The following is a 57,671-nucleotide window of genomic DNA, read 5'->3' as shown; positions in this document are numbered from 1 at the left end:
CGCTCTTAGCTTATTTTCCAACCATTCTTCTTAATCCACTGGGTGGTGTTTTGGCAGACCGTTATGATAGAAGGTTACTTATGATTTGTGGCGATTTGTTTTCTGCCTTTGGTTTGCTCTTTATTCTGATAAACATGCAAGTGGGAAATACAGGCTTATGGCCCATCATTATCGGAGTCACCATCAATGCTGTCTTTGTTTCCTTACTTGATCCTGCTTATGGAGCAACGGTTACAGATTTACTTACAAAAGAGGAGTACAGTAAGGCCAGTGGTCTTGTGCAAATTGCAAGAAATGTTAAATACCTTATTTCGCCAGCTCTAGCAGGATTGTTACTGACTACCTTTGATATCAAGTTGATTTTAATCCTTGATATCCTAACCATTGTTGTGACTGTTAGTATCGTTAGCATGGTGAGAAAACAGATTGCAAACGCAAAACCAAGACAAGAGCAACTGTCTTTCAAGCAGGAATTAAAAGAAGGACTAGCCTATCTTTTAAAAGATAAGGGCGTTAGACAACTCGTCTTACTCATGGCTTTAATGTGTTTTTTCATCGGTTTCATTCAAATCGCACTAACCCCCATGTTACTTGCTATTGATAGTATTAAAACCGCTGGTTTAATCCAAACACTGAGTGCTTTTGGCATGTTGCTATCAAGTGTTGTTATTAGTGTCATCGGCATTAAAAAACATTATTTTAGACTCTTAATACTTTCTTTGGTGTTTTGTGGTCTTTTTATGAGTTTGATTGGTTTATCAACGTCAATCATTTTCATCTTGTCTGTCACACTCCTTTTCTTTGCAACACTACCTATTGTCAACACCTGTGCCGACTTTCTCATCAGAATACAGATGCCAAATGAAGTGCAAGGGAGGATTTGGGGGTTGATTAGCTTTTTAACCCAGATTGGCTATGTCATTGCTTATTTGATTTCAGGCATTTTAGCAGATAAATTATTTGAACCACTCATGGCAAAAAATGGTCTTTTAGCCTCTTCACTCGGGCAAGTGATTGGTACAGGTAAAGGACGTGGTCTTGGACTTATGATTATCGTTATGGGTGTCTTAATGCTACTAGTTGCTCTTTTTTTAAGTCGTGGTAAAGCCATTACAAGTTTAGAAAAAATGCCTCAACAGTCAATGCCTACAAGCCTGTAAATGATTGAAATCAGAGAAAGTTTTTCTTTGAAGCAAGAAGTGGAGAAAAGTTATGAAGACAAAGATGATTAAAAATGATATCAAAAGAAATCCCCTTGGTTATTTATCTTTGGTGTTGTTTATCACTTTTTCCAGTGTTCTTTTAATGCTGTCAACAATGATTGTAACGCACTTGATGACGTCTATGACAGCAATGTATGATGTGGCAAAGCCACCACACTTTCTGCAAATGCACAAGGGTGACTTAGACCAAGAAGCCATCAATCGCTTTAATGCTCAGTTTGAAGGATTTTCCAAAGGACAAACAGTTGCTATGATTAATCTTGATGGTTCAGATCTTACTATTGAAGGAGATAATTCTTTTTCTCTTGCTGAGTCAAGAATTGATATCGGTTTAGTGAAGCAAAATAGCGATTTTGATTTTCTTTTGGATGACAAGCGTCAGATTATCCAGTTGAAGCCTGGTGAGATAGGCATTCCAATCATTCTTTTAGATCACTATGCGATTAAAATGGGTGATACGGTGACAGTGACCTGTGATGGGATTAAAAAGTTGTTTAAAGTTGTCACTTATGTCCACGATGCTCAAATGAATTCCTCACTTGTTTCGTCAACCAGGATTCTTCTTAACGATAAGGATTTTGATGACTTATTTGTAAAAACAAAAAGTATCGAGTACATCATTGAAGCTTATATGGAGAATCAAGCACTAGCAAATGATTATCAAACCGCTTATGAAAATGCAGGTCTGCCAAGTAATGGCCCAGCCATCACCTACAGTCAAATTTTTCTGATTAGTGCTCTGGAAGATATTATTCTTGTTGCGATGACTGTGCTGGTTAGTTTTTCAATGATTTTTCTAGCCTTGTTAGCAATTAGATACACGCTCATGGCTAGTTTAGAAGAAAGTATTACTGATATTGGCACCATGAAAGCGATTGGTTTTCCCTTCAAGGATATTAGGTATTTTTATTACCATAAGTACCAAGTCATTATCCTTATCGGATTGAGTCTTGGTTATGTACTTAGTCTTTTAATCGTACCAACATTTTTACAATCGATTAATCAACGCTTTACCAGTTCTGGTACGAATACCTTGACTTATCTTACCCCTGTCTTTATTTTTCTCATTATCTACCTGATTAGTACGACTTACTGTAAAATGCTTTTGAAAGCTATTAAGAAACTAACCATAGTTGAGGCACTCGTTGAGGAAAAAGGCTTTAAGAAGAGTAAAAAAAGTCGAGATAACTTGTCTAAACTACCAAACCTTTCTCTTGATTTTCTCTTAGCATTTAAAACTGTTTTTGATGCCCTGTCTCATTTTAAATTGATTGCGATAACAAGTTTTCTTTTAATCCTGATGATGCTACTACCTAGTCAACTGGTCACCACAATGACTGACAAGAATTTCATGTCTTATCTTGGAGCTCCTGTTTCAGATATTATGATGACAATGACAGTTAATGAAGCTTCTGAGAATGATGCGCAACAAATTGAAGATTTTTTGGCTAATGATATCGACCTTTATCGTTTTGAAACATTGAAAGAAGTACGCCTTGAAGCCAAAACGAGCCAAAACGACTGGAAGACCTTGAAAATCGATAGTGGGCCAAGTGCAGGCAAAGGTCTCAAGTACCTTGTAGGACAAGCACCACAAACTGATAAGGAAATAGCCCTTTCTCAGTTAAATGCAAATGAACTGGGTAAAGGAGTGGGAGACGCTATTTTACTGCGTGTCAATAATGAAGATGTTAGTTATCATATTTCTGGTATCTATCAAGATATTACTAATGGTGGGTTAACGGCTAAAACCATTTCGGATTTTTCCCATTTAACCCCTTCACGTTATCAATGGCTTATTTGGTTAAAAGATGAAAAAAGAACTGAAGTTAAAGTCAATGAGTGGCGTCAAGTCTTACCAAGTGACTCTGATGTTGAAGATATTTCGGTCTTTCTTAATCAAACTCTTGGAGCAGTGACGCAACAAATAAAAGTGGCAACAGTTCTGGTTACTCTTATTGGTTTATTGATTATGAGTTTTTTACTCATCTTGTTTGTGTCCTTACGTTTAGCGCATGATAAGTCTCAAATAGCCATCTTAAAGGCTCTTGGATTTACAAGTTTTGCCATTCGAAAACAATACCTATATCAGATGATTATCGTCACATTTCTTGGGAGTTTTTTTGGTGTTTTATTGGCTATGATTTTTGGTGAGAAAATAGTCAGTGCTTTCTTTTCACTTTTAAATGTTGGGATAACCAAGATAACATTTATCGGTCATTTTGGGATTTACTATGTAATCTTTCCGATTTTACTACTTTTTGTTGTTGGTATTGTCGTTTGGATAAGAACTAGGACAATAAAAAAAGAACACATTTTGTCATTCATCAATGAATAGGAGAAGCTTATGGCTAGTTTATTAGAGGTTAAAAATCTCAGAAAACAGTTTTCTGACACACTTGTTTTAAAGGATATCACGATGACTGTCGAAGAAGGTGAATTTCTTGTTATCATGGGTCAATCAGGCTCTGGAAAGTCGACTCTTTTGTATCAGATTAGTGGAATGGATGTGCCAACAAGTGGTGAACTATTATTTGAAAATAAGAAATTAACCAAATTGGATGATAAGGCATTGAGTCAACTACGATTGGAAAAAATGGGCTTTATTTTTCAAAAGTCTCACCTTCTAAAAAACTTATCGATTCGTGACAATATCATCTTACCAGGTTTTAAGGCCAATCTCTTGCCGAGAAAAGAAGTAGTGGCTCATGCTGAAGAGTTGATGGCAAAGACAGGCATTTTAAAGATGGCTGAGCATGATATCACCATGGTATCTGGTGGCCAATTACAACGTGCAGCCATCTGTCGTGCTTTGATCAATCACCCCAAAATTATTTTTGGGGATGAACCTACTGGAGCTCTTAATTCTGCAGCATCAAATGAAGTGATGACTATACTTAAGGATATTAATCAAGAAGGAACAACCTTAGTCCTTGTCACACATGATCCCAAAGTAGCTGCACAAGCCAGTCGTGTCATCTTTTTAGCAGATGGTCAAATAACCAATCAAATTCGTCTTGATGAGCTTCCAACGGATGATAGTGATCAACGTGAAAAAATGATGATCGATTGGCTTAGCCAACAATCGTTTTAAAAAGTCATATATTAATAAAAGTCTTTTTTCAAAATTCTATACTCTTTTTTAAAAAATTGACTTTGATAATCTGCTAAAATTTGCAACACTTCCACAAAATGTGGGGGTGTTTCTTTATTTTTTGTCTATATATTGTGTTTTTAGCAAAAAAATTTTTATTAAAAACAATAATTAACTGATCAAACCTTTCAAAGAGTTATTTCTCTTGATTTTTAAAGGTTTTTAATAATATTAGATTTTTTTCTGGAAAAAAAAGATAAAGATAATTATAAGAATACAGTCTTTAAATACGTTTAATTATACACTAATATTTCACAAAGGTTATAAAAATTGCAAAAAAATCTTGTCAGTTCTATTTTTTTTTGGTAGTATACATTTAAAGAAAGTGAGGCATGAGAGCGTTTTTATGCCAAGCTTGTATTACTCGTGAAAAGAAGTGTTAAAGCTTCACAAAACAGTTGGATTTAGTCCGAGTTTGCTAGAACCAAAAATAGTTGCAAAATTTTTTTCAAATGACCACTCATTTGAAGGACTTTTTGTGTACCCAAAAACTCAAAATAGTTAAAACAGGAGAAATCGTATGGGTAAAAACTACTTTACCGAATCACAGTCACCAATCGACTGGGCTATTAATCGTCAAGAGATGCCAATGCGCTCTATTAATTGGAACAAGTTGCAAGATGATAAAGATCTTGAAGTTTGGAACAGAGTCACACAAAATTTTTGGTTACCAGAAAAGATTCCCGTTTCAAATGACTTAAACTCATGGAATGGTCTTTCAGAAGACTGGCAACAACTAATCACTAGAACCTTTACGGGTTTGACGCTTTTAGACACCATTCAAGCGACAGTAGGAGATATTGCTCAAATTCAACATTCTCAAACAGATCATGAACAGGCGATTTATACCAATTTTGCTTTTATGGTAGCTATTCATGCAAGATCTTACGGCACTATTTTCTCAACCTTATGTACGAGTGAGCAAATAGAAGAAGCACATGAATGGGTTGTTGCTACTGAGAGTCTACAGGCTCGAGCAAGAATTCTTATTCCATTTTATACTGGGTCTGACCCACTAAAATCCAAAGTAGCTGCTGCTATGATGCCAGGATTTTTACTCTATGGTGGTTTTTATCTACCGTTTTATCTATCAGCTAGAGGAAAACTGCCTAACACGTCTGATATTATCCGTCTGATTTTACGTGATAAGGTCATTCATAACTATTATAGTGGTTATAAGTACCAACAAAAAGTGGCTAAATTACCTAAAGAAAAGCAAGAAGAAATGAAACAATTTGTTTTTGACTTGCTTTATCAGTTAATCGATCTTGAAAAAGCCTACTTGTATGAACTCTATGAAGGATTTGATATCGCTGAAGAAGCCATTCGTTTTAGTGTTTACAATGCTGGTAAGTTTTTACAAAATCTTGGTTATGATTCGCCTTTTACTGATGAAGAAACTAGCATTTCACCAGAAGTGTTTGCTCAACTATCGGCAAGAGCTGATGAAAATCATGATTTCTTCTCAGGGAATGGCTCATCTTATGTGATGGGTGTTAGCGAAGAAACACTTGATGAGGATTGGGAATTTTAAAGGAGTTTAACATGTTAGTTGTTTATTTTTCTTCGAAATCCAATAATACGCATCGTTTCGTTGAAAAGCTTAACTGCAAGAGTTTACGCATCCCAGTTAAAAAGACTGATTTGTCTGTTTCTGAGGATTATATCTTGATTGTACCAACCTATGCTGGTGGTGGTAATGAAGTGAGGGGAGCTGTGCCAAAACAGGTCATTCATTTTTTAAATTCACCACAAAATAGAAAACATTGTCAAGCAGTTATTTCTTCAGGAAATACTAATTTCGGCGATACATTTGCGATAGCAGGCCCAATTATTTCACAAAAACTACAAGTCCCACTCTTACATCAGTTTGAGTTACTAGGAACACAAAGCGATGTTTTAAAAGTGCAAAACATCTTAGATTCATATCAGTGAGAGGAAAACAATGAAAAACTCGGAAAAATATCTTTCTTTAAATGCTATGACACGATTTAAAGATAAGAATGGCAATTATCTTTTTTCAGCAGACAAGGAAGCTGTTTCTAGTTATTTAGAAGAATACATTAAGCCAAACACTATGGCATTTAACTCATTATCAGAAAAAATTGATTACTTAATAGCTAATGATTATTACGATGAAGCTGTTTTAAATCTATATCGTCGTGAATTTATTCTACAATTATTTGAAAAAGCCTACGAAAAAGAATTTACTTTTTTAAATTTTATGGGTGCTTTAAAGTTTTACAATGCTTACGCCTTAAAAACAGATGATGCTAAATACTTTTTAGAAAACTTTGAAGATCGTGTTGCTATGAATGCTCTTTTCTTAGCTAATGGTGATGAAACATTTGCCCTTTCATTACTTGATGATATTATTAGCAATAAATTTCAACCTGCGACACCAACATTTTTGAATGCTGGTAAAAAAAGACGTGGTGAATTTATTTCTTGCTACTTACTAAGAGTAGAAGACAACATGGAGTCTATTTCAAGAGGTATTAGTACCAGTTTACAACTATCAAAGCGTGGCGGTGGGGTTGCTCTTTGTTTAACTAATCTTCGTGAATTTGGAGCCCCAATAAAAGGCATTAAAAATCAATCTACGGGTATTGTGCCTGTGATGAAATTATTAGAAGATTCTTTTTCTTATGCCAACCAACTAGGGCAAAGACAAGGAGCAGGGGCTGTGTATCTTAGTGCACACCATCCAGAAGTTTTAAAATTTTTAGACACCAAACGTGAAAATGCTGATGAAAAAATTCGTATCAAATCACTGTCGTTAGGTCTTGTTATTCCAGACATCACCTTCCAGCTAGCCAAAGACAATAAAGAAATGGCGCTCTTTTCACCGTATGATGTTGAGCGTGTCTATGGTAAACCAATGTCAGACATTTCAATCACTGAGGAATACGAAGCTTTGGTGGCTAATGATGACATTACAAAAACCTATATCAGTGCCCGTAAGCTTTTCCAAATGATTGCTGAACTTCATTTTGAGTCTGGCTATCCTTATATCTTGTTTGAAGATACTGTCAATGAGAGAAATCCACACAAGAAAAAAGGGAGAATTGTCATGTCTAACCTCTGCTCAGAAATCGCGCAAGTGAGTACAATGAGTGAATTTAGTGAGGATTTGAGTTTCACTAAAATTGGTGAGGATATCTGTTGTAATCTAGGTTCTATCAATATTGCTAAAGCAATGGATGATGCAGAGCACTTTGAATCTTTAATCGAACACAGTATTCGCTCACTTGATAGCGTGTCTCGTTCTTCAGATTTAGACAGTGCGCCATCTATTAAAAAAGGCAATCACAATAATCATGCAGTTGGTTTAGGTGCCATGAATCTTCATGGTTTCCTAGCAACTAACCACATCTACTATGATTCAAAAGAAGCAGTAGAATTTACTGATTTGTTCTTCTATGCTATGGCTTTCTATGCGTTTAAAGCATCTCAAAAACTTGCCCAAACACACGGTGCTTTTGATGGCTTTAAAGACTCTTCTTTTGCTGATGGGTCATACTTTGAAAAATACATTAGTGAAGAAATCGTGCCTCAAAGTGAGAAAATAAAAGCCCTTTTTGATAGTTATCATTTCCATTTACCAACACGTGCAGAATGGTTGCAATTAGTAGAAGACATTAAAGAAACAGGTATTGCTAATGCTCACTTGATGGCAGTGGCACCAACAGGTTCTATTAGCTATCTTTCATCTTGTACACCAAGTTTACAGCCTGTCGTTTCACCAGTAGAAGTGAGAAAAGAAGGTAAAATTGGTCGTGTTTATGTGCCGTCTTATAAGATTGATAATGACAACTATGTTTATTATCAACAAGGGGCTTATGAAGTTGGCCCAGAACCAATCATCAATATTGTAGCAGCAGCACAAAAACATGTTGACCAAGCCATTTCCTTAACCCTCTTTATGACTGATAAAGCGACAACACGTGACTTGAATAGAGCCTATATTCACGCCTTTAAGGAAAAATGTGCTTCCATTTATTATGTTCGTGTGAGACAAGATACCTTAGAAGGAAGTGAGCTCTATGATCAAGATGAGTTAATTGACAATCTTGGTGAGTCATATGCTGAATTATGTGAAGCTTGCATGATTTAGAGAATTGTTGTTATTTTTTCTATAGAAAGTCATAAGATGCTTTTTTGTCATCAGTGATTACTCTTTTATCTTTTGGATTGAGTAGGCTTTAAACTGATTGACACTTGGTTAGGATTTCCTTAATCACAGTACTTATATGACCATAAGAAAATAAGAGATGGTGCTTTTGTACCATCTCTTTTACTATCTAAATACAAAATCAAAAATTTTGTTGAAAATTTCACTTATAAATATAAAAATGCCTTTTTCTTTATGATATAATAAACTTAAAGAAGAGGAGGATGAGTATGAAAAAAGAAAGAAGTTTGATTAAATCCGTTTTAAAAATAATCGGTGTTATTATTTCTTTAGCCATTTCAGCTTTTGTTGGCTTGGTCTTATTTTTGACAGTGACAGAGTTTAAACCAAATGATGTTACTGTGATTCCTCTTGAAAAAACGGTTGAAAAAACAGTTCCAAAAAACAAAGAACTAACGATTGTTTCTTTTAATATGGGCTTTGCTGGTATGGGAAAAGAATCAGATTTCTTCATGGATGGTGGTAAACAAGTCTTTCCTAAAGATAAAGAACTGGTCGAAAAAAATCTAGATGGCATCTCAGAAATTCTTCAAACGATTGATGCCGATTTTACACTTCTTCAAGAAGTTGATCTTGATTCAAGACGTAGTTACAATATTAACGAACAAGATTATCTTACTGAGCAAGTTTTTCACTCTCCCAGTCTTTTTGCAGCCAATTACAAGGCAGCTTTTGTCCCAGTGCCCTTTCCACCACTTGGTAAAATGCATTCTGGGCTTTTAACTAATAGCCGTTATGACGTTGGTGAAGCCAACCGAGTTTCTTTAACGGTTCCTTTCAAGTGGCCTGTTCGTCTCGCCAATTTAAAAAGATGTTTACTGACAACTCGCCTGCCTATTGAAGGTTCTGATAAAGAATTGGTACTTGTTAATCTCCACTTAGAAGCTTATGATGATACAGGTGGTCGTGAAACCCAAACACGTGAACTAATCAACCTAATGAAAGAAGAGTACGAAAAAGGTAATTATGTCATTGCTGGTGGAGATTTCAATCAGTCCCTCTTTCCTTTAGAAGAATTACCTTTTGAGTTATCAGAAGATATTTGGAAACCAGGGGTTTTAGATGAATCTATCCTACCAGATGGTTATCAATTACTAAGAGATGAGACTTTAACACCATCATGTCGTTCACTTCATGAGGTTTATGACCCATCAAGTAAAGATATGGCTTACTACATTATTGATGGCTTTATTGCTACACCAAATATAACTGTTAATCAGGTTGAAACTTATCAACAAAATTTTGAGTATTCAGACCACAATCCAATTGTTCTTAATTTTATGTTGAAGGATTAATTGTTTAATGCTTCTTATTGATAAAAGTATTATAGTAGATGTTTGATTGCTACTTGTTGGGAAGTGTAGTAGACATTATTAATGATTTCAATGACTGACACATTTTACTATCTAAAAGGGAGTTCTTATGATACCTGCTTATATTAAAATTCATGATCATATTAAAAAAGATATTGAAGATGGCATCTGGAAAATCGGTAATCGTTTACCTAGTGAGCGTGATTTGGCAGATGATTTTGGTGTCAGTCGTATGACCCTTCGTCAAGCAATTTCACTTTTAGTTGAAGAAGGAGTTTTAGAAAGAAGAATTGGCAGTGGCACCTATGTTGCCAGTAAAAGAGTACAAGAAAAAATGCGAGGAACAACCAGCTTTACTGAAATTGTCACTTCTCAAGGGAAAAAGCCATCAAGCCAACTCATTTCTTTTCAAAAAAAATTAGCCAGCGAAACAGAAAAACGTCATCTCAACCTAAAAGCAAATGATAATGTGATTAGGATGGAAAGGATTCGTTATGCTGATGATCTTCCTTTGGTCTATGAAGTGGCTAGTATCCCAGAACAACTAATAGCTTCTTTTAATCGAACTGAAATAACGGAACATTTCTTTAAAACGTTAACTGAAAATGGTTATCAGATTGGGAAAAGTCAACAGACCATTTATGCTAAGGTGGCAAAAGAAAAAGTGGCGAAATATCTTGGAATTAATAAAGGTCATGCTATTTTAGCACTGACACAGGTTTCTTATTTTACAGATGGCACTCCGTTTGAATATGTTAGAAGTCAATATGTTGGTGATCGATTTGAGTTTTACCTAGAAAATAAATAATGAGACCAAATAAAGGAAAATGAAATGACAGAAAATGAATTTATCAATTCTCGCTATCAAAAAGTGGCTATCGGTATTGCTCAAAGAATAGCAGAAGGCAAATTTAGCGTTGGTGAAAAAATAAAATCGCGTTCAACAATTGCGAGTACTTTTAATGTGTCTCCTGAAACGGCTAGAAAGGCGATTAATGTTTTAGTTGATTTAGACATCTTAGAAGTCAGACAAGGTAGTGGTGCCATTGTTGTTTCAAAAGAAAACGCTATTGCTTATATGAAGCAGTTTGATATCAGTAACTCTTTAAAATCATTGGGACATGATATTCAAAGTAATCTTAAACAGCAAAAAAAAGAAATGGATAAACTATCGAATCTTGTTCAAAATCTTCTTGATCAATCAATTCTTATCAAAAAAGAATTTCCTTTTGAACCTTATGAGTTGACGATTGGCGAGTTTACTCATGAAGGAAAATCATTACAAGAATTAAATATATGGCAGCACACAGGAGCTACTGTGATTGCTATTAAAAAACAAGGTAATTTTATTTTGTCACCAGATCCTCATACAGTCTTAACTAAAGGCGATCAGCTCTTTTTTGTTGGTAATGATATGTCATCACTTCGGATGCAACATTTCTTCAATAGCTAATCAATTTTTCGTTAATGACAAGAAAACACCTAAAACTGATAGGTGTTTTTATTTGACAAAACAGACCACATTAATATAAAATAGAGTGGTCAGTTATTGAAAACAGTAGTGAAAATGTTCAGAAAAAATGAAAGAGGTATTAAATGATCAAATTAGAAGTTAAAAACTTAACAAAAATATTTGGTAAAAAACAAAAGTTAGCTTTAAACATGATTAAAGATAATAAGACAAAGAATGAAATTTTAGAAAAAACAGGAGCAACAGTTGGTGTTTATGATGCTAACTTCTCAGTTGAAGAAGGTGAAATTTTTGTTATCATGGGATTATCAGGGAGTGGTAAATCCACCTTGATTCGTCTTTTAAACAGACTCATAGAACCTTCAAGTGGCGATATTTATATCAATGGTGCTGACATTTCTAAAATGAACAAGGAAGAACTAAGAGAAGTTCGCAGAAACACCTTAAACATGGTTTTTCAAAGTTTCGCCCTGTTACCACATAAAACAATATTAGAAAATACTGAATTTGGGTTAGAGTTAAGAGGTGTACCAAAAGATGAAAGAGTGATGAGAGCAGAAAAAGCACTTGATAATTCAGGGCTTCTTCCCTTTAAAGATCAATATCCCGACCAATTATCTGGAGGGATGCAACAACGTGTTGGTTTAGCACGTGCTCTTGCTAATGATCCAGAGATTCTTCTTATGGATGAGGCATTTTCAGCACTTGATCCTCTGATTAGAAAAGATATGCAAGATGAATTGTTAGAATTGCAATCTCAAGTGCAAAAAACGATTATCTTTATCACCCATGATCTTAACGAGGCACTACGTATTGGTGATAGAATTGCCTTAATGAAAGATGGTAAAATCATGCAGATTGGTACTGGTGAAGAAATACTAACGAATCCAGCCAATGATTTTGTGCGTGACTTCGTTGAAGATGTTGACCGTTCAAAAGTTTTGACAGCACAAAATATTATGATTAAGCCTGTGGCTTCAAACATTGATAGTGATGGTCCGAAAATGGCTTTAAATAGAATGAAAACAGAACACGTTAGTATGTTAATGGCGATTAATAAAAAACGTCAATTACAAGGTGTGATAACTGCTGATGCAGCTCTAGAAGCTAATCAAAAACATCTTAGTCTAAAAGAAGTTTTAGACACAGATGTGAGAAAAATAACTGCCGACACTCTAGTAACAGATATTTTACCACTGATTTATGATTCTTCTAGTCCTATTGCTGTTGTTGGAGACGATGATCGTTTGCTTGGTGTTGTCATCAAGGGTTCCGTCATTGAATCATTAGCAAAAGATACTGAAGAATAAGGAGAGAATTGTGATTTTTTTACAAACTAAATTACCCGTCGCAGAGATGGTAGAAGATTTAACCTCATGGACAACAAAAACTTTCTCAGGATTGTTTGATGTTATCCAATCAGGTGGTAGTAGTGCTATGGATTACATTACTTCCTACCTTACATTTATTAATCCATTTGTTTTAATAGCCCTTATAACGGCTTTAGCCTACTTTCTTTCTAGAAAAAAATCTAAAAAAAGTTTTGGGCTAGCCCTATTCACCCTACTTGGTCTCCTCTTTATTTATAACCAAGGTTTGTGGGGTGATTTAATCAATACCTTTACCTTAGTATTGGTTGCCAGTGTTATCTCAGTTATTCTGGGGATTCCTCTTGGTATTTGGATGGCAAAAAGCGATCGTTTCCGTCAAATCATTAGTCCGATTCTTGACTTTATGCAAACAATGCCTGCCTTCGTTTACCTGATTCCAGCCGTGGCCTTCTTTGGTATTGGTATGGTTCCTGGTGTTTTTGCCTCAGTTATCTTTGCATTACCTCCAACGGTTCGTTTTACTAATTTAGGTATTCGTGAAGTGTCTGGTGAATTATCAGAAGCTGCTGATTCATTTGGTAGTACATCACGTCAAAAATTATTTAAAGTTGAATTACCAATTGCAAAAGATACCATTGTTGCTGGGATTAGCCAAACCATCATGCTTGCTTTATCAATGGTTGTAACAGGATCAATGATTGGGTCTCCAGGACTTGGTCGCGGTGTCTTATCAGCACTTCAAAAAGCTGATATTGGTGCTGGATTTGTAAATGGTTTAGCTCTTGTTATTTTAGCTATCTTAATTGATAGAATTAGTCAGTTGGCTAATCATAAATCGTCTTATAAACCAACCTCACCTATGATTAAAAAAATTGTAGCAGTTGTTGCTATTTTATCTGTGATTGGTGTTGGTATTGCTAAAAATGTGATGTCAAACAATAAAACAACAAAAGAGACCATTCGTTTATCTTATGTGCAATGGGATTCAGAAATTGCATCAACCAATGTTTTAGCAGAAGTTTTAAGAGAATACGGTTATAACGTTGAATTAACACCGCTTGATAATTCCGTTGTTTGGAAATCAGTCGCAGAAGGTACGACAGACGCTTCTGTTAGTGCTTGGTTACCTGTTACCCACGCGGAACTTTATGATACTTATAAAGATAGTCTTGAAGATTTAGGACCAAACTTAGAGGGTGTTAAATTAGGCTTAGTAGTTCCTGAATATGTTTCAGCTAATAGCATTTCAGAACTTTCTGATGAGGCTAAAAAGACAATTACAGGAATTGAACCAGGAGCTGGTATTATGGCCGGTGCTGATTCGGCTTTAGAGACTTATTCTAATCTTTCGGGTTGGCAAGTATCACCTTCATCAACAGGTGCCATGGTGACAGCTCTTGATAAAGCAATCTCTGCCCAAGAAGATATTATCGTTACTGGTTGGTCACCTCACTGGATGTTTGCCAAGTATGACTTGAAGTATCTTGAAGATCCAGAAGGTGTCTTTGGTGGATCAGAAAGCATTAAAACAATGGCTCGTCTTGGCTTAAAAGAAGACCATCCAGAAGCTTATCAAATTATTGATAACTTTGAGTGGACATCAGAGGACATGGAATCTGTTATGCTTGATATCCAAAATGGCGCTAGTGAAAAAGAAGCAGCCCAAAAATGGGTGAGCGAAAACAAAAAAACCATTGAAAAATGGGCTAAATAAGCTAATTAAAACAAGAGTTTGAAACTCTTGTTTTTCTTGTCTCTAGATATTGCTAAAAAGCTTTCTTCGTGACTATTAAAAAAGATAGATTTTTGCTATAATATCCTTATGGAAATTGAAAAAACAAATCGAATGAATGCTTTATTTGAATTTTATGCAGCACTTTTGACGGATAAGCAGATGAATTATATTGAGCTTTACTATGCTGATGATTATAGTTTGGCTGAAATTGCTGAAGAATATCAGGTCAGTCGTCAAGCTGTTTATGATAATATTAAGCGTACTGAAAAGATTCTTGAAGATTACGAGAGAAAACTTCATATGTATTCTGATTATATTGTTCGTAGTGAAATTCTAGATGATTTAATGACAAGATACTCAGATGATTCTTATCTGATTGAAAAATTAACCTTTTTAACTAGTATTGATAATAACGATTAAGTAAGAAAATAGGAGAAATAATAATGGCATTTGAGAGTTTAACAGAACGCTTACAGGGTGTTTTTAAGAATTTACGAGGTAAGAAAAAACTATCTGAAAAAGATGTTCAAGAAGTCACTAAAGAGATTAGATTAGCCCTTCTTGAAGCCGATGTGGCCTTACCTGTTGTTAAAGAGTTTATTAAGCGTGTTCGTACACGTGCTATCGGTCACGAAGTGATTGATACTTTGAACCCTTCACAACAAATGGTTAAAATTGTCAATGATGAATTGACGACTGTTTTGGGTTCAGAAACATCTCATATTGAAAAAGCACCTAAAATTCCTACTATTATTATGATGGTTGGTCTTCAAGGGGCTGGTAAAACAACTTTTGCTGGTAAATTAGCCAATAAATTGATCAAAGAAGAAAAAGCAAGACCTTTGATGATTGCAGCCGATATTTATCGTCCTGCAGCGATTGATCAGTTAAAAACGCTTGGTCAACAAATTGGTGTTCCTGTTTTTGATATGGGTGTTGATCACTCCGCTGTCGAAATTGTGACTCAAGGACTTAACAAGGCTCGTGAAAATCGTAATGACTATGTTTTGATTGATACGGCTGGACGTCTTCAAATTGATGAACTTCTCATGAAAGAGCTTCGTGACATCAAGACTCTAGCTAATCCAAATGAAATCTTGCTTGTTGTTGATAGCATGATTGGTCAAGAAGCAGCCAATGTCGCTCGTGAATTCAATGAACAGCTTGACATTACTGGTGTTGTGTTAACCAAGATTGATGGTGACACAAGAGGTGGTGCGGCCCTTTCAGTGCGCCATATTACTGGTCAACCTATTAAATTTACCGGTACCGGTGAAAAAATAATTGATATTGAAACCTTCCATCCAGATCGTATGGCTAGCCGTATTCTTGGTATGGGGGATCTGTTAACCCTGATTGAAAAAGCTAGTCAAGAGTACGATGAGCAAAAATCAATGCAACTCGCTGAAAAGATGCGTGAAAACACCTTTGATTTTAACGATTTCATCGAACAATTAGACCAAGTTCAAAACATGGGGCCTATGGAAGACATTCTTAAAATGATTCCAGGAATGGCTGGAAATCCAGCACTAGCAAACCTCAAAATAGATGAAAGAGAGATTGCAAGAAAACGTGCCATCGTTTCATCAATGACACCTCAAGAACGTGAAAATCCAGATTTATTATCACCAAGTCGTAGACGTCGTATTGCTAGCGGTTCTGGTAATTCTTTTATCGAAGTCAATAAATTCATTAAAGATTTTAATCAAGCTAAGGCAATGATGCAAGGTGCTATGTCTGGCGATATGAATAAAATGATGAAACAAATGGGAATTGACCCTAGCAAAATGCCTAAGAATATGGATATGAGTGCCTTGGGACAAGGAGGTATGCCAGGAATGCCAGATATGTCTGCTTTAGGTGGCGGTGATATGGACATGAGCCAACTACTTGGTGGAGGCTTTAAAGGCAAAATTGGTGAAATGGCGATGAAACACTCTATGAAAAAAATGGCCAAGAAACTTAAAAAAGCAAAAAGAAAAAGAAAATAAGTTAATTAGTTTACATAAATTTATTTATGTAAACTCTCTTATTTTTTAAAGGAAAATTTTCAAAAAATGTCTGTTATGATGGACATTTCTAAAAATTTCCGTTTTAATAGACATTTTAAAAAATGTCTGTTATAATGGACATTAAAAAGGAGATAAGAATGATTTATATTGCAATTATTGGAGATATTATCTCTTCAAAATCAATTAAAGAACGTTCTCAAGCTCAAAAAAAGCTTATGACATTAATAGCAGATATCAATAAGAAATATGAGAAAGTTTTAAAATCACCATTTACTATAACAACAGGAGATGAATTTCAAGCTTTATTATTACCAAATCATCACGTTTTTGAGATTATTGAATCTATTTCGTTAAATTTTTTACCATATCATCTTCGCTTTGGTATTGGCGTAGGAGAAATATTAACTGATATTAATGAAGAACAAAGTATTGGTTCCGATGGCCCAGCTTACTGGTATGCCAGAAAAGCCATAGATTATATACATGACAATAATGATTATGGCACAAATAGCATTTCACTTTATTTTGATGATCATTATGATATCAGAAAGGCAATAAATGCTTCAATTGCAGCATCAGAATTCATCAAATCAAAGTGGACAACCACTCAATCTGAAATTGTTAAAAAACTTTTAGAGATAAATATCTATGATGAAAAGTTCGAACATAAAAAAATTGCAGAACTCCTATCAGTGACTCCTAGTGCCTTTAATAAACGGATTAAAGCAAGTGGATTAAAGATTTATTTGCGATTAAGACGAACAATTATGGTATCTATATTGAACTATATTAAAATGGAGGAGAATAGTCATGATTAGTTTATCTTCAATCGCTATTTACTTGGCTCAAAATCCAATCTTATCATTAACTGTATTTGCACATTTACTGTCTGATTTTCATTTGCAAAGTCAAGAAATGGCTGATAAAAAAGTTAAAAGAGGAAAATATCTTTATTGGCATTATTTGGGTATAGCTATACCGTTAATTATATTGAGTTTTGTTCTTTATGACTATAAAATTTACTTTCTAACTGTTTTCATTAGTCATGTTGTTATTGATTATCTTAAATGCTATCTAGATAATATCATTAAAAGAAAAAAAGCTGAATCGTTAGCTTTTATTATTGATCAACTCTTACATTTACTTTCAATAATAATACTTTATCATAGTTTTTCATTTTCTTATGCGCCAGATTATTTAACTACCTATTATCCTTTAATTCAAATTTCCTTATTCCTTATTTTGATTACAAAGCCTGTTAACATCGCTTTTAAAATAATATTTAAAAAATATCAGGTTAGTGAAGATGATGATAATACAAAGAAAACAATTGCAGGAGCAGGAGGAATTATTGGCAATTTAGAACGTCTTGCTATTGGTCTCTTTCTGATTGTAGGTCAAATAACAGCAATTGGATTTATTTTTACCGCAAAATCAATCGCTCGATATGATAAAATTGCTAAAAATCAAGCTTTTGCCGAATATTATTTGATTGGCTCATTATTTAGTATTATAAGTGTTATAATTGCTTTTGTAGTGATTTATGGTTGGTTTGGTTTATAAACATATTTTTAAATACTATTAAAATGAAATAAATGGTATAATGAATAAAATCTGTTTATAGTAATTTAAAAATGGTTTATAATGATAAAGGAGGATAACTAATGGATTTTAATAAACTAAAAAAGAGTAGAGCAGTAGCTGAAATAGAAAAAAGATATGATGAAGCTAAAAAGATATTAAGTGACGATGATAAAATAGAAAAATTCTTAAGCAATATTGAAAAAAAACTACATAAAGTGCCAGTTGCAGGGGATACTTTAGCAACAATACCAGTGATGGCATCACTAGTGAATAGTTACGCTAAAAAGAAATATACCGATGTTCCAACTGGAGTGATTGTACTCATTGTCAGTGCTCTCATTTACTTTTTAACACCGTTTGATATTGTTCCAGATAGTATTCCGTTTCTTGGTTTCTTGGATGATGCTTTTATTCTTTCAAAGGGATGGAAAATGGCACAATCTGACTTAAAAAAATATGAAAATTGGCGCAAAGAACAAAATAATGATAATGTGATAGAAGCCTAAAAAGAGATAGTATAGGTTTAATTTGAAAGAAAATTTGAATAAATCTAGTTGCACTCCATAGGAGTGTTATTGAAAAATTATTATTACAATGAAAATCACTTTTAATTGAAGTGATTTTTTATTTTAATAATGAGTCAAAATACTTTACCAATTGATATAGAAGTGGTAAAATAACAACATAAAATATTTCGAAATCTAAATAAGTGAGGTAATAACATGATTGAATTAGGTATTTCTTCTTTTGGAGAAACAACACCGCTTGAAAAAACTGGGAAAGCTATTTCACATGATGAACGTATTCGTAATATGGTTGAAGAAATGGTGCTAGCTGATGAGGTGGGATTAGACATTTATGCTATTGGTGAACATCACCGTGAAGATTTTTCAGTCTCAGCGCCTGAAATTTTATTAGCTGCTGCAGCATCAAAAACAAAACATATTCGCTTATCAAGTGCAGTAACGATTCTATCTTCCATTGATCCTGTCAGAGTCTACCAACAATACGCTACTATTGATGCTCTATCAAATGGAAGAGCTGAAATTATGGCTGGACGTGGATCATTTATTGAATCATTCCCATTATTTGGTTATGACTTAAATGACTATGAAGAATTATTTAACGAAAAATTAGATATGCTTCTTCAAATTAGAGAAAATACTAATTTGAACTGGACAGGAAAACACACACAAACTGTTAATAATAGACCTGTTTACCCAAGATCTGTTCAAGACAAATTACCAATTCAAGTAGCAACAGGTGGTAATTTCCACTCCACACAACGTATTGCTGAAATGGGGCTTCCAATTGTTTATGCGATTATTGGTGGTAACCCACGTGGTTTTGGTCAATTAATTAGACTTTATCGTGAAATTGGTCGTGCACATGGCCATGATTTAAGTAAAATGACTGTCGCAGCACATTCATGGGGTTGGTTATCAGACGATAAAGAAAAAGCTGAAAAAGAATACTTCTACCCAACCAAACAATTAGTTGATAACATTAGTAAAGATAGACCTCATTGGACTGAATTAACTTATGATGCCTACCTTCAACAAATCGGTCCAAACGGTGCTATGTTTGTTGGTGATGCTGAAACAGTTGCAAATAAATTAATCCGTATGATTGAAGATTTAAAACTAGATCGCTTTATGCTCCATTTGCCAGTTGGTTCAATGCCACACGAAGATGTCTTAAAAGCTATTCGCATTTTCGGAGAAGAAGTAGCACCAAAAGTAAGAGAATACTTTGCTAATAAAGAAAAAGAAGCAAACTAAATAAGCCCTTTTGATATATAAGAACTGAGAAATCAGTTCTTTTTTTATTTTTTTAAAAAAAGTGTTGACACTCACCTTAGGTAATCGTTTATACTAAATGTATTAGGAGGATTTCTAAATGACCTATTTAGTTAAAAAAGTCAGTGAAATAAGTGGTGTATCAGTGCGCACATTACATCACTATGATAAAATTGGTCTTTTGACACCACAAAAAAATGATAATGGTTATCGGTACTATACTAGAGAAGATTTGGCCACTCTTCAAACAATTTTGTTTTATAAGTACATTGGTTTTTCTTTAAAACAAATCAAGGACTTGCTAACAAAAGATGATTCCCAACGACTTAATAAACTAAAGAATCAATTAGAGTTAATGAAGAAAGAAAAATTCAAACTGCTAACACTTATTGAAACATTAGAAAAAACGATTTTAGCTGAGGAGGGAAAAATACAAATGACAGCCAAAGAACAATTCAAAGGATTTACTTATGAAGACCATCAAAAATATGAAAAGGAAACCAAAGAAAAATATGGTGAAAAAGTTGTTGAAGCAAGTAAACAAAAACAAAAAGGTAACGAAAAAATAATGACAGACGCTTTTAATTCCGTGTTCACGCAATTTTCAAGCCAAATGAAAAAGGGTGAAGACATTTCTTCACTTGAAAATAAAAAACTGGCCGAAGAACTTTATCATCTTATTAATCGGTATGGGTTTGATTGTTCATTAGAAATTTTTGGAAAAATTGGTCTAAACTATGTTCAGGATGACAAATTTAGAAAAAATATCGATCAATTTGGAGAAGGTACCGCCAAATACATCAGCGATGTTATTCAAGAATATGTTAAAGGACATTGATAGACTCCCGATTAGTAAAACAACCTATGCAAAAGTTAGTAAAGGAAATCTTATGGTTTCCTTTATTTTTATGGTTTACATTATCTCCTATAACATCTTTCCGAAAAACTATAATTTTCTTGAAACATATATAAGGTTATGTTATACTATGACTAAAGAAAACATAGAAAGAAACTGACTTTATGAGACGTGAACTACTACTAGAAAAAATTGATGCCTTAAAAAAAATCATGCCCTGGTATGTTTTAGATTATTACCAATCAAAATTATCAGTTCCTTACAGTTTTACAACCCTTTATGAATATCTTAAGGAATATCGTCGTTTTTTTGAATGGTTACTGGACTCTGATATCTCAAATGCTTCTAAAATCGCTGAAATCCCTCTAAAAACACTCGAAACATTGACCAAGAAAGATATGGAAGCCTTTATTCGTTATTTGAGGGAAAGACCTCTTCTTAATGCTAATTCAACGCAAAACGGTGTCTCTCAAACCACTATCAATCGAACGCTCTCAGCTTTGTCTAGTTTATACAAATATTTGACTGAGGAAGTTGAAAATGATCAAGGAGAGCCTTATTTTTACCGTAATGTGATGAAAAAAGTCTCAACCAAAAAGAAAAAAGAAACTTTAGCAGCTAGAGCCGAAAATATCAAAGGAAAACTCTTTTTAGGTGATGAAACGATGGATTTCCTTGAATATGTTGAAATTGAGTATCCTAATCAACTTTCTAATCGTGCCCTTTCTTCTTTTAACAAAAACAAAGAAAGAGATCTTGCTATTTTGGCACTACTTCTTGCTTCAGGAGTTCGACTTTCAGAAGCAGTTAATCTTGATTTAAAAGATGTTAATCTCAAAATGATGGTCATTGAAGTCACAAGAAAAGGTGGCAAACGGGATTCCGTCAATGTTGCTAATTTTGCTAAACCTTACCTAGAAAATTATCTTAACATTCGAAAACAACGTTACCAGGCAGAAAAAAATGACACAGCCTTCTTCTTGAGTCTGTATCGGGGTGTTCCTAATCGTATTGATGCTTCAAGTATTGAAAAAATGGTTGCCAAGTACTCTGAAGATTTTAAAATCAGAGTCACTCCTCATAAATTAAGACACACACTCGCGACAAGACTCTATGATGCAACAAAATCGCAAGTTCTTGTGAGTCATCAACTAGGTCATGCCAATACCCAAGTCACTGACCTTTATACTCATATTGTTAATGATGAGCAAAAAAACGCTCTAGATAAGCTATGATTTTCTGATACCATCTGCTATAACATTAAAAGCCTGACAGTGGTTTTGCAACTATTGTCAGGCTTTTTTCATATCACATAAAATAATAAAATAAGGTTATTGACCAACAATCGTCTTAAAACCATTTTTCAAATCGATATTTTCAGTTTCTGTAAAGTACAACCAATTATTCTCATTTCCTTGATTTTGGCTGGTGTGTAAAACCAATGCTTGTCCGTCTTTGATAACAAAATAGTATAAATGCTTAACGTTAGGGTAACTTTGTTCGTAATCACTATAAACTGCAACCAGATTATAAACATCAGGTTTATCGCCAGTATCAGACCATTCCACGTTGATTGGAGAGTCGTTTAATGCTGGTGTCATAGTGTCACTTCCTACAGCGCTTATTTTTGGTGTTAGGTAGCCATAGTAATTTAGAGGATTATCAGGTGTATAGCTAGTATAAATTTGATTCATTTCAACTTGCCACTCACCAATAAAGGATTGTAATGCTTGAGCTTTTTCGACAGTCCATAGATGATTTTGACTTGGCTCTTTTTCTATTTGGTCTGATTTTTTTACATTTTCTGTTGTTTTAGTATCATCCTTCTTATCAGTAGTTTCGGTTGTTTGCACTACCTTATTATCATTATTGTTTGATTGTGGATTACCCCAAATGAACCAACTGAAAACACCAACTAAAACGCCTACTCCAAATAAAATGGATAAATACTTATTTTTTTTCATTTTGCTTCCTATCTATTTACATAAATAAATTTATGTAAACTAAACGATTTTAACTTATTTTTTAATAATCACTTTGGTCCCTTTGTCAATCTCGCTAACAATAGCAATATTAAGTTCTAAATCGTCAAGAATTCGTTTGGTCATATAAAGCCCAAGCCCTGTTGCTTTTTGATATTCTCTGCCATTGTAACCTGTAAAACCTTCTTCAAAGAGTCTTGGGATATCTTCTTTTAAAATACCTATCCCCGTGTCTTCAATGATAAGAGAATTTTCCATTTTAATCGTGATTTTCCCGCCTTTTTTGGTGTATTTAAGGGCATTATCAATCAGTTGGGTCACGGCAAATGTTAGCCATTTTTGGTCACTTTTAATCTCCCAATCCCCAATAATTTCAATGTCAATTTCTTTATGTAAGAATAAAAGTCGGTATTTTTTGATAATCTCAACCACTACTTCTTTTAGATGAATCCTTTCGAACCTAAAATCGCTTTGATGATGGTGAAATTTTAAATAGTTAATAAGAGTGTCCACGTAGTTATCAAGACTTAACAATTGTCGATTGATGTCTTGTGGCTTTAGCTGATTGGTCTGTGTCATGAGAGAGATAGCAGACAAGGGTACTTTCATCTGATGTGACCACATTTTAACCAAGTTTTGAAGATTTCTCTCACGTCGACGGTATTGCGATAATTCCTGTAATTGTTCCTTTTCTAATGCAAAATAATGCTCTAAAAAAGCTTTTTCCAAAGGACTATTAAGTAAACTATCTTTTCCTAGAAGGATATTAGTGGCCAATTCTTGTCGTTTTCGATAGTAAACACTAAATTGCCAAAGACTGACAATACTGAGTAACGTAGTGGTAAATAATAGTGATGTGACAAAGTAATCAAGTGACAAATGATAGAGAAAAAAGGTGAATAGAAAAGTTATCACTAATAGCAAATAAAGAGCGTACCATACAAAATATTCTTTAAAAAAATCTTTTATCATTGGATTAAATACCCTACTCCTCTTACAGTGTGAATGTGATTAAATCCTATTTGAGTCACCTTTTTACGCAATCTTGTCATATTGACACTTAGCGTATTATGATCGATAAACTCTTCATTCTCCCAAAGTTTTTCAAGTAATACTTCTTTGGATACTACTTCTCCTGGCTTGGCAAGGAGTGTTATCATGATTTTAGTTTCTGTCCTTGACAGTTGAATATGCTGATGGTCTTTAAAAAAATCGCCATCGGGTGTCAAATAAAAGTCATTATAACTGTAGTCCTTATGACTAAATTGATAAGCGCGTCTTAAAAGTGCCGTTAATTTTGCTTCCAAAATACTAAGAGAAAATGGTTTAGAAATAAAATCATCGGCGCCCATGTTCATTGCCATGACAGCACTCATGTCATCATCGGCACTAGAGATAAAAATGATGGGTGTCGTTAATGTTTTACGAATTTCAGTTGTCCAATAAAAGCCATTAAAATAAGGCAAAGAAATATCCATCAAGATCAAATCAGGTTGAAATTCTTTGATTTCTTGCAAAATCGCTCTGAAATTTTGACAAGAAAATACCTGGTAATCTTTTTTTAAATGATTGGAAAGAAGAGTAACAATCGTTTCATCGTCTTCAACAATGTAGAGTTTTTGTTTCTTATTCATACTTCTATTCTACCAAAAAAGTAGCGAATATTCGCTACTTTTTCTATCTTTTAATAATTTTGTAGTAAGTACGACTAGTTAGTTTATAAATAATAAAATAGATAATAACAATGATTGATATAGTAACAGCAGATACCAAATAAACCAATTTATCATCGGTAATACCAAATAAGGTTAGCATTTGTTTTAACATCACTAGGGCGACAACAAAGTGCATGATTGCCATTGCAAGTGGCATAAAGAAGACAAAGATTGTTTGTGAGTTAATTGTCTTTTTAACAGCTTTTTGACTCATTCCTACTTCTTGTAAAATCTGATAGGATTTTTTATCTTCATTTCCTTCTGTGTATTGCTTGTAATAGATAATAAGTGCTGCTCCTAATAAGAAACTAAAGCCTAGTAAAAAGCCAGTAAAGAGAAAACCACCTGTTGTAATATAAGCTTCCTCGAGAGAATCTTTCTTAGTACTTAAAACCATAGTGAGATTATTTTTGAGATCATATACATAATCACCATCATTAATATCCTTTACAATCTTTATCTCTTGTTCAGATAAATCTGTATATACCGTGTAATTGGATGGACTATTAATACCATTATTTGATACTTCTTGATATCTTGATGAAATATCATTAAAAATCTCATCATTACTTACCACTAGAATGCCTGAATTATAAGTATTTACAGTTGGAGGAAAGTTAACAGTCTTAAAGTTTTTAATATTTTTAAAGTGGTAGTCAAAAAAAGTAATTGTTTCAAATTGACTGTTTCCTTTTTGGACGAAAAAGGCTGTTTCATCATTTTTTAGTTGAGGTAAATCATTGTCTAGACTACGAAAATCATCTTGTGTCACAAGATAAATAAAAGCTAAACTTGAAGTGTCAGGATTTTTAATAGCTTCCTCATTGATTGTTAAGTTTTTACCAGTAGAGACGTTAAATCCCATTAAACTAGAGAAAAATTTAGGTCCTTCTATTTCTCTGTCTAGTTTTTTGACAACTAATTCTTCGAATAATGAACGTGCTTCATCTTTTGTTTCACCAAAAAATGTCAAACTTGTATTTTTAGGAAAACTTTCATCAGTTAATTTTTGTGTTGCACTATATAAAGAAAAAGTTGTTGCAATAGTGACAAAAGCCATGATAGCCAGTAAAGTAATGTTAGCTAATCCAATAGCATTTTGTTTCATCCGAAAAATCATTTGTGACACTGTAATAAAATGTTCAGGCTTGTAAAAATAATTTTTCTGATTTCTTTTTTTCTTAAGATACCAAGTTGTGAAACTGATATAGAAAAGATAAGTACCAATGATAACCAAAATAACAGCAATGAAGAAACGCTGAAGCACTGCTATTGCGGCAATTTTTGATGAACTTAGTGATAAATAATAGCCAATGCTTAGAAAAACAATACTTAACAGTGCTAAAACAATATTTCCTTTTGGCTCTTTTTCTCCTTTTTCTCTACTTGTAAATAGAGCAAGTGGTGAGGTTTTCTTGATAAACCATAAATTGAACAGTTCAAGGATTAAAAAGATTCCTAAGAAGATAAGATTAGTAAAAATAAATGGTAAAACAGTTATTTTAAAAGAAGTTAATTCTACGTGAATTAAGTTAATGAAAACTAAGTGGAGAAAATTAGCAAAAACAATACTTAACAGACTCCCTAAAATAATCAAGCTGATATAAATGATGATTAACTCTAAGCTGGCAATTAAGCTGATTTGTGATTTTTTCATCCCTAGTATATGATACAAACCAAATTCTCGACTACGTTGCTTCATTAAAAAATTAAAACTATAAACAGCCATAATCACTGAAAAAATGGTTAAAACAATAGCAGCTAAGGACAAAGTCATTGTGCCGTGTTTCATTGTATCAGACATTGGACTTAACATGATTAGAAAATTGGAACAAACTAAAATGTACAAGACTAAACTGGCAAGAATAAAAGGCAGAAAATTGTTTAGTGATTTTCTAATATTTTGAATCGCTAATTTGAGATAAAACATCCTACTCACCTCCTAACAAAGCTGCCATAGAGAGTGAAATTTCCTTACTAAATTCTGTAGTTGATTTATTAGCACGATACATTTGATGGAAAATACGGCCATCTTTAATAAATAAAACACGTTTGGCATGACTTGCTGCATTGGCTGAATGCGTAACCATTAAAATCGTTTGGCCTTCATTATTGATTGCTTCGAAAAGATTTAACAAATCCTCTGAATTTTTATAATCTAGAGCAGCTGTAGGTTCATCAGCTAAGATTAGTCTAGGTTGTGTGATTAAACTTCTAGCAATGGCGGCTCTTTGTTTTTGTCCTCCAGAAATTTCAAAAGGACGCTTATTTAAAAGACCATCAATTTTTAATTTGGGAGCAATAACAGCTAAACGTTTTTCCATGTCATTATGAGGAACACGACTCAAGACTAAAGGCAAAAAGATATTATCTCTAATAGTGAGTGTGTCTAAAAGATGAAACTCTTGAAACACAAACCCCAAATGTTGCAAGCGAAAATCTGCCAACTGATTTGGTTTAATTGTTGTAATATCTTTATTATCCATAACAATACTACCTTTTGTTGGTTTATCAAGCGTTGCAAGAATGTTCAAAAGTGTTGTTTTCCCAGAACCACTTTCACCCATAATGGCGATAAATTCACCTTCTTCTACTTTGAAATCAACATCTTGTAGAGCTTTGGTTTCTTCCTTAGAAAAACGTGTACGATAAACTTTTTCTAAATGATTAATTTCTAAAAACATAAGCAACTCCTTTTATCATTAAGTAAGATATATTAAACGTTCTAGTTAATAATAATATATCATAACTTTTTTATTTGTACTATTATTATAATACATAAAGAAAAAAGTGAACTTACATTTTTAATAATTAACCTTACAATTTTGTAAGAAAAATAAAAAACAAGGTAGATTTACCTTGTTTTAAACTGTAATAAAATTTTCTAAGTCTGAGAGGGCTCTCTCTGCTATTTTTTCATAACGCTCTTTTTTATCTCTAATTCTAGGACCATCTAGTTCTTTAATAATTCCAAAATTGACATTCATAGGTTGGAAATGTTTGCTTTCAGCATGAGTGACATAATAAGGTAAACTGCCGATAGCTGTTGTTTGAGGGAAAATCACAGCCTCTTCATTCTTGAATAATTTAGCGGCATTAATGCCAGCCACTAAACCGCTGGCTGCTGATTCGACATAGCCTTCCACTCCTGTCATTTGACCTGCAAAGAAAATATTAGGTTTTATGCGTGATCTAAAGGTTTCTTCTAATAAATTTGGGGAATCCATATAAGAGTTACGGTGCATAACACCATATCTGACGAATTCAGCATTTTCTAACCCTGGAATCATGGAAAAGACGCGTTTTTGTTCTCCCCATTTTAGGTGCGTTTGAAAACCAACAATATTAAAAAGACTTCCTGCGGTATTATCTTGTCTTAATTGGACAACTGCGTAAGGCGTCTTATATTCGCCATCACGCTTTCCTTTGTAGTCTTCTGGATATTCTAGTCCAACAGGCTTCATTGGCCCATAGAGCATGGTTTTTACACCTCGTTTAGCCATGACTTCGATTGGCATGCATCCTTCAAAGTATTTTTCTTTTTCAAAGGCATTAAGAGGTGCTTCTTCTGCTGTAGTTAGTGCATCATAAAAAGCTATAAATTCTTCTTTAGTCATTGGACAATTTAAATAAGCAGCTTCACCTTTGTCATAACGTGATTTTAAGTAGACTTTATCCATGTTTATGGTATTTTTGTCAATAATGGGAGCAGCTGCATCGTAAAAGTAAAAACCATCACCACCATTTAAGCGATGTATCTCGCTGGCTAAAGCATCAGATGTCAAAGGACCAGTTGCAATAACTGTGATAGCATCGTCTGGAATACTAGTTATTTCTTCTCGAATAACTTCAATAAGAGGGTGATTGCTAATGAGTTCAGTAACACTTTTTGAAAAACCTTCTCTATCTACTGCTAAAGCGCCACCTGCTGGTACTCTTGAATCTTCTGCAGCTTTTAAAATAACGGAGTCTAGACGACGCATTTCTTCTTTTAAAAGTCCGACCGCATTGGTTAGACTATCACCACGAAGCGAGTTAGAACAAACTAATTCAGCGAAAAAGTCGGTTTTATGTTGAGGAGTTGATTTAACCCCTCTCATTTCATAGAGTTTAACTGGAATACCTCGTTTAGCAATTTGGTAAGCTGCTTCACTTCCAGCTAAACCTGCACCAATAACATTAATATAAGATTGAGACATGACACTAATACCTCTTACTAGGTTTCCCTAGTTCAAATCTTTCTATTTTAATACTGCTATTATAACAAAATATTTTATTTTAAACGATAGTAAAAAATAAAGTTTACATAAACTTAATTATGTAAACTTAGTTTCTTTATTTAATTTTTTCTTCTTCGTAATCACAATTTTCATTACTACAAACAACTTGTTTGCCACCGCCTCTGATTTTCTTTTCAACCAGATAATCACCTGATTTAGGGCAATTTCTACCAATTGGTAAGTTCCACGAAGTGAATTCACACTCAGGGTAGCGACTGCAACCGTAGAAAATACGATTACGTTTTGTTTTTCTTTCAATGACTTGACCTTGATGACAAAGTGGACAAGTGACTCCGATTTCCTTTGTGAAAGGTTTTGTGTTGCGACAATCTGGGAAATTGCTACATGCATAAAACTTGCCATATTTACCAAGCTTAATCACCATTTCATGACCACAAACATCACAGAGAAAACCAGCAGGTTCATCTTTAATTTGAATTTTTTCAATTTCTTTTTCTGCTTTAGCGAGTTCTTTTTCAAAAGGTTTATAAAAACTATCGATAACTTTCTGCCATTGCTCCTTACCAATTTCGATTTGGTCGAGTTTTTCTTCCATTTCAGCTGTAAAAGTCACATCAACAATATCTGGGAAGAATTCAACAATTAAACGATTAACAATTTCACCAAGTTCTGTCGGTTCAAATCGTTTGGCAGAGAGTTTAACATAGTAACGCTTCTGAATGGTTTCTAGTGTTGGTGCATAGGTAGATGGTCTACCAACTCCGTTTTCTTCTAGGGTTTTAATCAAGGTTGCCTCAGAAAATCTTGCTGGTGGTTGCGTGAAATGTTGTTCAGGGTTAACTGAAACCTTTTTGACGACATCTTTTTCAGCCATTTCTGGAAGCATTTTGCTTTTATCAGAATCATTATAGACCGCTAAGTAACCATCAAATTTAACTTGGCTACCATTTGCAACAAACATAACGCCATTTTGTGAAAGACTGACTTTTACAGTGTCAAAGACAGCCGGTTTCATTTGACTAGCAACAAAACGATTCCAAATGAGAGTATAAAGTTTTAATTGGTCTTTGTCTAAGTATTTTGCAATGCTTTCTGGCGTGTGTGTGACGCTTGATGGACGAATAGCTTCATGGGCATCTTGAGCACTGCTGGCATTTTTTACTTTTTGGCTATGTTTAGAATATTGACTACCAAAACGTTCTGTAATTAATTTAGCCGCTTCTTCTTGTGCAACTGGACTAATACGTGTTGAATCGGTACGCATATAAGTGATTAACCCTTGATGACCAGCAGGACCAAGACTAAGTCCTTCATAAAGCTGTTGTGCTACCATCATTGTTTTACGCGTTCTAAAGTTAATCTTGTTGGCTGCATCTTGTTGAAGAGATGAGGTTGTATAAGGCATGGGAGCATTTCTTCTTCTCTCTTTTTTCTCAACTTTATCAACAACAAAGTCATTACCTTTAAGGCGTTTTAAGACATTTTTGACAGTATCATTATCTTTAAGTTTTAATTTATCGCCATCAAGTCCATAAAAATTGGCTTGAAACTTTTTAGTTCCTTTTTTAAAAACACCATCAATGGTCCAGTACTCTTCAGGAATAAATGCTTTTATTTCATTTTCACGATCAATAATCAGTTTTAAAGCGATGGACTGAACACGTCCTGCCGACAATCCTTTTTTGACTTTTTTCCAAAGAATTGGAGAAATAGAGTAACCAACAATACGGTCAAGAACTCTTCTGGCTTGCTGTGCGTCAACCAAGTCCATATCAATTTCTCTAGGCTCAATGAAAGCATTTTTAACAGCCTCTTTGGTCACTTCGTTAAAGACGACGCGATTTTTATCGCCTTCTTTTAAGTCGAGAATATGGGCTAAATGCCAAGAGATTGCTTCTCCCTCGCGGTCCGGGTCACTTGCTAGATAGACTTTTTTGGCATTTTTGGCTTCTTTTTTGAGAGAATTGATTAAGGGGCCTTTTCCGCGAATATTAATGTATTGTGGTTCATAGTTGTTATCAAAGTCGATTGACATGCTTGATTTCTTCAAATCACGAATGTGTCCGACACTGGCTACCACTTTATATTGTCGTCCAAGGTACTTTTCAATTGTTTTTGCTTTAGCAGGAGATTCGACAATGACTAAATTCTTTTTAGCCGTTGATTTTTTCTTCCCTGTTTTCTTTTTTGTTTTTAATGTTGTAGGCATACTAGACTTCCTTATTTTTTATCAGCAACTAGCATGATAACCCTTTTTTTAGCACCTGTCAATAAAAAAAGTTTTTCTATAGGAAAACAGCTTTTAATTTTGATACTCTAAAATCACATCTAAGCCTGATGTAATGCATTTTGCACCTTCTTTTATTAGTCTATGACAACCTTCAGATTTACCATCCAAAATATTACCTGGTACGGCAAACACATCACGTCCTTCTTCCATTGCTCTTTCGCAAGTGATGAGACTGCCAGAACGTAATTTCGCCTCGATAACGATGACTCCTTGGCTAAGTCCTGCAATAATTCTATTTCGTTCTGGGAAATGATAACGCAAAGGTTGGGTTTTTGGTTCATATTCAGAAATAATCAAATGATTTTTAGCAAAATACTCTTGTAACAACTCATTTTCCTTTGGATAATAGACATCCAAACCTGTCCCTATAACGGCTATTGTTTTTCCACCATTTTTTAATATTGACAAATGAGCAGCCGTGTCAATCCCTTTAGCCAGTCCGCTAACAATGACAAAGCGATTACCAAGTTCAGAAATAATTTTTCTAACAGCCTTAATTCCTTTTTGACTAGCCATCCTAGCGCCTACTACTGCTATTTTTGGGTGAGAAAGTAATTCTATGTTTCCTTGATAAAATAATAAAACAGGGGGATTGTGGCTATTTTTTAGAGCTTCTGGATAGTGGTCATCAAGAATTGATAATGTTGAAAATTGATAAAAATATTTTTTTAATTTTTGATGGTCAAGTGACTTATAAGCTTGTATAAACTGACTTGGTATTTTCACACCTGAAATCACAGCTATATTTTTTAGTGATAATTTCTCATCGTGTTTTTTTCGATAATCAAGTAGATTTAACAGATGTCGATTTGTTAGTCCTGCTTTTTTCAATTTAAATAGTTCAAAATTATTCATATTCACCTCTCAACTGACTATTCGAAAAAACCAGCCAAAAAGACTGGTTTTAAAATGATTTATTAACCATTGATTTAATGGGTTCAAATGTTTGACGATGTATAGGTGTTATGCCATAAGCTTTTAAGGCATCCAAATGTTTTTTGGTACCATAGCCCGCATTGCTATTAAAATCATATAGAGGGTACTGACTGTGATAGTCATTCATTAGCTGATCTCTTGTTACCTTGGCAACAATTGAGGCTGCAGCAATCGATAAACTTTTGCTATCACCTTTGATAATTGCTTCTTGTGGGATATCACAATCGAGGGTCATAGCATCAATTAAAAGAAAATCAGGGGTGATCTCTAATTTTGAAACAGCGTCAAGCATGGCTAACTTACTAGCTTGGTAAATATTGATATCGTCAATAGCTTTGTTATCAATAATCCCAATTCCAACCGCTAAAGCACTTTCCATCACTCTCTGATAAATAGAATGGTGTTTCTTTTTAGGGATTTTTTTACTATCATTCAATCCTGCTATTAAAGTGTTTTCAGGTAAAATAACCGCTGCTGCAACAACTGGGCCAGCTAAGGGACCACGCCCTACTTCATCAATACCACAAATAAGAGAAAACCCTTTTTGATAGAGATTTCTCTCATAAGAAAGCATCTGTTCAAGCCGTTTTAATTCATTTTTTTGTTGTCTTATTTCTTTTTTTCGCTTTTTGAGGAGGTTTTGGACACCAATTCGCTCATCATCTAGAAATTGTTGGAAGTTTGAGTCATCAATGCTATTAACATTTGCCAAAAGTGATTTAATTTCCTTAATTGTTAGCATCGATTTCCTCAATTCTATCAAGAGTATAAGTTCCCAAACGACCATCTCTGACTTCTTTAACAAATAGGTTATAAAATCTATCGTAGTCCTCGCGATAGCCAAGTTTTTTAGTCATTGTCATAATGATGTCTGGTGCTTCATCTTCTAATGAAATACCCTTGAAGCGGTCTTTCAAGCGTTTAGGATAATGTGTTTTAAAAAAATCAAGTCCAAAAATAGTGACCTCATCCATAGGGAGCAACGTATCTTTTATAGCTCCTGTTAATGCTAATTTAAGACCAATCAAATCGTCTTCAAATTTTGGCCATAAAATACCAGGTGTGTCTAAAATTTCTAACTCTTTATTTGATTTCAACCATTGTTGCCCCTTGGTGACGCCAGGTTTGTTACCTACAACTGCTATTTTCTTTCCAGCTAAACGATTCATTAAAGTTGATTTTCCAGCATTTGGAATTCCAACAATCATGGTTCTCAAGGTTTCTTTTTGAATGCCTCGTTCTTTTAAATGAACAATTTTATCAGCCATCAATTTTTTTGCAGCTTCAGTCACTTTTTTAACGGTTGCTTGCTCTTTTGAATTAATAGCTAGAGTTGTGATGCCTTGTTTTTCAAAATAATGTCGCCATTCTTTAGTTTTGACTGGATCAGCTAAATCAGCTTTATTTAAAATTAATAATTTAGGTTTGTCCCCTATTATTTTTGACAACATAGGATTTTGACTTGAAAAAGGCAGTCTAGCATCGACTAAAATTGTTACAAAATCGACAAATTTGATATTTTCTTGCACTTGTCTCCTAGCTTTTGACATATGGCCAGGAAACCATTGAATAGTTGCCATAAAATTTTTTCCTTTCACTTTTACGAGACGTTTATTTATCTATTTTATCACAATTTATCTGCTAAACGACAACTAAAGAAAAATCATTAGAATTTTCTAATGATTTTTAATACGTTATTTTGTTGTGCTAAAACTATCTAGGATATTAACCCAATAGGTATTAACAAAGTCTTCAGAACCTTCAATACCAAAGAAATAAATGGTACCATCGTGTTCAAAAAGATTAACTGAGAGGACTTCCCCTGTTTTATAGGTAGCTACATTTTGATAGACTTTATCTTGGAAATCATCATAATGGTAAAGTTCTAATGTTTCTAAATCTTTATCTTCTTTAAGATATCCAGCAATATTATCTGCAGCAGTTTCTGCTGTAAACGCTTCTTTTTCTTCTTTTGTAAGGTTAGATATATCAATAGTATTTAGAGTAATAATATATTTTCCTGTAACATCAGAATACTGTACATCATCACCGTCTGGATTATTTATATCTGTGAAAGTAACAAAATCTTCCGGAATATTGTAGTAACCAACGCGTTCATCACCAGCTTTTTGAGTTAGTTTAAGTGCCTTTTTAGTGATTTTTTCAGAAATATTTTCTTCTTTCTTAGAGAGAACTTCGTCAATTATATCAGATTCTTTGTTGTTTGAACAACCAAATAATCCTACAATTCCAACTGTAACTATAATAGCTAAAAAAATTTTTTTCATGAGAAATCCTTTCTTTTAAAAAAATCTTTAAAAACATCATATAAAAATATATTCTTTACCTTTATTTCCATTGTAACGTAAAAACCCTTGTCTGACAAGGGTTTAAGTTTTTATAATATTTGTTCAAATCTTAAGTGAACATTAATATGATCTTCATAACCGTTTCTTTCAAGGTCACGTTGTAAACGATAGGCAATATAGCGTTCAGCAATCTTAATGTAACCTGCTTCAATTAAGCGATTTTCAACTAAAGATTGTATCATATTGATGGTAGGACGTTCTACTTGTGCTTCTTCTAAGTCTATCACGACTTTTTTAGTGACTTGAGCCAATTTTTGTCGTAATTCTTCATCCAAAACATACACTGTTTGCGCTGCTTTTAAAATAGCTTGATAAATTTTATCTGGGTTAAAATCAGTAACTTGTCCATTGCGTTTGATAATTTGCATAGAAACCTCTTTTCTATTCGTAAGGAAAGGTATTTGTTATTAATATTATCTAGGTCTTAAGTGATTTTGTCAAGTTATATTGTTTGTTTTGTGATAAATAAACTCATTTTAAAGATTAATTAGAAATAATTAAAAAAAATCATATATCAGTTTGATTCTTTAAAGTAACATTTTATACACTTCTCACATAGCGGCATTGATTTCCTTGAGTACTATCTAGCCAGTTTGGAATGATTTCAACCAGATTAAAGCCCATTTTCTCATAGAAAGGAATTCCCATCTGATTATTTTCAACTACAAAAGTAGTTTGTTTGCTAATAGCATAATGTTCTTTTTGATAACTTGTATAACCATTTAAAAGATTTTTTCCGATACCTTTTTGTTTAAACTCAGGATGAACATATAAAACATAAATATAGCCATTGTTATCCTCACAAGCACCACAAATACATCCTAATATCATGCCATCTTTTTCAGCAACCATATAACCATTAAAGGTTTGATTTTTGTAGACACTTCTTCATAAAGTCTTTTTTCATTAAAGAATTCACTAATCATACGTTTGATAAAGTCTTTAGAGTAAAGTTCTTTATAAGTGATTTTCAAGGCTTTTATTAATAGCTCTTTTATTTCTAACACATCGTCTGGTGTTGCAAATCTGACAGTTAGCATATTAACTCTCCTTTTTAACCATAGTTGTATTATTTCTATTATATCAAAAAAGATGGCTGAGCCATCTTTAACTAAATTAATTCAAATAAGAGTTCTTTTGTTGGGTGAACAAGTCCTTGTTCATGTAAGCTCTCAGCAATCTGTACTGAATTCCATGCGGCACCTTTTAAGAGGTTATCAGAAACCACCCACATGTGAATACCGTTTTCAATGTCAAGGTCACGCCGAATACGACCAACAAATGTTTCTGTTTTATCAACAGCAGTAATGGCTTGAGGATAAATTTGTTCTGCCGGATTATCTTCTAAAACAGTACCAGGAAATTCTGAAATGGCTTTTTTAACAGCTTCAATATCTGCTACTTCTTTTGTTTCAATATAAACTGACTCCGAGTGAGCTGTCAAAACAGGAACACGAACACAGGTTGCTGATACTTTAATGGCATCATCTTCCATGATTTTCTTTGTTTCCTTAGTCATTTTCATCTCTTCATAAGTATAGTCATTGTCAGTGAAGAGATCAATTTGTGGCAGGGCATTAAAAGCAATTGGATAGTGTTTCTTATCACCACCTGATGGTAGGATATTTGCTTCTACTTCAGTTACGGCTGTCCCTTCATTAATCACGTCACTAATTTGCTTTTTAGCCTCTTCAACTGCTTGTGCACCAGCACCTGATACAGCTTGATAGGTTGAAACGATAATACGCTCAAGTCCCCATTCTTGTCTAATGGGTTCTAATGCCATCATCATTTGAATCGTTGAACAGTTAGGACAAGCAATAATGCCATGATGGTCATTAAGGGCATGTGCATTAACCTCGGGGACAATTAAAGGAACATCAGGATTTTGACGATAATGAGAAGTGTTATCAATCACAACTGCTCCTGCTTTAACCGCATAAGGTGCGAATTTTGCAGAGGTTTTACCACCAGCAGAGAAAAGGGCAATATCGACACCTTCAAACGAGTTTTCAGTTGTTTCTTCAACAGAAATGGATTGATCCTTAAATAAAAAAGTTTTACCAACAGAACGCTTTGATGCTAATAATCTTAAATTCTTGACAGGTAAACTTGATTTTTCAAGCATTTTAATCATTTGTTGTCCTACAGCACCTGTAGCACCGACAATTGCAACGTTGTAAGCCATATTATTCCTCGTTCATTTCTTTTTAGATATTATTGTTCTATCATACTATTTTTTTACGATTTTGAATAGTTTTTTAATAAAAAATCCCTCTCCAAATGGAAAGGGATTAAGGGCACTTTATCAGTGTGAAAAGACGGTTCACACATCCTTTCAAAGTCCGCTCCTGCGTTAATGACTTCCCTGCGCAAAAATGGTTTCGAAAAACCATTATCGACTCATCGCATAAAGTGATTATATCCTATTTTTGCAAAATTGTAAAGAAAACTACTTATTTCTACAAAAGTGGTGCAATTAATTTGATGATAAAGCCAGCTCCTCTTATTAAAATATTTTCACCTTTTAGAGACTCAATTGTCACTTCCTTGCTTTTACTGAGTGTTTTTTGAAAATCATCTTCAATAGCACTAATACTTTTAGTTTGATACATGTATGTAGCACATTCAAAATGATGATAAAGACTTCGGTAATCAAGATTAATGCTTCCCACTACTGCTTTATTATTATCACTAACAAAGTTCTTAGCATGGACAAAACCAGGTGTGAATTGGTAAATCTTAACACCTGAATCAATCAAAGATGGAAAATAGCGTTTGGCTAAAGTATATGGGATTTTTTTGTCGGGAATACCAGGAACAATTATTTTGACATCAACGCCTCGTTCTGCAGCAAATTTTAAGGCGTGTTCAAGTTCACTATCAAGAATAAGATAAGGAGTCATAATATGAACATATTCATTGGCATTATTTAAAATATCAATGTAGACGTTCTCGCCAACTTTTTCATTATCTAGTGGTGAATCAGCATAAGGAATAACATAACCTTGATTGCAGTTACTATTTGATTTGTTGGGTAATAAGTATTTTTTGATATCATCAGTTTTATCGTAAGTTGCCCACATTTGTAAAAACATTAAGGTGTAAGAGCTAACAGCTTCTCCCTTTACCATGATTGCTGAATCTTTCCAGTAACCATATTTATTGACAAGATTGATGTATTCATCAGCCAAATTGACACCACCATTAAAAGCAACATGATTATCAATAACTAAAATTTTACGATGATCTCTATAATTATAGTAAGTTGATAAAAATGGTGATATTGGTGCAAATGCACGCGCTTTGATACCAATTTTTTCTAATCGATTTTTATAGTCAGGTGATAAAGTTGAATACTCAATCATACCGTCATACATGACTCTAACTTCAACACCTTCTTTGACTTTTTCTTCAAGGATAGCTAAGATTTCACCCCACATGGTTCCTTCATCGATGATAAAATATTCCAAGAAGATAAAGTTTTTTGCCTTTTGTAATTCTTCTTTTAAGGCGATAAATTTTTTCATTCCACTAGAAAAATAAGTGATGTCAGGATTTTTATAAATGGGATAGCCACCACGTCTGTTAAGATATTTTGCTAGATTGTAGGTAATAAGATGCTCTTTTTTTAATTCAGTCAAAATATCTGATTTTTGGTGGAAATAGGGAGACACTTCTAAAATCGATTCTTTGATGCGTTTTTTAAGTTCTCGATAACCCAAATCATTTTTTGTATAAATAAGAAACATGGTTCCTGGTATTGGAAAAGGAAAAATAACTAAAAGCCAAGTGATAATGGAAGTTGTATCCATCTTGCTATTGACAAGAAAAATAACAGATCCTGCAATAACAATGGACTCAATAATCTTTAGAGGAATACGAAAATCTTCTAGTTTAAGGAAAAAGAAATTAATAAGAATAATTTGTAGAATGATGAGAACAAGAAAGAGCGTTAAACGGCTAAAAATACCTCTAAAAATACCTCTTTTACTTTTATTAAGTAATTTAACGACAGTATTTTTTTGACTGCTCATTACTTTCTCCTCTCTCATTATTAAAATATTTTATAAACGTTTAAAACAACCCTAGTGCAACACCATCATCAGTAACATCCATATTTAAAGCAGCAGGCTGTTTAGGTAATCCAGGCATGGTTAAAACATCTCCTGTTAATGCAACAATAAATCCTGCACCGATTTTAGGAACAAATTCTCTAATGGTTATTTCAAAGTCTGTTGGTGCACCAAGAAGACTTGGATTGTCAGAGAAACTATATTGTGTTTTAGCCATACAGATTGGTAAGTTATCCCAGCCATTTTGTTTGAGTTCATTTATCTGAGTTTTAGCCTTGGCTGAAAAAGTGACTGACTTGCCACCGTAAATATTAGTGACAATCTTAGTTACTTTTTCTTCAATAGTGTCAGAAATGTCATAAAGCTCTTGATATTGATTAGGCTGTTTGTCAATTAAATTAACAACAGTATTGGCTAAAGCAACTCCTCCTTTTCCACCATCAGCCCATACTGTTGCTAACTCAACAGGGACATCAATCTTTTGACAGAGGTTTTTTAATGTTTCAATTTCTTTTTCGGTGTCTGACACAAAACGGTTAATGGCCACAATAACAGGTACACCGTATTGACGCATATTATTAACATGACGCTCTAAGTTAGCAAAACCTTGAGTAAGGGCTTTGATATTTTCTTTTTCTAAGTCTGTTTTTGGGACCCCTCCATGCATTTTCAAGGCACGAAGTGTGGCAACTACAACAATAGCATCTGGTGCTTTAGGGAGTTGTGGTACTTTGATATCTAGGAATTTTTCAGCTCCGAGGTCTGCTCCAAATCCTGCTTCTGTAACGGTATAATCCGCTAAACGAAGTGCTGTTGAAGTTGCTAAAACAGAGTTACAACCATGTGCAATGTTTGCAAAAGGACCGCCATGAACAAAGGCTGGTGTACCATATATGGTTTGTACGAGATTTGGTTTTAAAGCGTCTTTTAGGATTAGAGTCAAGGCACCTTCTACTTTTAAATCACTAACAGAAACAGGTGTTTTATCTGATTTGTAGCCAATCACAATTCTACCCAATCTTGCTTTTAAATCAGAAAGGTCAGTTGCCAAACATAAAATGGCCATAATTTCACTGGCTACGGTAATGTCAAAACCATCTTCTCTTGGAACTCCGTTAAATGGGCTTCCTAGACCAACAATGACTTTTCTAAGCGCACGATCATTTAAGTCCACAACACGTTTCCAAATAATGCGACGTTGGTCTATACCAAGTTCATTACCTTGTTGCAAGTGATTGTCGATTAGAGAAGATAGCGCATTGTTAGCTGTAGTGATAGCGTGCATGTCTCCAGTAAAATGCAGATTGATATCTTCCATTGGCAGAACTTGAGCATAACCTCCACCTGTTGCACCTCCTTTGACTCCCATAACTGGACCCATTGATGGTTCACGAAGCGCAATCATTGTTTTCTTACCAATTTGACTAAGAGCATCTGCTAGACCAATCGTAATCGTTGATTTTCCCTCTCCTGCTGGAGTAGGATTGATAGCAGTGACTAAAATAAGTTTTCCTAGTGGATTTGATTTAACGGCATTAATTTTATCAAATGATAATTTTGCCTTATAATTACCATAAAGTTCAACATCATCAGGTGAGATATTAACTTTATTGATAATATCAACAATAGGTTTTAAGGGGGTGCTTTGAGCGATTTGGATATCAGTTTGCATAGAAGGCTCCTCTTTTATTTTATAATATTAGTATACCAAAACCCCTACAAAAATACATGTTTTTATTTAAAATAAGCTATTGTTCATCTAGTTTTTTAAAATATATTGAAATGCCAGTAACAAATCATTTACCTAATGTCTTTTTTTGTGTAAAATACTCTTATGAGAATTTTAGTTACTTCTGGTGGCACCAGCGAAAAAATTGATAATGTGCGTAGTATTACTAACCACGCGACAGGAACCTTAGGTAAGGTCATTACTGAGGAATTGTTAAGTAAAGGTGAGTCAGTCACTTTAGTGACGACAAAATCTAGTGTGAGACCTAGCTCACATTCGCATTTAAGCATTGTTGAAATAAATGATGTCGCAAATCTCATTGAAACTCTTGAACCTCTTGTTAAGACACATGATGTCTTGATTCATAGTATGGCAGTTTCAGATTATACACCTGTTTTTATGACTGATTTTGAAAAAGTTAAAAATGCTGAACAGCTAGAACTCTTTTTAGAACAAAAAAACACTGAAACTAAGATTTCTTCAGATAGTGATTATCAAGTGTTATTTTTAAAGAAAACACCAAAGGTGATTAGTTTAGTCAAACAATGGAATCCTTCTATTCGCTTAATTGGCTTTAAATTATTAGTTGATGTCTCAAAAGATGAATTGATAGAAACCGCTAAAAAAAGCTTAGTGACAAACCAAGCTGACTATATTCTAGCCAATGATTTAAGTGAAATCACTTCTCTTACTCATCATGCCTACCTAGTATCAGAAACAGAAATATATGAAGCTGATACAAAAAAAGAAATCTCTCAATTAATTTATGAAAGGGTGATAAAAAATGCCTAAGGGTCTTTATCCAACAATTACATTAGCAGTTACTGGTAGTATTTCAGCCTATAAGGCTGCTGATTTAATTAGTACACTTAAAAAACGTGGTTACAATATTCAAGTCTTAATGACTGAAAAAGCTACTCATTTTATTACACCATTAACTTTACAAGTCCTGTCTGGTAATCCTGTTCATTTAGATATCATGGCTGAAGATGATCCAAGATTTGTCAATCACATTCAATTGGGGAAACAAACTGATTTATTGCTTGTTGCACCTGCTAGTGCTAATACGATTGCAAAATTAGCTAATGGCTTGGCTGATAATATTGTAACTGGAACCATACTTGCTCTTCCTTTAAATGTTCCAAGATTATTTGCCCCTGCAATGAATACAAAAATGTATGAACATCCTGTCACTCAGAAAAATTTAAAAACGCTAAAAGAATTTGGTTTTCAAGAAATCCCACCTAAATCATCACTACTAGCTTGTGGTGATGTTGGAAAAGGTGCTTTAGCTGATATAGATACTATTATTACAAAAGTAGAGGAGTATTTTAATGAGAAATAAAAACCAATCACAATCTATCGCAACCATTGCTATCTTTTTTGCTGTTATGCTTGTGATTCATTTATTGAGTTCTTTTATTTTTAACTGGTTGCCACTTCCCATTAAGCCAACACTAGTTCATATCCCAGTTATTATTGCTTCTATTATTTATGGTCCCAAAACTGGTGGAATATTGGGTGGTCTGATGGGTCTTATGAGTGTCATAACTAATACGATTATTATATTACCCACAAGCTACTTATTTTCACCCTTTGTGCCAAATGGTAATTTTTCTTCATTCGTAATCGCTATTCTACCTCGTGTTTTAATTGGTATTTTTCCATATTTCGTATATAAAATATTGAAAAATAAAGTAGGCCTTCTTCTTGCAGGAGGAATTGGATCTTTAACTAATACAATTTTTGTTCTAACTGGTATTTTTCTTTTATTTTCATCTGTTTATGATGGTAATATTCAAAAATTACTAGCAACTGTTATTTCAAGCAATTCTATCGCTGAATTAATCATTGCTTCATTCATGACAAGTATCATTGTACCAAGGATAGAAAAAATCTAAAAAATCTCACGGGTAACCGTGATTTTTAATTTTAAACATGATATAATTAAAGCGCTTAAGTATTTAGAAAGAGGTAAAAAACATGACCTATACTGATAATTTTAAGAAATGGTTAAATGAACCAAATCTTCCCAAATATTTACATGATGAATTGCTTTCAATGGATGAAAAAGCAAAGGAAGATGCTTTTTATACTAATCTTGAATTTGGGACAGCTGGTATGAGAGCTTTAATTGGTGCTGGTACTAACCGTATTAATATCTTTGTTGTTCGTCAAGCAACTGAAGGACTGGCTCAACTCATTGAAGAAAAGGGACCAGAAGCCAAAAAACGTGGTGTGGCTATTGCTTATGATTCTAGACACTTTTCTCCAGAATTCGCAAAAGATGCAGCCAGTGTTTTGGCACATCATGGTATCAAATCTTACCTTTTTGAAAGCCTTCGTCCAACACCAGAATTGTCTTTTGCGGTTCGTCATTTAAATGCCTTTGCAGGAATTATGATTACAGCAAGCCACAATCCAGCTCCTTTTAATGGTTATAAGGTATACGGGGAAGATGGCGGGCAAATGCCACCAGCTGATGCTGATGCTTTAACAAACTTTATTCGTGCTATTGACAATCCTTTTAAAATTGCTATAGCAGATTTTGAAGCTCAAAAAGACAGTGGACTCATTCAAATCATCGCTGAGGATGTTGATAGTGAATACCTTAAAGAAGTTAAATCAGTTACTATTAATCAAAAACTCATTGATGATTATGGCAAAGACATGAAAATTGTCTATACGCCACTTCATGGTACTGGTGAAATGCTTGCACGTCGCGCTTTAGCACAAGCTGGTTTTGAATCCGTTGCAGTTGTTGAAAGTCAAGCAACTGCTGATCCTGAATTTTCAACTGTCAAATCACCAAATCCTGAAAGCCAAGCTGCTTTTGCTCTTGCGGAGGAACTTGGTCGTGACATTGGTGCAGATGTTTTGATTGCAACAGATCCAGATGCTGATCGTCTAGGTGTTGAAATTCGTTTACCTGATGGCACTTATCAAAACTTATCTGGTAATCAAATTGGCGCTATTATGGCAAAATATATTCTAGAAGCACATAAACAGGCTGGCACTTTACCTGCTAATGCTGCTCTTGCTAAATCAATTGTTTCCACTGAATTGGTAACTAAAATTGCTGAAAGCTACAATGCGACTATGTTTAATGTGTTAACTGGCTTTAAGTTTATTGCTGAAAAAATCCAAGAATTTGAAGATTTCGGCAAATTTACGTATATGTTTGGTTTTGAAGAAAGTTTTGGTTACCTTGTCAAACCATTTGTACGTGATAAAGATGCCATTCAAGCGGTTTTATTGATTGCAGAAATTGCTGCTTATTATCGTTCAAGAGGCTTAACGCTTTCAGATGGTATTTCTGAAATCTATCAAGAATATGGCTACTTCTCAGAAAAAACAATTTCAATGGAACTTTCTGGTGTTGATGGCACTAGTCAAATTAAGGCGATTATGAGTAAGTTCCGCGATAGTGCACCAAGTAGCTTTAATCAAACTACAATTGTAAAAGTAGAAGATTTCAAAAAACAAACAGCTACTGATAGTGAAGGTAACGTAACTTCTCTTTCTACTCCTCCAAGTGATGTTTTAAAATACACTCTAGCAGATGATTCTTGGTTTGCCGTTAGACCTTCTGGTACGGAACCAAAAATTAAATTCTATATTGCTACTGTTGGTGATACACTTGAAGACTCTCAAGCAAAAATTGATGCCATTGAAAAAGAAATCAATCAATTTATCAAATAACAAAAAAGGATTTGAAGCTAGCTTCAAATCCTTTTTATTAGTAACTCTGATACATCTCATAATAAAGACCTTTTTGTGTCATTAATTTTTGGTGATTTCCTGATTCTATCAGTTTGCCATCTTTTAAGACGATAATATTGTCAGCTTTCATAATGGTTGACAGTCGGTGGGCAATAATGATACTTGTTTTGCCAGCCATTAATTTTTGTAATGCATTTTGTACTAACATCTCTGTATTAGCATCTATTGATGACGTTGCCTCGTCAAGTATTAGTAATTCAGGAGCTTTTAAAAAAACTCTTGCAATACTAATCAACTGTTTTTGACCTTCAGACAAACTTGTTTGCGATTCATCTAATAAGGTATCATAGCCATTGGGTAATTGCTGAATGAAGTGATCTGCGTTTGCTAATTTGGCTGCCTTTTCAACAAAAACTCTGTCACTATCTGGATAGGCGTACGAAATATTATCAAAAACACTTGCTTTTTTTAACCAAGTTGTTTGAGAGACCATTCCAATGTTTTGATAAAAATCTGCTGTGTCTAATGCTTGAATAGCTGTGTCACCAATTAGTATTCTACCACTATCAGGAGAATAAAAACGCATTAATAAGTTAATTAGCGTTGTTTTACCGGAACCAGTTGGTCCCACTATGGCAACAGTTTCCCCTGGATTAATACTAAACGAGATATCTTTTAAAATCTTGTGACCTTTTTGATAGGAAAAATTGATGTTTTCAAATGTAATTCTTTCCTTGGCATTGAAAGCTTTATTGTTTTTATTATCCAAAATCTTTACATCCTTTTTGCTATCAATGAGTTCATAAAGACGTTCAGCACAAGCTAAAGCACTTTGCAATTCTGATAAAACACTAGAAATATCATTAAATGGTTTACTATATTGCTTGGCATAATTTAAAAAAGTAACCAATTGACCAAGAGATATAGTCCCATTCAAAATTCTCAAAGCGCCAACACCAATCAAAAGAGCGTAAATAAGACTATTTAAGAATCTTGTCACTGGATTAACTGTTGAAGAATAAAAGGTTGCTTTTTGAGATGCCAGAGTATAGTCATCTAAACGTTGATCAAAACGTTTTAAAAATTTATTTTTTGCATTAAATAATTGAATTAAGGATTTTTGTCTAACCACTTCTTCAATTAATTGACTTTCTTTTTTTCTCGCAAGTAATTGCTTTTGATAAAAAAGATAACTTTTTTTCCCAATATAATTGGCAACAAGTAATGTAAGCGGTGTTAAAAATAAAACCATTGCTAGCATCACGGCATCTAAATTTGCCATTGAAAAAATGAGAAAAACAAGTGTCAATATACCTGTCAAAAATTGTTCAAATACCAGTAGCAATCCATTTGTTAATTGTTCAATATCTGTTGTCGCACGACTGATTAAATCACCAGTTGAATAGTTATCTAAAATCGAGATGGGCAATTGATGAAGGCATGTCAATAATTCATCTCTTAATTTTTTTCCATAATGAAATACCATTTTTTGAGCGATTAAACCTGATAACCACAAAAACAAGGCATGTTCCAGAATAACAAAGAGCATTTTGAAAAGAAGATTGACTAGTTTTTGAGTATCGTTTTGTTGGCCAATCACATCAACTGCTTCTCCTATTAAGACGGGAAGATAGACGGTCAAAAAGACATGAAGTATGGAAACAATTACTAATCCTATCAAACTAAAAGGTGTCTGTAAAAAAGAATGAAACAATCGACTAATTGTAATCTTTTTCATTATACTCACCTCCCTTTTTTTGCGTTTGATAAATAGCTTGGTAATAAGGATTTTTTTCTAATAGCTCTTCATGACTCCCAAATCCAACCTGATTGCCATTATCTAAGACTAAGATTTTATGACAGCGGCTGATAACATGATAATGCTGAGAAACAATAATCATATTTTGAACAAAAGATAAGTGATGAAGTGCATCTAGCACTTTTTTTTCAGTTAAATAATCCAAGGAGGAGGTTGGATTATCTAAAAATAGAAAAGGTTTTCTTGAAACTAAACTTCTTGCAAGCGTTAAACGTTGTTTTTGACCCCCAGAATAATTGTGGCCATATTGTTCCACGGAACTATCTAATTTAAGAGGTTTTTTCTCGATAAATTCTCTCGCTTGTGCGATAGTAAGTGCCTGCCATAATTCTTCGTCCTTTAATGGACTAGTGTGACCCAATTCAAGATTATCTCTTATGCTACCTTCAAATAACTGTGGTACTTGAGGTGATAAACTAACCCATTTTGAGAATTCTTCCAGTGTTTTTGGTGTTTTATTTTGATAATAAAGTCCAACTTGTCCTTGGCTTGGACGTAAAAGGCCGGCTAAAAGATGAAGTAATGTGCTTTTACCAGAACTAGTACCTCCAATTATGCCCAGTGTTTCATGAGGTTTCAATGAAAACTGAATTTTGTTAATAGCCATTTTTTGAGAATTTGGATAGGAATAACTAACAGCATTAACGATTAGAGAATTCTCGTCAGCTTTTGGCGATAATAAGTCATCCAATGACTTATTATTTCTTTCTTCGAGGTTTAGCAAATCAAGTAATCTACGAGAACTGACGAAAGATTGATTGACAGCTGAAACCAGGGTCGTTAATTTCACAGTTTCAATTAAAATCTGAAGCAGATAGTTAATCAAAGCTACTACTATCCCAACACTCAGCTGATTGGTCAGTATAGCAAGATGTCCTTGCCAAATAATAATGATTAAGGTGATGTTAATAATAGTAAACGTTAAAGGATTAAGTAAACTAGTAAGATAAGTAGCTTTAATCTGTTGCTGAAAGTTTTCGTCCGTTTGATTTTTGAAAAAATGAAGTTCTTTATCCGTTTTGTGATAGGAACGAATGACGCGCATACCTGTCACTTGCTCAGTTATCAATGATGTCATACGATCAAGAGTACTTTTTACTTTTTGATATATAGGGACTAAAAAACGAGATATCAAAAAAATAATAAACAGTAGCCCTAATAGCATTATCAAAAATTCAAAGGCAATCATTCTATTCATTGAAAAGGCTAGCATTAAGGAACCAATAATAATAACAGGTGCTCTTAAAAACAATCTTAAGAAGAGATTGATACCAATTTGAATGTAGAGCGTATCATTTAACAGACGAGAAATAAGTTCCCCTGAACTGATAGATGACTCCGTGTAGGAAAGTGCAAGTATTTTTTCAAACAAAGCTGCACTGAGATTTTTAGAATAGTGTGTTGCTACTTTTGAAGAATAATATTGCGCAATCACAGCAACTAAAATATTAAAAAAAGCAAGCAAAAAGAGAATAATAATCATCAATAATAGAAGATTATTATTCTTGCTTGGAATGATATCATCAATAATAATAGCAAGGATTAAAGGCACAGCTAACTCAAATACAGCTTCTAACAATTTGAGCAAAGGGGCAAGGATAGCCTCTTTTATATTGCCTTCAAAATACTTAAATAGAATTTTCATACTAGTATCACCTGCTTATTAAAATAAACTGACTAGTTTAATCAAGTAGAGGTTCATCTGTACTTGTTTGGCATAATAACTATTGCCGCCATTACGATAGAGTTTTCCATCTCCGTAAAACAGAGAAACAAGTGTGTAATAGTCATACGTTTCTTTTGTATCATTTCCTAAACTAGGTGCAACGACATCTCTAGAGTATATCTTAGCAAGCTCAATCGTATTAACCCCACCATTTTTTGCAATATATGAGATATAGGATTGACCAAAATTATAGGCTTGGACAGCAGTCCACACATCGACATCAGATTTTTTAGCTTCTATCAGGTTTTCTGATAAAACAGCAACGCCTTGTCTAATGCTTTCTTTATTATCTGTGATTGTTCCAACTTCTCCTGTAGAGCTTTCACTGGATTGCATCACATCACCTTCACGACCTTTGGTTTCAGTGTAAATCATTGCCAAAATGAGATCTTCATTTGCAGGTGTATCATTTTCAGCTAAAACCTCTCTTACCATTGTTCGATAAGACAAAACAGTTTTAACATTACGATAAACGGTTATGGAATGGTAGCCAATAAAAAGACACAAAAGAATGATGACAATCCTTCTTATTTTTTTAATCATCGTTTATTCTATCTTTCGTTAATACTCATAAGATTAATCAAGCGACATTCCATTTTGAAGGTGAAATACTATAAGAAAACAAATGGCTCTAAAGTGCTACTACTTTCTTTTTAATTAGTATAAAGGAAAAGCATCTGTCAAAGCTTTAATTTCAGCTTTAACATCATTTAAAATAGACTCATTGTCATGATTTTCTAAGACTTTGATCATAAGTTCAGCAATTTTAATGCTTTCTTTTTCACCCATACCACGACTAGTAATAGCTGGTGTTCCAACCCTAATACCAGATGTTTTAAATGGTGATAGTGTTTCAAAAGGAATTGAATTTTTGTTGAGGGTAATATTAACTTCTTCTAGTACGTTTTGTGCTAGTTTTCCGTTTTCAATCACTTTAGTGACATCAACTAAGAAGAGATGGTTATCAGTACCGCCTGAAATGACACGGAAATTGTCATTTTTTGCAAAAATATCAGCCATGGCTTTTGCATTTGCCACAACATTTTTAATATAGGTTTTAAATCCAGGATCAAGTGCCTCTTTAAAAGCAACTGCTTTTGCAGCAATAACATGTTCTAACGGTCCACCTTGAAGACCAGGGAAAATGGCTGAATTAATTTTTTTAGCGATTGCTTCATCATTAGTTAAAATCAAACCACCACGTGGGCCTCTAAGAGTTTTATGGGTTGTTGATGTAACAACATGAGCATAAGGCATTGGGTTAGGATGATATCCAGCTGCTACTAATCCGGCAATATGAGCCATATCAACAACAAGATAAGCGTTAACACTATCAGCAATTTCACGGAATTTTTTAAAATCTAAAGTTCTTGAATAAGCTGATGCTCCAGCAACAATCAATTTTGGTTGGTGTTCAGTAGCTAGTTTTTGTAACTCTTCATAGTCAATCATTTCGGTTTCAGGGTTAAGCGTGTAAGGAACAAAATGATAGGTTTTTCCAGAGAAGCTTACTGAAGCCCCATGAGTTAAATGTCCACCAGCAGCTAAATCCATTCCAAGAACAGTATCTCCTGGTTCAATTAAAGCCATATAAGCACCTGCATTGGCTTGGCTACCTGAGTGGGGTTGAACATTGGCAAAGGAAGCTCCAAATAGTTTTTTGGCGCGTTCAATCGCTAAGTTTTCAATGATATCAACAACATCAGTACCACCATAGTAACGTTTTTCAGGATAACCTTCAGCATATTTATTGGTTAAAATAGTGCCTTGTGCTGCCATGACTGCTTTTGAAACAACATTTTCAGAAGCAATCAGTTCAATATTGTTTTGCTGGCGTTCCTCTTCTTTAACAACGGCATCCCAGACCTCAGGGTCGAAGGCTTTGTAATCTTCTTTATCAAAAATCATAACTTCTCCTTTTATTCAAATGTCATTTCTGGTAGACGTGACAAAATATCTGTTTTTGTGATAGTTCCTTGACGTAAAATTTTTGCTTTTTCACCAGATAAATCAAGAATCGTTGAATCATATCCTGTTAAAAAAGCATCATCTTTAATGCCAGAGACCCTTCCCTTAAATGATACCATAATATCATCAAAATAGACACCACTTTCTTTGCCAGAAATATTTGCGGACGGACCAATCAAGGGTCCATGTTCTCTAATAAGTTGAAGGGTTAAAGGGTGTTTTGGAACTCGAAAACCAATGGTCTTCATTCCAGAATTAAGCCATTCAGGAACCTTATCATTAGCTTCTAAAATAATAGTCAGTGGACCAGGTAAAAAACAATCGTATAATTTTTTAAGATACTTCGGCTGATTACTTGAATAGCTAATCATTTCCTCATAAGAAGAAATATTGAGATTTAAAGCTTTGTCTAGAGGTCTTTGTTTGAGTTGATAGACCTTATCTACAGCTGTTTTATCAAATGCTTTAGCAAATAGTCCGTAAACTGTTTCTGTCGGTAAAACAACAGCACCACTATTTTTTAGAATCTCTGACACACTAGGCATCTGCAATCACCACCATTCTATCACGACCAAAGGAATCCTTTAAAACACGAATAGTTTTATTTGGAAAAGATGCTTGAAATAGCTCTTTTACCAACGCCCCTTGTTTATACCCAATTTCTAGGTAAATTTTGCCATTTTGCTTTAGATGATTTTTACTTTCATTAGCAATTTGTTCATAGATGGCTAATCCATTATTATCAGCAAATAATGCATTATGGGGTTCATATAAAAAAACGTTTTTATCAACTTCGTCACTATCAGAGTTTGCAATGTAAGGTGGATTAGAAACAATAATATCAAATTTTTCATCAATAGCTTCAAAAACATTTGATAAGTAAAAATTTATCTCAACACGATTTTGTTTTGCATTTTCCTTAGCTAAAAGAAGAGCTTCTTGAGAGATATCTGAAGCTGAAACAGACCAGGATGGCTTCTTTTTCGCAAGTACAATGGCAATCGCGCCACTTCCTGTTCCAATGTCAAGAACGCTTAAGTCATTTTCGAGATTTTCTTTTAAAATCAATTCCACCAACTCTTCCGTTTCGGGTCTTGGAATCAAAACACGTTCATCAACTTGAAGACAAGTATCATAAAAGTCAACCTGACCCACAAGATATTGTGCAGGATAATGGTCTTTTAGTTGATTAGTAATTTCTACCAATAATTGGTAGTCTTTTTGTGGAACAGACTCATTTTGTTTTAGAATAAAATCTGTTTTTGACCAATTCTTTTTAGCTAAAAAAACATATTCTAAGGCTTCTTTTTCAGCACCTGTTTCTTCAATTTCTTTTTCGAGTTGTGAAAAGATTTGAGCGTAATTCATTAGTTGTTTAACTCTTCTAATTTCTTAGTTTGATCATATAAAACAAGGGCATCTACCACTTCATCAAGTTTTCCGGCTAAAATAGTATCTAGTTTTTGTAAGGTTAAACCGATACGATGATCTGTCACACGATTTTGAGGAAAATTATAGGTTCTGATGCGTTCAGAGCGATCACCAGTCCCAATGGTTGATTTACGTTCAGCATCTTGTTCGTCTTGAGCAATTTGAGCAAAATGGTCAGCCACTCTTGCTCTAATGATTTTCATCGCTTTGTCTCTATTTTTTTGCTGCGTACGCTCTTCTTGCATTTCAATTTTGATATTGGTTGGTAAATGGACAATACGAACAGCAGTGGCTACCTTATTGACGTTTTGTCCACCTGCACCTGAAGCATGGTAAATATCAACTCGAAGATCATTTGGGTCAATTTCATACTCGACATCTTCCACTTCTGGCATAACAAGAACCGTTGCAGTTGAAGTATGAACACGTCCTTGACTTTCAGTGACAGGAACACGTTGGACACGGTGAGCACCACTTTCATATTTTAACTTAGAGTAGACTGACTGGCCTGATACCATAGCAATCACTTCTTTTAAACCACCAACACCGTTGGTACTAGCTTCCATTACTTCAAACTGCCAGCCTTGTGCCTCAGCATATTTTTGATACATGGTTAAAAGATCACCTGCAAATAAAGCAGCCTCATCACCACCAGCAGCTCCCCTAATTTCTAAGATAATATTTTTGTCATCATTAGGATCTTTTGGTAAAAGAAGAATTTTAAGCCTTTCTTCAAGGTCCTCTTTTTGAGCTTTTGACTCTTTTAATTCTTCTTTAGCCATTTCTTCAATGTCAGCATCGCCTTCAGAGTCTTTAATCATCTCTTCAGCATCTGTAATGGCTTGGAGAACGTCTTTATACTCCTTGTATGTTGCGACTGTGTCGCGTAAACTAGCTTCTTCTTTTGAGAGTTCCATAAAGCGTTTAGTGTTACTAACAACTTCTGGGTCACTCAAGAGTTCTCCTAGTTCTTCATAGCGGTTTTCAACTGATTCTAACTGATCATAAATGTTCATAATATGTGATTCCTTTTTATAGTTCTGGGTTAAAGTAATGTTTACGACAAACGGGGATGTAGGTTTCATTGCCACCAATTTGGATTTGTTCTCCTTGATAGACAGGTTTTCCTTGCACCGTTCTTAAGACCATGGTTGCTTTTTTACTACAATATTGACAAATGGTTTTAATCTCTTCAATCTTGTCAGCCATTAAAAGCAAGTATTTAGATCCTTCAAAGAGCTCATTTCGAAAATCATTTTTTAGACCAAATGCCATCACCGGAACATCTAGTTCATCAACAACTTTGGCCAAATCATAAACATTTCTTTTTGTAAGAAATTGGGCTTCGTCAATTAGGATACAGTAAGGTTTGATTTCTAAATTAGCAATATAAGAAAAAACATCCATATCATCAGAGATGGGAACTGCCTTTCTTTTCATGCCAATTCGACTAGAAACAACCCCAAATCCATCTCTGGTATCAAGGGCGCTAGTCATAATAACCACAGGTTTCCCCTGTTCTTCATAGTTATGAGCCACTTTTAAAATCTCAATGGTCTTACCAGAATTCATTGTTCCGAATTTATAATATAGCTGTGCCAAAATATCCTTCTCCTACTTTTAATGTCCTTACTATTTTAACATAATTCTAGCAACTATTCATGTAAATCTTTAGTAACTATAAAGAATTTTGATTGTCGAAGATAAATTTTAATAGCAATGGGAAATCATAATAAAAACCGGTGATAAACCGGTTTAGATACTTACATTTTTGCTTTTTTGACAGTTAGTTCATTTTCCCACTCTTTATACTCTGTTAAATACTCATCTTCTTCTTCGTCTTTAAAACCTTCAAAAACGACTTTTTCAATGTTTTCTTGATTAAAAAAGATAGAATCCTCAGGATTAATCCCTTCTGGATAGACAACTCCCGCATAATCACTGTAAACTTCTTCACCGTCTAGATTAAACTCTGGACCTCTTCCAATAATCATGACTTTTGTTGTTGAGTCTTGTAAGTAAACAATTGTTCCTAAAGGTAATAATTTTGTCATTTTGTTCTCCTTTTGTTTTCTAATTTATTTTTTTAATTATGGTTAGATAAATATCTTATTTATTTATCTATCTTAGCATATTTTAATTGTTATTAAAACAGCTTAAAACAAATTTTTATTATATTCTTTTTCTTATTTATGTTAGAATGTCATTATCAAAATATAAAGGAGTCCATTATGCCATTTGTAAAAATTGATCTATTTGAAGGACGTTCAGAACAGCAAAAAATTGATTTAGCGCGTGATGTTGCGGATGTCGTTTCAAAGCATACTAAGGCACCTAAAGAGGATATTCATGTCTTTATCAACGACTTGGTTGAAGGTAGCTACTTCCCTCATGGTGAAATCAAACGAAAAGGTTAAGCATTAGCTTAACCTTTTTTAGTTATCATTTAATAAGTCATTTTCTAGTTTCTTAATGACATCTTTTAACAAATCTTTATTGAGATTGTATTTAACATTATCATCAGTTTTATTGATTGTTAAGAGTTTCGAATTGACTAATTTTTGCGTATGAAATGTCACCGCAGAACTTGTTATCCCAAGATTTTCAGCAATGGTTTTAATCTTAATATCTGGCTTAGTTAAAGCGGCAAAAATCTCGTATCTGGTAACATCACTCATAATTTTTAAAACTGAAGTCAAATCCTCATTATCAAGCTTATCATTGGCATCATAAATCTCATTAATTCTACTTGAAGCAATGATTAAATAGGGAACATTAACTAATGAAGATATCCTAGTAATTGACAATCGTACTAAATAAGGACTTAAAAAGAAAATTTTATAGGGTGAATCAAGCATATTTGTAATAAACTCTTTAGAAATATTAGGAATCTTTAAATATGTTTTTTTAACATCAAATCTTTTGGCGAATTCTTCTCTTTCTTTTTGGTATTTTTGATAAAAGGGGTGATAGATTGGTTGAAAAGTAAGAATTAAGTCGCAAAGACCAGTCATAAACTCTTGAGGATGCTTAAAAGCTTGTAGCCAATACCATTTTTCATCGGCTTTTAAATCGGATGTTTCAATTGCAGTGATATAGTTAAATTCTTTTTCACTTGTTTCTGAAAAATCATTACTAATTAATAAAGACAAAACATATTTGACTTCTTCTTCACTTAGTTTTTTAAATAAAGCCACTACTTCTTTTATTGTCTTTGGATCTTTCTTTTGATTAAGAAGATAAAAATACAAGGCCGAAGTAATTGAACTATTATAAGGAATAGCTAGATAAAATTGCTTTATTTGTTCTTGATACTTTGAAAAAAGTTCTATTAGTTGATCGGTGTCTGATAGCGTGTCTGATAATATTTCCTTTTGTTTACTAGTCATATCAACAAGATAATCTTCAAAAGGTGAATTGAAAAAAACAGGTGCTATTAAAAATTCTAAAATCATACTTTGGTGGTCGTTACTTTGTTTTATTGTCATTACAAACTCCTTTCTTTATAAATGGTATAGATGAGTAATAGGATAGAACCTACTAAAAAGGTTAGTAAAATAAGATTAAGAGGTAAAACAATGACTAGGGCTGAAATTAAGAGTCTTGCTGCAATTGTTCCTAATTGAAAATAGGAACCAATCCCTGACATCAGACTAGCAATCTTATCTTCAGGAAGACTATTCATTAATTTTGCGGACATCTTAGGGTTAATGACAGCTGATAGTATCGCCATGACTAGCACAAAAGCCACAAAGGCATAACTATTATGCCAAAGTAAACATAAAAAGATAATTGGTGGGAAAAAAGAAATGATAAAAATCATTTTTATTAATGAAACATTCTTAAACACATTGGGTGCTAAAAAACTACCAATGATTGTTCCTAACGTAAAGGCAAGAGGTAATGCCATAATGGTTATTGGTACGTTAAGAATGACAAAATTAGCATCTTGATTGATTAACAAGAGAACAACAACACCCAGAATGCTAAATAGACCGTTAAAAATTGGAGCAATCACCATAGAAAATTTAACTTCCGGAATTTTTTTCAATTCCTGAAAGATTAAAAGAATATTTTCTTTCATGCTTTTAAAAATTGACTGATTTGATTCAGAAGTTGTTATTTCTATGGGTTTTTCCACTAACAATCCTTGTAATTTTGAACGAATGCTATAGATAATCAGTCCAGCCACAACAAAGGTTGCTGCATTTGCAAAGGCCAAGTTTTGGAAACTCATCCAAATAATCAAAAGTGCACCTGTTGGTTGCATCACAATTGACATCATTGAACCAGCTGCTTGTCTAAAACTAATCGCTGCTTCTCTATCATCATCCGAAACGATTCTCAGACTGATTGGAGCAAATAAACCATTTTCATATTGACCTGAAACATCTGAAAAAAGATTGATAAGAATAGCAATAATCACTATCCAAAGAGCTGGTTGAAAGCCCATTAAGATACCAACTACTGCATATAAGAAAAATCTAAAAGTCAATGTGTACAAAATCATATCAACTTTATTCTTAGTTTTATCAGCATAAATTCCCATGACAAAGCCAGTGATTATCGGTAAAGCCTCTGAAATACTGACAAGTGCTACTGCTATTTTTGTTTCGGGAATTAAAAGAACATAGTTCATAAGGGCATAGTAATAAAGAATATCACCAAAATTTGAAATCATGTCAGAAAGAAAGCTTAACATGAATAATGAATTACGAAAAACTTTTTTCATAAGTACTCCTTTAATATTATATCAAAATATTAAACAATTGTTTAACTAAATAATATCATTATAATAATATTAAGTCAATACTTATTTAAAATTAAATATATACTTAATAAAAAACTCTCAGAAAAATCTAAGTTTTTTAACTAAATAATTGTTGTTCTTTACCATCTGGTAAGGGGATTAGTCTAATCAATAGTATGGCTAAAATTAGTGTGACTACTAAAAACCATGACATCATTTCATAACTAAAGTGATCTAAAATAAAACCAATAATATTTTGAAAAACGATAGATGATAGGCTTAACATCGTTTGTGCTACTGCTAATGCTGTAATAATAATTTTTTTATCAACTAAGGAGGAAATGATTTTAAGATTAACCATGATAAACATCATGGAACCCGTGTGTTTTGCTAACAAGGTGACAATAATTTTAAAAAAAATACTACTATCAAAGGCATACACAGTATACTGCAGCGTAAATAAGAGAACAGGTAGAAAAAGAAGGGTTTTACTTTTATATTTGTCCATAAAAGAGTAAGAAAAAAAGATTAATGGTGCTTCACAAATCACTGCAATAGCCACAACAGACGATGCATGACCAACAGATAAGCCACTATTTTGTAAAAGTGCAGGAACAAAGGTATGGCCAGACATCATAACACCAGAAATGAGGGCAGAAACAAGTAAATAATAGATGAAGGTTTGGTTCTTAAAAAGTAGCAATGGACTTACTTTTTTGGAGGTATCATCGTTCTTGTGTTTCTCAGAAATGGGTATGCCAAGAACACCAATAAAAGAAAGAACAATGCCAATAAGAAAAGCTATAAAAATGGCTTTTGGTGCAATATAATCATATAAAAAGCCAGCTAATTGTGCTCCTGTCGCAAAACCAATAGTTCCCCAAATTCGAATACGTCCATAGGGAAACTGACCTGTGGCAGCAATATGTTCAAGGGCAGGGCTATTACCATTTAAAGTGAGTAAAACCCAACTATAACAAAGAGTGATTAACCAAATATTTTCTGTCAAAAGCATGCCTATCCCTCCAAATATTGATAAGGAAAACAAGGTTAAAATCACTTTTTTGTTATTGTAGCGGTCATTAAGATAACCAATAATAGGCTGACCAACCATGGATGCCAAAAAAGACATAGACACAACCATTGAAACTTGACTAGGTCTAAAGCCAATATTTAAAAGATAAACTGAGATTAAGGTCGAAAATAAAGACCAGGCTAAAAAATAAAAGTTATACATAAGAAAATAACTAAAATACTCTTTTCGACGTTTTTTAAGCATTTTTTTGTTTACCACTACTCTCTAGATGACGTTATATTTTTGTTTTTCTAGTTTACCATTTTTATAACCATTAATAAAGACAAAAAAAGCTAAGAAAAGTTTTCTTAGCTTCGTATTTTTATAGTCTTTAGAGTCAACTTATAATCGTTTTAAGGAGACTGTTTTTACTCTAGTTTTTTATTTCGAAATAAGTTGATGACTAACTAGATAGTCATGTGCAACGTCTTTTGCTGCTTTTCCTTGAGATTTTACCTGATAATTCATCTCACTCATTTCTTCTTCAGTTATTTTACCAGACAATTCTTCAAGAATGGCTTCTATTTCAGGATACTTTTTAAGAGTATCTTCTCGCATCAGTGGTGCTCCTTGATAAGGAGGGAAAAGTTGCTTGTCATCTTCTAAAAGAACAAGGTCAAACTCTTTGATTTCACTGTCTGTTGAGTAGGCATCCATGATTTGAATATCTCCTGATGAAATTGCTTGATAACGAAGAGCAGGTTCCATTGTTTTAACGTTTAAATTGAGACCATATAAAGATTGCAACCCTTTATTGCCGTCTTCACGGTCGTTAAATTCTAATGTGAACCCTGCTACCACTTCTGGAGCGACCTTACTTAAATCAGAAATAGTTTTTAAATTATATTGATTGGCAAGTTCTCTTGTAACAGCCAAGGCATAGGTGTTTTGGAAAAGCATTGGCTTCAAATAAACTAATTTATCTTGCTTGTAGATATTAGTTTTTGCTAATTCATAAACCTCTTGAGGATCATTTGAAACATCAACTGGATTTGTTAGAAGACTTGATGTCACAGTTCCAGTGTATTCCACATAGATATCAACATCACCAGATTTTAAAGCTTCGTATAAAAAGGTTGTTTTACCAAAATTTGGTTTTAAGGTAACCTTGATATCTGATTGATCTTCAATCAATTCTTTATACATATTACTGAGTATTTCTGGTTCT

The 57,671-nt window shown here is 33.7% G+C and carries 54 protein-coding genes (2 of these 54 cut by a window edge); 24 read left to right on the top strand and 30 right to left on the bottom strand.

What is annotated here, in order from left to right:
* The 19 genes from JHK64_RS02385 to xerS form a co-directional block, all read left to right on the top strand.
* Positions 1–1,160 carry the 3' portion of an MFS transporter gene (locus JHK64_RS02385; protein ID WP_199567406.1) on the top strand. The gene continues 127 nt to the left of window position 1, outside the view, so 1,160 of the gene's 1,287 nt are visible here — the last part of the coding sequence; its start codon lies off the left edge, out of view; it ends in the stop codon at positions 1,158–1,160.
* Positions 1,161–1,212: 52 nt separating this feature from the next.
* Positions 1,213–3,561 carry an ABC transporter permease gene (locus JHK64_RS02380; protein WP_199567405.1) on the top strand — a complete coding sequence of 783 codons (2,349 nt, stop codon included), beginning with the start codon at positions 1,213–1,215 and terminating at the stop codon, positions 3,559–3,561.
* Between the two features lie 9 nt (positions 3,562–3,570).
* Entirely contained in the window at positions 3,571–4,317 is a 747-nt protein-coding gene (locus tag JHK64_RS02375) for an ABC transporter ATP-binding protein (protein WP_199567404.1), read from the top strand.
* 580 nt (positions 4,318–4,897) lie between these two features.
* Positions 4,898–5,911, top strand: coding sequence for a class 1b ribonucleoside-diphosphate reductase subunit beta (gene nrdF, locus JHK64_RS02370; protein ID WP_199567403.1), 1,014 nt, complete (start codon positions 4,898–4,900; stop codon positions 5,909–5,911).
* Positions 5,912–5,922: 11 nt separating this feature from the next.
* Positions 5,923–6,312 (top strand): class Ib ribonucleoside-diphosphate reductase assembly flavoprotein NrdI, encoded by a 390-nt coding sequence (gene nrdI / locus JHK64_RS02365; protein WP_018369627.1) that lies wholly within the window; start codon positions 5,923–5,925, stop codon positions 6,310–6,312.
* A gap of 10 nt (positions 6,313–6,322) precedes the next feature.
* Positions 6,323–8,494: a class 1b ribonucleoside-diphosphate reductase subunit alpha gene (gene nrdE / locus JHK64_RS02360; RefSeq protein WP_199567402.1), complete on the top strand. Its 2,172-nt coding sequence runs from the start codon at positions 6,323–6,325 to the stop codon at positions 8,492–8,494.
* Between the two features lie 287 nt (positions 8,495–8,781).
* Complete coding sequence (locus JHK64_RS02355) at positions 8,782–9,867, top strand: endonuclease/exonuclease/phosphatase family protein (RefSeq protein ID WP_199567401.1); 1,086 nt, start codon at positions 8,782–8,784, stop codon at positions 9,865–9,867.
* A 127-nt stretch (positions 9,868–9,994) separates the two neighbouring features.
* On the top strand, positions 9,995–10,693 hold the full coding sequence (locus tag JHK64_RS02350; protein ID WP_199567400.1) for a GntR family transcriptional regulator: 699 nt from the start codon (positions 9,995–9,997) through the stop codon (positions 10,691–10,693).
* A gap of 24 nt (positions 10,694–10,717) precedes the next feature.
* Complete coding sequence (locus JHK64_RS02345; protein WP_199567399.1) at positions 10,718–11,338, top strand: GntR family transcriptional regulator; 621 nt, start codon at positions 10,718–10,720, stop codon at positions 11,336–11,338.
* Between the two features lie 143 nt (positions 11,339–11,481).
* Positions 11,482–12,666, top strand: coding sequence for a quaternary amine ABC transporter ATP-binding protein (locus JHK64_RS02340; protein ID WP_199567398.1), 1,185 nt, complete (start codon positions 11,482–11,484; stop codon positions 12,664–12,666).
* Positions 12,667–12,712: 46 nt separating this feature from the next.
* Positions 12,713–14,401, top strand: coding sequence for an ABC transporter permease/substrate binding protein (locus JHK64_RS02335; protein WP_199567486.1), 1,689 nt, complete (start codon positions 12,713–12,715; stop codon positions 14,399–14,401).
* Positions 14,402–14,509: 108 nt separating this feature from the next.
* Positions 14,510–14,842, top strand: coding sequence for a putative DNA-binding protein (locus JHK64_RS02330; RefSeq protein WP_199567397.1), 333 nt, complete (start codon positions 14,510–14,512; stop codon positions 14,840–14,842).
* A gap of 23 nt (positions 14,843–14,865) precedes the next feature.
* Positions 14,866–16,413, top strand: a complete 1,548-nt coding sequence (ffh, locus tag JHK64_RS02325) for a signal recognition particle protein (RefSeq protein ID WP_199567396.1) — start codon at positions 14,866–14,868, stop codon at positions 16,411–16,413.
* A 158-nt stretch (positions 16,414–16,571) separates the two neighbouring features.
* Positions 16,572–17,252 (top strand): SatD family protein, encoded by a 681-nt coding sequence (locus tag JHK64_RS02320; RefSeq protein ID WP_199567395.1) that lies wholly within the window; start codon positions 16,572–16,574, stop codon positions 17,250–17,252.
* Entirely contained in the window at positions 17,245–17,997 is a 753-nt protein-coding gene (locus JHK64_RS02315; RefSeq protein WP_199567394.1) for a DUF3307 domain-containing protein, read from the top strand. Before JHK64_RS02320 ends, JHK64_RS02315 begins: the two co-directional genes overlap by 8 nt.
* Before the next feature lie 101 nt (positions 17,998–18,098).
* On the top strand, positions 18,099–18,524 hold the full coding sequence (locus tag JHK64_RS02310) for a YkvA family protein (protein ID WP_199567393.1): 426 nt from the start codon (positions 18,099–18,101) through the stop codon (positions 18,522–18,524).
* A 216-nt stretch (positions 18,525–18,740) separates the two neighbouring features.
* Positions 18,741–19,799: an LLM class flavin-dependent oxidoreductase gene (locus JHK64_RS02305; RefSeq protein WP_199567392.1), complete on the top strand. Its 1,059-nt coding sequence runs from the start codon at positions 18,741–18,743 to the stop codon at positions 19,797–19,799.
* 118 nt (positions 19,800–19,917) lie between these two features.
* Positions 19,918–20,655 (top strand): MerR family transcriptional regulator, encoded by a 738-nt coding sequence (locus tag JHK64_RS02300; RefSeq protein ID WP_199567391.1) that lies wholly within the window; start codon positions 19,918–19,920, stop codon positions 20,653–20,655.
* 182 nt (positions 20,656–20,837) lie between these two features.
* On the top strand, positions 20,838–21,908 hold the full coding sequence (gene xerS / locus JHK64_RS02295; RefSeq protein WP_199567390.1) for a tyrosine recombinase XerS: 1,071 nt from the start codon (positions 20,838–20,840) through the stop codon (positions 21,906–21,908).
* Positions 21,909–22,004: 96 nt separating this feature from the next.
* On the opposite strand, the gene JHK64_RS02290 is transcribed toward xerS, so the two are convergent.
* The 17 genes from JHK64_RS02290 to JHK64_RS02210 form a co-directional block, all read right to left on the bottom strand.
* Positions 22,005–22,637 (bottom strand): DUF4767 domain-containing protein, encoded by a 633-nt coding sequence (locus JHK64_RS02290; RefSeq protein WP_199567389.1) that lies wholly within the window; start codon positions 22,635–22,637, stop codon positions 22,005–22,007.
* Positions 22,638–22,691: 54 nt separating this feature from the next.
* Positions 22,692–23,627, bottom strand: coding sequence for a sensor histidine kinase (locus JHK64_RS02285; protein ID WP_199567388.1), 936 nt, complete (start codon positions 23,625–23,627; stop codon positions 22,692–22,694).
* On the bottom strand, positions 23,624–24,289 hold the full coding sequence (locus JHK64_RS02280) for a response regulator transcription factor (protein WP_199567387.1): 666 nt from the start codon (positions 24,287–24,289) through the stop codon (positions 23,624–23,626). Before JHK64_RS02280 ends, JHK64_RS02285 begins: the two co-directional genes overlap by 4 nt.
* Before the next feature lie 43 nt (positions 24,290–24,332).
* Positions 24,333–26,300: an FtsX-like permease family protein gene (locus JHK64_RS02275; RefSeq protein ID WP_199567386.1), complete on the bottom strand. Its 1,968-nt coding sequence runs from the start codon at positions 26,298–26,300 to the stop codon at positions 24,333–24,335.
* 1 nt (position 26,301) lies between these two features.
* Positions 26,302–27,054 carry an ABC transporter ATP-binding protein gene (locus JHK64_RS02270; RefSeq protein WP_199567385.1) on the bottom strand — a complete coding sequence of 251 codons (753 nt, stop codon included), beginning with the start codon at positions 27,052–27,054 and terminating at the stop codon, positions 26,302–26,304.
* A 180-nt stretch (positions 27,055–27,234) separates the two neighbouring features.
* Positions 27,235–28,569 carry a methylenetetrahydrofolate--tRNA-(uracil(54)-C(5))-methyltransferase (FADH(2)-oxidizing) TrmFO gene (gene trmFO, locus JHK64_RS02265; protein ID WP_199567384.1) on the bottom strand — a complete coding sequence of 445 codons (1,335 nt, stop codon included), beginning with the start codon at positions 28,567–28,569 and terminating at the stop codon, positions 27,235–27,237.
* A gap of 136 nt (positions 28,570–28,705) precedes the next feature.
* On the bottom strand, positions 28,706–30,820 hold the full coding sequence (gene topA, locus JHK64_RS02260; RefSeq protein WP_199567383.1) for a type I DNA topoisomerase: 2,115 nt from the start codon (positions 30,818–30,820) through the stop codon (positions 28,706–28,708).
* 93 nt (positions 30,821–30,913) lie between these two features.
* Entirely contained in the window at positions 30,914–31,756 is an 843-nt protein-coding gene (gene dprA / locus JHK64_RS02255; RefSeq protein WP_199567382.1) for a DNA-processing protein DprA, read from the bottom strand.
* Between the two features lie 49 nt (positions 31,757–31,805).
* Positions 31,806–32,579 carry a ribonuclease HII gene (locus JHK64_RS02250; protein ID WP_199567381.1) on the bottom strand — a complete coding sequence of 258 codons (774 nt, stop codon included), beginning with the start codon at positions 32,577–32,579 and terminating at the stop codon, positions 31,806–31,808.
* Entirely contained in the window at positions 32,566–33,417 is an 852-nt protein-coding gene (gene ylqF, locus JHK64_RS02245; protein ID WP_199567380.1) for a ribosome biogenesis GTPase YlqF, read from the bottom strand. The genes JHK64_RS02250 and ylqF overlap by 14 nt, the downstream gene beginning before the upstream one ends.
* Before the next feature lie 114 nt (positions 33,418–33,531).
* The gene (locus tag JHK64_RS02240) at positions 33,532–34,125 is read right to left on the bottom strand and encodes a hypothetical protein (protein WP_199567379.1); all 594 of its coding nucleotides are present in this window, start codon (positions 34,123–34,125) and stop codon (positions 33,532–33,534) included.
* Between the two features lie 110 nt (positions 34,126–34,235).
* Positions 34,236–34,574 carry an ATP cone domain-containing protein gene (locus tag JHK64_RS02235; RefSeq protein ID WP_199567378.1) on the bottom strand — a complete coding sequence of 113 codons (339 nt, stop codon included), beginning with the start codon at positions 34,572–34,574 and terminating at the stop codon, positions 34,236–34,238.
* A 172-nt stretch (positions 34,575–34,746) separates the two neighbouring features.
* Positions 34,747–35,058, bottom strand: coding sequence for a GNAT family N-acetyltransferase (locus tag JHK64_RS02230; protein WP_199567377.1), 312 nt, complete (start codon positions 35,056–35,058; stop codon positions 34,747–34,749).
* Positions 35,034–35,246 carry a hypothetical protein gene (locus tag JHK64_RS02225; RefSeq protein ID WP_199567376.1) on the bottom strand — a complete coding sequence of 71 codons (213 nt, stop codon included), beginning with the start codon at positions 35,244–35,246 and terminating at the stop codon, positions 35,034–35,036. Before JHK64_RS02225 ends, JHK64_RS02230 begins: the two co-directional genes overlap by 25 nt.
* 71 nt (positions 35,247–35,317) lie before the next feature.
* A complete protein-coding gene (locus tag JHK64_RS02220; protein ID WP_199567375.1) occupies positions 35,318–36,394 on the bottom strand; it encodes an aspartate-semialdehyde dehydrogenase in 1,077 nt (358 codons plus the stop codon).
* A 274-nt stretch (positions 36,395–36,668) separates the two neighbouring features.
* Positions 36,669–38,243, bottom strand: a complete 1,575-nt coding sequence (gene cls / locus JHK64_RS02215) for a cardiolipin synthase (RefSeq protein WP_213086816.1) — start codon at positions 38,241–38,243, stop codon at positions 36,669–36,671.
* A gap of 40 nt (positions 38,244–38,283) precedes the next feature.
* On the bottom strand, positions 38,284–39,954 hold the full coding sequence (locus tag JHK64_RS02210) for a formate--tetrahydrofolate ligase (protein ID WP_199567374.1): 1,671 nt from the start codon (positions 39,952–39,954) through the stop codon (positions 38,284–38,286).
* Between the two features lie 162 nt (positions 39,955–40,116).
* On the opposite strand from JHK64_RS02210, the gene JHK64_RS02205 reads away from it, so the two are divergent.
* The 4 genes from JHK64_RS02205 to JHK64_RS02190 all read left to right on the top strand — a co-directional run bounded on the left by JHK64_RS02205 (position 40,117) and on the right by JHK64_RS02190 (position 43,713).
* Positions 40,117–40,803: a phosphopantothenate--cysteine ligase gene (locus tag JHK64_RS02205; RefSeq protein WP_199567373.1), complete on the top strand. Its 687-nt coding sequence runs from the start codon at positions 40,117–40,119 to the stop codon at positions 40,801–40,803.
* Entirely contained in the window at positions 40,796–41,356 is a 561-nt protein-coding gene (coaC, locus tag JHK64_RS02200) for a phosphopantothenoylcysteine decarboxylase (RefSeq protein ID WP_199567372.1), read from the top strand. Before JHK64_RS02205 ends, coaC begins: the two co-directional genes overlap by 8 nt.
* A complete protein-coding gene (locus JHK64_RS02195) occupies positions 41,346–41,912 on the top strand; it encodes an ECF transporter S component (RefSeq protein WP_199567371.1) in 567 nt (188 codons plus the stop codon). The genes coaC and JHK64_RS02195 overlap by 11 nt, the downstream gene beginning before the upstream one ends.
* An 82-nt stretch (positions 41,913–41,994) precedes the next feature.
* Positions 41,995–43,713 carry a phospho-sugar mutase gene (locus JHK64_RS02190; protein WP_199567370.1) on the top strand — a complete coding sequence of 573 codons (1,719 nt, stop codon included), beginning with the start codon at positions 41,995–41,997 and terminating at the stop codon, positions 43,711–43,713.
* Between the two features lie 37 nt (positions 43,714–43,750).
* Here JHK64_RS02190 and JHK64_RS02185 read toward each other — a convergent pair whose 3' ends face one another.
* The 9 genes from JHK64_RS02185 to JHK64_RS02145 form a co-directional block, all read right to left on the bottom strand.
* Complete coding sequence (locus JHK64_RS02185) at positions 43,751–45,472, bottom strand: ABC transporter ATP-binding protein (RefSeq protein ID WP_199567369.1); 1,722 nt, start codon at positions 45,470–45,472, stop codon at positions 43,751–43,753.
* Positions 45,453–47,198 carry an ABC transporter ATP-binding protein gene (locus JHK64_RS02180; protein WP_199567368.1) on the bottom strand — a complete coding sequence of 582 codons (1,746 nt, stop codon included), beginning with the start codon at positions 47,196–47,198 and terminating at the stop codon, positions 45,453–45,455. Before JHK64_RS02180 ends, JHK64_RS02185 begins: the two co-directional genes overlap by 20 nt.
* Positions 47,199–47,216: 18 nt before the next feature.
* A complete protein-coding gene (locus JHK64_RS02175; RefSeq protein WP_199567367.1) occupies positions 47,217–47,822 on the bottom strand; it encodes a lysozyme family protein in 606 nt (201 codons plus the stop codon).
* Between the two features lie 114 nt (positions 47,823–47,936).
* Entirely contained in the window at positions 47,937–49,187 is a 1,251-nt protein-coding gene (glyA, locus tag JHK64_RS02170) for a serine hydroxymethyltransferase (protein WP_199567366.1), read from the bottom strand.
* 11 nt (positions 49,188–49,198) lie between these two features.
* Positions 49,199–49,792 (bottom strand): L-threonylcarbamoyladenylate synthase, encoded by a 594-nt coding sequence (locus JHK64_RS02165; RefSeq protein ID WP_199567365.1) that lies wholly within the window; start codon positions 49,790–49,792, stop codon positions 49,199–49,201.
* Entirely contained in the window at positions 49,785–50,615 is an 831-nt protein-coding gene (gene prmC / locus JHK64_RS02160; protein WP_199567364.1) for a peptide chain release factor N(5)-glutamine methyltransferase, read from the bottom strand. Before prmC ends, JHK64_RS02165 begins: the two co-directional genes overlap by 8 nt.
* Entirely contained in the window at positions 50,615–51,694 is a 1,080-nt protein-coding gene (prfA, locus tag JHK64_RS02155; protein WP_199567363.1) for a peptide chain release factor 1, read from the bottom strand. The genes prmC and prfA overlap by 1 nt, the downstream gene beginning before the upstream one ends.
* Positions 51,695–51,710: 16 nt before the next feature.
* Positions 51,711–52,280 carry a thymidine kinase gene (locus tag JHK64_RS02150; RefSeq protein ID WP_199567362.1) on the bottom strand — a complete coding sequence of 190 codons (570 nt, stop codon included), beginning with the start codon at positions 52,278–52,280 and terminating at the stop codon, positions 51,711–51,713.
* A 161-nt stretch (positions 52,281–52,441) separates the two neighbouring features.
* The gene (locus JHK64_RS02145; protein WP_199567361.1) at positions 52,442–52,732 is read right to left on the bottom strand and encodes a DUF4176 domain-containing protein; all 291 of its coding nucleotides are present in this window, start codon (positions 52,730–52,732) and stop codon (positions 52,442–52,444) included.
* Between the two features lie 177 nt (positions 52,733–52,909).
* Here JHK64_RS02145 and JHK64_RS02140 point away from each other — a divergent pair, with 177 nt between their 5' ends.
* On the top strand, positions 52,910–53,095 hold the full coding sequence (locus JHK64_RS02140; protein ID WP_199567360.1) for a 4-oxalocrotonate tautomerase: 186 nt from the start codon (positions 52,910–52,912) through the stop codon (positions 53,093–53,095).
* Between the two features lie 18 nt (positions 53,096–53,113).
* On the opposite strand, the gene JHK64_RS02135 is transcribed toward JHK64_RS02140, so the two are convergent.
* The 4 genes from JHK64_RS02135 to JHK64_RS02120 all read right to left on the bottom strand — a co-directional run.
* Positions 53,114–54,166, bottom strand: a complete 1,053-nt coding sequence (locus JHK64_RS02135; RefSeq protein ID WP_199567359.1) for an ArsR/SmtB family transcription factor — start codon at positions 54,164–54,166, stop codon at positions 53,114–53,116.
* On the bottom strand, positions 54,166–55,410 hold the full coding sequence (locus JHK64_RS02130) for an MFS transporter (protein WP_199567358.1): 1,245 nt from the start codon (positions 55,408–55,410) through the stop codon (positions 54,166–54,168). The genes JHK64_RS02135 and JHK64_RS02130 overlap by 1 nt, the downstream gene beginning before the upstream one ends.
* Positions 55,411–55,546: 136 nt before the next feature.
* Entirely contained in the window at positions 55,547–56,722 is a 1,176-nt protein-coding gene (locus tag JHK64_RS02125) for an MFS transporter (RefSeq protein WP_343044074.1), read from the bottom strand.
* Positions 56,723–56,884: 162 nt separating this feature from the next.
* On the bottom strand, positions 56,885–57,671 hold the 3' portion of the coding sequence (locus JHK64_RS02120; protein WP_199567357.1) for an ABC transporter permease/substrate-binding protein. Its footprint extends 740 nt past the window's final position; 787 of the gene's 1,527 nt are visible here — the last part of the coding sequence; the start codon falls outside the window, past its right edge; its stop codon occupies positions 56,885–56,887.

The organism is Streptococcus zalophi (assembly GCF_016481285.1).
GTDB lineage: Bacteria > Bacillota > Bacilli > Lactobacillales > Streptococcaceae > Streptococcus > Streptococcus zalophi.
This window is presented reverse-complemented; position numbering and strand designations above follow the sequence as displayed.

Excerpts from the sequence above, each read along its gene's own strand:
- JHK64_RS02380 (WP_199567405.1), top strand. The coding sequence starts at position 1,213 with ATGAAGACAAAGATGATTAAAAATGATATCAAAAGAAATCCCCTTGGT.
- JHK64_RS02375 (WP_199567404.1), top strand. The coding sequence starts at position 3,571 with ATGGCTAGTTTATTAGAGGTTAAAAATCTCAGAAAACAGTTTTCTGAC.
- nrdF (WP_199567403.1), top strand. The coding sequence starts at position 4,898 with ATGGGTAAAAACTACTTTACCGAATCACAGTCACCAATCGACTGGGCT.
- nrdI (WP_018369627.1), top strand. The coding sequence starts at position 5,923 with ATGTTAGTTGTTTATTTTTCTTCGAAATCCAATAATACGCATCGTTTC.
- nrdE (WP_199567402.1), top strand. The coding sequence starts at position 6,323 with ATGAAAAACTCGGAAAAATATCTTTCTTTAAATGCTATGACACGATTT.
- JHK64_RS02355 (WP_199567401.1), top strand. The coding sequence starts at position 8,782 with ATGAAAAAAGAAAGAAGTTTGATTAAATCCGTTTTAAAAATAATCGGT.
- JHK64_RS02350 (WP_199567400.1), top strand. The coding sequence starts at position 9,995 with ATGATACCTGCTTATATTAAAATTCATGATCATATTAAAAAAGATATT.
- JHK64_RS02345 (WP_199567399.1), top strand. The coding sequence starts at position 10,718 with ATGACAGAAAATGAATTTATCAATTCTCGCTATCAAAAAGTGGCTATC.
- JHK64_RS02340 (WP_199567398.1), top strand. The coding sequence starts at position 11,482 with ATGATCAAATTAGAAGTTAAAAACTTAACAAAAATATTTGGTAAAAAA.
- JHK64_RS02335 (WP_199567486.1), top strand. The coding sequence starts at position 12,713 with ATGGTAGAAGATTTAACCTCATGGACAACAAAAACTTTCTCAGGATTG.
- JHK64_RS02330 (WP_199567397.1), top strand. The coding sequence starts at position 14,510 with ATGGAAATTGAAAAAACAAATCGAATGAATGCTTTATTTGAATTTTAT.
- ffh (WP_199567396.1), top strand. The coding sequence starts at position 14,866 with ATGGCATTTGAGAGTTTAACAGAACGCTTACAGGGTGTTTTTAAGAAT.
- JHK64_RS02320 (WP_199567395.1), top strand. The coding sequence starts at position 16,572 with ATGATTTATATTGCAATTATTGGAGATATTATCTCTTCAAAATCAATT.
- JHK64_RS02315 (WP_199567394.1), top strand. The coding sequence starts at position 17,245 with ATGATTAGTTTATCTTCAATCGCTATTTACTTGGCTCAAAATCCAATC.
- JHK64_RS02310 (WP_199567393.1), top strand. The coding sequence starts at position 18,099 with ATGGATTTTAATAAACTAAAAAAGAGTAGAGCAGTAGCTGAAATAGAA.
- JHK64_RS02305 (WP_199567392.1), top strand. The coding sequence starts at position 18,741 with ATGATTGAATTAGGTATTTCTTCTTTTGGAGAAACAACACCGCTTGAA.
- JHK64_RS02300 (WP_199567391.1), top strand. The coding sequence starts at position 19,918 with ATGACCTATTTAGTTAAAAAAGTCAGTGAAATAAGTGGTGTATCAGTG.
- xerS (WP_199567390.1), top strand. The coding sequence starts at position 20,838 with ATGAGACGTGAACTACTACTAGAAAAAATTGATGCCTTAAAAAAAATC.
- JHK64_RS02290 (WP_199567389.1), bottom strand. The coding sequence starts at position 22,637 with ATGAAAAAAAATAAGTATTTATCCATTTTATTTGGAGTAGGCGTTTTA.
- JHK64_RS02285 (WP_199567388.1), bottom strand. The coding sequence starts at position 23,627 with ATGATAAAAGATTTTTTTAAAGAATATTTTGTATGGTACGCTCTTTAT.
- JHK64_RS02280 (WP_199567387.1), bottom strand. The coding sequence starts at position 24,289 with ATGAATAAGAAACAAAAACTCTACATTGTTGAAGACGATGAAACGATT.
- JHK64_RS02275 (WP_199567386.1), bottom strand. The coding sequence starts at position 26,300 with ATGTTTTATCTCAAATTAGCGATTCAAAATATTAGAAAATCACTAAAC.
- JHK64_RS02270 (WP_199567385.1), bottom strand. The coding sequence starts at position 27,054 with ATGTTTTTAGAAATTAATCATTTAGAAAAAGTTTATCGTACACGTTTT.
- trmFO (WP_199567384.1), bottom strand. The coding sequence starts at position 28,569 with ATGTCTCAATCTTATATTAATGTTATTGGTGCAGGTTTAGCTGGAAGT.
- topA (WP_199567383.1), bottom strand. The coding sequence starts at position 30,820 with ATGCCTACAACATTAAAAACAAAAAAGAAAACAGGGAAGAAAAAATCA.
- dprA (WP_199567382.1), bottom strand. The coding sequence starts at position 31,756 with ATGAATAATTTTGAACTATTTAAATTGAAAAAAGCAGGACTAACAAAT.
- JHK64_RS02250 (WP_199567381.1), bottom strand. The coding sequence starts at position 32,579 with ATGCTAACAATTAAGGAAATTAAATCACTTTTGGCAAATGTTAATAGC.
- ylqF (WP_199567380.1), bottom strand. The coding sequence starts at position 33,417 with ATGGCAACTATTCAATGGTTTCCTGGCCATATGTCAAAAGCTAGGAGA.
- JHK64_RS02240 (WP_199567379.1), bottom strand. The coding sequence starts at position 34,125 with ATGAAAAAAATTTTTTTAGCTATTATAGTTACAGTTGGAATTGTAGGA.
- JHK64_RS02235 (WP_199567378.1), bottom strand. The coding sequence starts at position 34,574 with ATGCAAATTATCAAACGCAATGGACAAGTTACTGATTTTAACCCAGAT.
- JHK64_RS02230 (WP_199567377.1), bottom strand. The coding sequence starts at position 35,058 with ATGGTTGCTGAAAAAGATGGCATGATATTAGGATGTATTTGTGGTGCT.
- JHK64_RS02225 (WP_199567376.1), bottom strand. The coding sequence starts at position 35,246 with ATGCTAACTGTCAGATTTGCAACACCAGACGATGTGTTAGAAATAAAA.
- JHK64_RS02220 (WP_199567375.1), bottom strand. The coding sequence starts at position 36,394 with ATGGCTTACAACGTTGCAATTGTCGGTGCTACAGGTGCTGTAGGACAA.
- cls (WP_213086816.1), bottom strand. The coding sequence starts at position 38,243 with ATGAGCAGTCAAAAAAATACTGTCGTTAAATTACTTAATAAAAGTAAA.
- JHK64_RS02210 (WP_199567374.1), bottom strand. The coding sequence starts at position 39,954 with ATGCAAACTGATATCCAAATCGCTCAAAGCACCCCCTTAAAACCTATT.
- JHK64_RS02205 (WP_199567373.1), top strand. The coding sequence starts at position 40,117 with ATGAGAATTTTAGTTACTTCTGGTGGCACCAGCGAAAAAATTGATAAT.
- coaC (WP_199567372.1), top strand. The coding sequence starts at position 40,796 with ATGCCTAAGGGTCTTTATCCAACAATTACATTAGCAGTTACTGGTAGT.
- JHK64_RS02195 (WP_199567371.1), top strand. The coding sequence starts at position 41,346 with ATGAGAAATAAAAACCAATCACAATCTATCGCAACCATTGCTATCTTT.
- JHK64_RS02190 (WP_199567370.1), top strand. The coding sequence starts at position 41,995 with ATGACCTATACTGATAATTTTAAGAAATGGTTAAATGAACCAAATCTT.
- JHK64_RS02185 (WP_199567369.1), bottom strand. The coding sequence starts at position 45,472 with ATGAAAAAGATTACAATTAGTCGATTGTTTCATTCTTTTTTACAGACA.
- JHK64_RS02180 (WP_199567368.1), bottom strand. The coding sequence starts at position 47,198 with ATGAAAATTCTATTTAAGTATTTTGAAGGCAATATAAAAGAGGCTATC.
- JHK64_RS02175 (WP_199567367.1), bottom strand. The coding sequence starts at position 47,822 with ATGATTAAAAAAATAAGAAGGATTGTCATCATTCTTTTGTGTCTTTTT.
- glyA (WP_199567366.1), bottom strand. The coding sequence starts at position 49,187 with ATGATTTTTGATAAAGAAGATTACAAAGCCTTCGACCCTGAGGTCTGG.
- JHK64_RS02165 (WP_199567365.1), bottom strand. The coding sequence starts at position 49,792 with ATGCCTAGTGTGTCAGAGATTCTAAAAAATAGTGGTGCTGTTGTTTTA.
- prmC (WP_199567364.1), bottom strand. The coding sequence starts at position 50,615 with ATGAATTACGCTCAAATCTTTTCACAACTCGAAAAAGAAATTGAAGAA.
- prfA (WP_199567363.1), bottom strand. The coding sequence starts at position 51,694 with ATGAACATTTATGATCAGTTAGAATCAGTTGAAAACCGCTATGAAGAA.
- JHK64_RS02145 (WP_199567361.1), bottom strand. The coding sequence starts at position 52,732 with ATGACAAAATTATTACCTTTAGGAACAATTGTTTACTTACAAGACTCA.
- JHK64_RS02140 (WP_199567360.1), top strand. The coding sequence starts at position 52,910 with ATGCCATTTGTAAAAATTGATCTATTTGAAGGACGTTCAGAACAGCAA.
- JHK64_RS02135 (WP_199567359.1), bottom strand. The coding sequence starts at position 54,166 with ATGACAATAAAACAAAGTAACGACCACCAAAGTATGATTTTAGAATTT.
- JHK64_RS02130 (WP_199567358.1), bottom strand. The coding sequence starts at position 55,410 with ATGAAAAAAGTTTTTCGTAATTCATTATTCATGTTAAGCTTTCTTTCT.